Genomic DNA, 56,367 nt, shown 5'->3' on the forward strand with positions numbered 1-56,367 from the left:
GCGTGCGGGTGGCGGAGCCGGTGGTGCTGCGATCGTCAGGGTGTGTAACGACCCCGCCCCGGCCATCATTCCGGCCCCCAGGTGCGGCCCGTCACGTCGGCCAAACCGCCCAAATTGGCAGGAAAAGCCCAGCCACTTCCCGCCTGCGGCACCAGGCGAGCCGACCTGGGCCAGACCGCGCCGAATCGGACATGATCCACTCGGAGTCATTGATAACGCGGCATCCGGGACGCTCCGACACCCCGACATCATGAAACCCGAGTCGATCGAGGCGTGCCGGCCGCGGTCAGCACCCCTGAAAAGGGATAAATACACCTATAGACGTCATGGTTTTGCTCGGGTTCGCCGCGCCCTCGCTGGGACTGGCCCACCCTGGTCCGGGACGTGGTCGCCTCCGGCCTGGATCGGTCGAAGGCCCTGACGTTCCTGATCTTGACGCCTCGGAGCGCCCGGGTGCCGGCGAGGACGTACCCGGCGGCGACGTAGTCGGGGCCGAACCGCGCTCGAGACCCGACACCCCCGGGACCGCACCCCCCGGGACCGCACCCCCCGGGATCGGACCTAGGACCGGACCGAAGCGAGGACCGGACCGGACGCACCCAGGCCCGAGAACACCCAAGGGCCCGGACACCCATAGCCGGACGCACCCAGGACCAGACCCACCCCGGACCGAACCCACCCCGGACCGAACCCACCCCGGACCGAACCCACCCCGGACCGAACCCACCCCGGACCGAACCACCCCCGACCGAACCACCCCGGAGCGGACCCACCCCAGACCGAACCACCCCGGAGCGGACCCACCCCAGACCGAACCACCCCGGACCGGACCCAGCCCGGACCGGACCCACCCGGACCGACGCCCCGAGAGTTGGACGCACTCGGGGCTGACGGGCGCTGGCGCCCGTCGGAGTATTCCGACGGGCGCCAGCTTCAGGTGCGATCCGGGCAGGGCCCGGTGGTGTGCGGATTAGTGCGCGGTCCCACCGAGGCGCTGGCGGCGACGCCAGGCCAGGGTCAGCAGCAGCATGACCGCTCCGGCGCCAACCAGGCCACCGCCGAGCTTCATGGGCGTGCCGATGCTGTCACCGGTGACCGGCAGCGGCTGCTTCTTGTGCAGCACCCGCAGCTCGGTGCTGGCGGAACGGCCGGACTCCCGACCCGTGGCGGTGAAGGTCAGGTGACCCGTCACCGACGGCTTGTAGTGCTTGGTGAACCTTCCCTGGGCGTCGGTGTACGCCGTGAAGGTCAGCGGCGCGCTCGCCTGGTAGGCCACCGGGACCATCGCCACGGTGCTGCCGTCGCTGCGGCGAGCCGGAGCCTGACCGCCGGCCGGGGCAGCAAGCGGAGCCACCGTCACCACGATGTCGACCGTCTCGTTCGGACCGAAGCCGGTGCCCGTCAACAGGACCGTCTCACCGAGGAAGATCGTCGGCCGGTTGACGGTCAGCGAGGCTGCGGCTGGCGGGTACGGCGGCGGTTGCGGCGGGTCGGCGGTCGCGCTCGGCGTCGGCTGCGGCTGTGCCGCCCCCGCTGCCGCCGGCACGGCCACCACGGCCAGGCCGACCGTGAGCGCCATGATGATGCGGGATAGCCGCATGATTGGTTCCCTCCTACTGGTCACAGCTTGGTGCGGAATGAACTTGGGTGGTCCAGGGGCTGGCGGTGGGGGTCAGCCACAGCTCGGCCTGCCCGACGCCGGTCTTGGCCGTCAGCACGGTGACCTCCAGCACCTTCTCGACGCCGGGGCCGACGTCGACGCTTGCGGTCGCCACCTGGCGGCGGCGTTCGGTGCCGCTGCCAAGCGCCGTCTCGGCCCCGTCGAGCCGGGCCTCGAGCACCGCCCCGCCAGCCGGGCTGAAGATCGACACCAACGTGCGGGCGGTGTAGGGGTCGCCCGCCAGACCTAGCCCGAGGACGGATTCGCTAAGTCCGGACTTCGGCGCGGTCGAGCGCAGGGTCACCCGCAGCCGTAGCTCGCGGCGACCGTCGGGCCGGCATTCGCCCACCGTCAGGTTCGCCGTCGGCCGCAGGTAGTAGCCGAGCTTCGCGCCACTGCCGTCGTTGAGGAACACGCCGACGGTCGGCACGGTGTCCTGTTCCGGAAGCGTCCCGGCCATCCGGCTCGCGCCGAATGTCCGCTGTTCCTCAGGTCGGGCACTCCAGAACAATATCCGTCGTTCGGTGATAGCACGGTCAAATGCGGACAACAACACACGAGGGTTGACATTCTTCTTGAAGAAGGCGTCGAACACCGACGCGGCTGACGCCGCGAAGAAGTCGTCCTGCTGCCGTACGTTCAGCCTCTGGTAACTGTCGTTGAGCAGGGTCTGCACGACCTTCTCGCTGGCCAGCGGGACCCCACCGGGCACCAACACCGGACCCGTCGCCTTGAGCAGGTACGACAGCACCACCGGGTCGACGGCGAGCACACCGTCGACGGTGATGTTCGTCGAGCGCCGAAACATCTCGCGGTACAGCGCGGCGGCGCTCGGGAAGTGCGGAGACAGATTGACGTCGGCGGGATAGATGCCGGGCAGGTCGGTCCAGAGCGCCCGGATCTCGGCGGGCACCTTCAGCGCCGGGGTGAACCGGCCGAGCGAGGCACTGCTGCCCTGCTTGCCCATCTTCACCGCGCCGTTCTCCGCCTCGATCATCGCGTACGCGCCGAACATGCCTCCGGTGGCACGCAACTCGGCGAGGTTCTGCGAGACCAGCAGGTACCGTCGCGGTCCGTTCGCGCCGAGCAGCGGCGGCAGCAGGCGGGCCCCCTGATCGGCGGCCGTGGTGAGGCTGGCCAGTCGGTCGATCTCGTCGCGCAGGTCCGTCAGTGCCTGCCGGACCTGGCTGACCAGGCGGTCGGCCGGCACCGCGCCCAGGTCTCGGCGGGTCCGCTGCACCGACTCGTTGACCCCGGTCAGCTCGGTGGACACCGCGGTGAGCTGGGCGAGATCCAGCCGGCCGCCGCTCGGCACCAGCCGGGTCAGATCCGTCCGCAGCAGGCTCGGAAACACCTCCCGGGCCAACTGGTCGATGGCGACGGCGATCCGGCGGACGGCGTCGAGATCGTCACCCGCGATCGGCGTCCGCCGGCCGAGTCGCCAACTCGGATCGGCCGTCGCCGCCCGAGCGGCGCCGGACTGCTCCTGCAGGGCGTCGAGCGTCCGCAGGGCGCGGTCGGTGTCCCCACCCACCACCTGCGCGCTCAACTCCCGGGCCAGGCCGGCGGCGTTGAGCAGGTGGGTCCGCGCCTGCCAGCCACGGAAGCCGATCCAGCCGCCGGTCGCCAGCAGCAGCGAGCCGACGACCAGGGCGCCGAGGAGGGCACGTCGCAGTCGGGCCCGCCGACGACGCCGGGACCGGCTCCGCCGCCGGGTCGACCGTTCGCTTTCCGTCACACCACACTCCCGTTCGCGGAACCGGACAGAAGGTCGGTTCCCTGACGTTCTTAGCACGTGTCGGGGAACTTCGTACCGTTCTTGGCTTCTTCGCCCTTTAAGCGAATTTCCTTCGCAGTTCGCCGACGGGCTCGGTGACACGTCCCGCCGCCTCGTGCAGCAACCGCTCGATCCGGTCCACCCCGGCGGGCAGCGACATCTCCCGCAGGTACGCGGCCCGCCCCCGGCGACCCATCTCGGTACGCGACGGCGGCGGGATGGTGGCGGCCAACCAGAACCGGTCGGCCAGCGCCGCCCAGTCCTCCGGCGGACAGGACAGCCCGGCCCGGACGCGTTCGACCAGCTCGGTGGTGTCGCCGCCGGCCGACGCGATCACCGGTGCGGCGCAGGAGAGCGCCGCCTGCAACTTGCCGGGCACCGTGCCGCGCAGTTCCGGAAGGTCGCGCAGCATGACCAGCTGATAGTCGGCGGCGGCGTACAGCTCGGGCATGTCGACAGGCGACCGGCGGGCCACGAAGCGGACGTTGTCCGCGCCCAACTCGGCGGCGAGCCCCCGGACCCGCCGCTCGGCCGAGCCCGAACCGACCAGGACCAGGTCCATCGTCCGGTCCAGCGCCGCGGCCGCCCGGACCGCGGTTTCCAGCCCCTGCCGTGGGCCGATCGTGCCGGCGTGCATGACCACGCACCGACCGTCCCGACGGACCAGCTGGCGGGCCGCCGCGCCCGGTGTCGCCGGATAGAAGATCCGCTCGTCGGTCCAGTTGAGCACCAGCCGGACGCGGTCCGGTTCGGCGCCGGCGGCGACGACCAGGTCCCGCATCGAGGGCGCGGCGACCGCGATCCGCGCGGCCGACCGGTAGATCCGGGTCATCGCGCTGCCCAGCCGCGACACCCAACCCCCCTCGCCCGCCTCGTCGGTGCCGTCGCGGGTCCAGACGTCCTGGACGTGCAGCACCGTCGGCACCTGCCCGAGCAGCCGGAGCACCCCGGCGGCGGCGAACGTCGTGGCCGGGAGTTGGAAGACGTACAGCGCGTCGAGGCCGCTGAAGTATCGGCGGGCGGTGAGCGTCGCGCTGCCGGCGAAGGAGAGGTAGCTGGCCATCCGGGCGCCGGTGGACGTGGCGCCTCCCGGGTAACGGGGCACCCTGCGCACGGTCAGCCGTTCACTGTGCGTCTCGTGGTGCCACCGCTGCCGCCAGCCGGGATAGACGTGCCCGCCGGGGTAGTCCGGAAACCCGGTGAGCACCCGGACCTCGTGCCCCCGCGCGGCCAACTCCTCGGCGAGGCTGCCGGGGATGAACGCGGGCTCGGGCGGGAAGTGGTAGGACAGGATGCCGATCTTCATGGCCGCGCCCCCGTCCGCCGCGAATCGGCGGCGATCGGCGCGGCACCCCGACCGACGGGTGGACGGCGCGCGTACGATGCCGACAACCCCTCTCCGCGCGGCCGCCGGCACCGACGCACCGTTCGCACGGTGTGCCCGCCCGCGCCCGCACCGACGAGAGGGGCACCGATGGCTGATCGCGTGTTGTTCGTCTGCCACGCCAACCTGTGCCGGTCACCGATGGCCGAGCATCTGGCCCGCAGGCTGCTGGCCGACAGGTCCGTCACGGTGGCCAGCGCCGGCACCGACGCGATCGACGGGCTGTCCATGCACCCGTACGCCCTGGAGGTCGCGGCCGAGGGCGGCGCGGACGTGTCGGCGTTCAGGACCCGGGCTCTGCGGCCCGAATACCTCGTCGACGCGACGTTGGTGCTGACCGCCACCCGCCGCCAGCGCTCGGTCTGCACCGCGCTGGCACCGAGCGCGCTGCACCGCACGTTCACCCTGCGCCAGTTCGGTCGGCTGGCCGCGGCGGCCGAGCCGCCCGCCGAGCCGGCGGACGACCCGTTGCGGGCGGCGATCGCCGCGGTCGCCCAGGCCCGGGGACGGCTGCAACCCGCCGCCCCGGACGCGGACGACCTGCGGGACCCGATCGGCGGTACGTCCGCCGACTTCCGACGCTGCGCCGAGGAGATCGAACGGTCGCTGCGACCCCTCGCCGCGCTCATCGGGGCAGCCGGGTGAGTTCCTGGGTGTGGTCGGCGACGCCGTTGACCCCGGTGGTGGTGTCGCTGTGCCGGCCGGACATCGCCCGGTCCGCCGGCACCGTTGCCGGAGGTGTGGAGGCGACCACCCGGTAGGCCTCGTACTGGTAGGCCTCGGCCTTGGCCACCTTTGCCATGTTCAGCACGCAGCCGAGCAGGCGGACCGAGACCGAGTGCAGTGCGCGGGCCGCCGCGGCGACCTGGGTCCGGGAGGTACGGCCCTGCTGGCTCACCAGCAGCGCGCCGTCGGCCTGCACGGCCACGACCACGCCGTCGGTCACCGCGAGCAGCGGAGCGGTGTCGATGATCACGATGTCCGCCGACTCCCGCAGCGCCAGCAGCAGGTCCGACATCGCCTTGGAACCGAGCAGCTCGCTCGGGTTCGGTGGGGCGGAGCCGCTGGGCAGCACGAGCATCGACTTGTCGCCCCAGCGCTGCACCACGTCGCCGACCTTCACGTCGCCGACGAGCACGTCGGTGAGGCCGACCCCGGCGTCCAGGCCCAGGTACTCGTCGACCTTCGGCCGGCGCAGGTCCGCGTCGACGAGCAACACCCGCCAACCCGCCTCGGCGAGCGCGATGGCCAGGTTGCAGGAGAGCGTGGTCTTGCCCTCGCCCTGCAGCGCGCTGGTCACGGCGATGACCCGGGCCGGCTCGTGGACGTCCACGAAGCGCAGGTTCGTCCGCAGTTTGCGCACCGCCTCGGCGCGGGCCGAGGTCGCGGCGTCGCCGATGATCAGCGGCTCGGTGCGGGCGCTGCTCTCGTAGGGGATCTCGCCGAGCAGCGGACTGCCGGTGGCGCGTTGCAGGCCGGCGGAGTCCCGCAGCCGGACGTCGGCGACGCCGCGCAGGATCGCCAGGCCGACGCCGAGCACCAGGCCGATCAGCCCGCCGAGGGTGAGGTTGCGCGTGGGCTGTGGTGAGACCGGGTTGGCGGTGACCCGTGGGCCGCTCACCACCTCGATCTTGATGGGAGCCTTGCCCTCGGAGGTCGTCTCGACCTTCTGCACCAGGTCGACGAACTTCGCGGCGAGCGACTCCGTCACCCGCAACGCCCGGGTCTGGTCGGTGTCGGTGACCGCGGCGCGCAGCAGGACGGTGCCGGTCTCGGTGGAGGTGCTCACCCGGCTACGCACCTCGTCCGCGGTGAGACCCACCGGGGTCTCGGCCACCACGCTCTGCGCCAGCCGGTCGCTGGTGAGCAGGTCGGCGTACGACTTCACGCGCTGTTGGAGGAAGAGACCACCCTGGTAGGCATCGCTGACGCCGGAGTTGGGGGTGGTGACGAAGAAGGTCACCGAGGCGACGTACCGGGGTTGGGCCCGTACGGTCAGGAACGCCGAGGCGCCCAGGGTCACCATGACCGTGACCAGCACGACCCACCAGTGCCGACGCACGTGGCGCAATTGGCGGAGCAGGTCCATCAGGAGCGCCTCCGCGTCGGTCCGGTTACGCCAAAAAACTTCACGAAAACCCCCAAGGTCGTCTGTCAACTCGTGAAACCATTAAAGCGGCTAATACGACTTATGTCCGGAGTTAGGTGGTTCTGACTTCGACACGTGCGCCCGCATAACCAACCGGGCAGAGGTGCATTCGGCAGCGGCGAGACCGGGGAAAAGTCGGCCGCGATCGGATGCCGACCAAACGGCCCCCGCGGTCGCCACCGCGCCCGGGCCCGGATAGGGTCGACAGCGGTGTGCCGGGAAGTCTGGTCGGCAAGTGGATTCCTGCCGTCCCGATGCCCCGAGGTGAGCGCCGCGAATGACCTCCCCCACCCCACCGCCCGAGCGACGGCCGAAGGGCTGGCCGTCTTCTTCTTCGTGGTGGGTCTGGAACTCAAGCGGGAGTTCGTCGCCGGTGAACTACGCGACAGGCGCCGGGCCGCGCTGCCCGTGGTGGCCGCTCTCGGCGGGATGCTGCTGCCGGCGCTGATCTACGTGGCGGTCGTCGTGGCCGGGGGTGGGACGGGGCTGCGCGGCTGGGCGATCCCGACGGCCACCGACATCGCCTTCGCGCTCGCCGTGCTCGCGCTGGTCAGCTCGCACCTGCCCCAGGGCCTGCGCGCGTTCCTGCTCACCCTCGCCGTGGTCGACGACCTGTTCGCCATCACCATCATCGCGGTCTTCTACACGGCCGACTTCCATCCCGTACCGCTGCTCGCGGCGCTCGCGCCGATCGGGCTCTTCGCGGTGCTGGTACGGCGCGGCCACACGTGGTGGTGGGCGCTGGTCCCCCTCGCGACAGCGGCCTGGGCCCTCGTGCACGCCTCCGGTGTGCACGCCACGGTGGCCGGTGTCCTGCTCGGCTTCACCGTCCCGGTGCTCGCCCGCCACCGGACGGCGGGCGCCGCCGGGACGCCGACGGACGACGGCGGGCTCGCGGCGCACCTGGAGCACCGGTGGCGGCCGGTGTCGGCCGGTATCGCGGTGCCGATCTTCGCCCTGTTCGCCGCCGGTGTCACCCTGCGCGGCACCGACCTGGGCAACCTGCTGACCGACCCGGTGGTGATCGCCATCGTCGCCGGCCTGGTGCTCGGCAAGAGCATCGGCATCTTCGGCTCGACGTACCTGCTGGCCCGGTTCACCCGCGCCGAGCTGGACGAGGACATCACCTGGTCGGACCTGGCCGGAATCGCCCTGCTGGCCGGCGTCGGGTTCACCGTGTCGCTGCTCATCGGCGACCTGGCCTTCGGCACGGGCGGCACCGCCGACGACCGGGTCAAGGTGGCCGTGCTGCTCGGATCGGTGGTCTCCGCCGGGCTGGCCACCATGGTGCTGCGCCGCCGCAACGCCGCGTACCGTCGGGTGGCGCGGCGGGAGCGGCTCGACGCCGACGGCGACGGCGTGCCCGACGTCTACCAACGGCCCGCCGACAGGTAGGGGCGCGGCGCTCGCCCGGGGTTACGCGGTCAGCGGCGGCGCTCGGCGGGCGGCAGGTCCTCGGTCTCCTCGGCCAGCGCCTCCGCCGTCGGTGCGGTGAGGTCGTCGCCCGGCACCGCGATCTCCTCGGCGCGATCCTGCTCGTCGGGCTTGCCCGACGGCGGCGGCTCCGGAGCGGTGCCTTCGCCGGCGAAGCCGTACTCGTTCGGTTCGTCGTGCCGGCTCATGTGGTTATCCTCCCGCTTTCCCCGGTTTCACCTCTTACCGCCAACGGTAGGTGGCGATCGTCATCGGCGCAGCGCGCCGGGGATTGTCGGCCGGACCACGGGGGTGGGCGGCTGAGCGCCGCCCCGAGCAACTGACGCAGGGCGATGATCGCCACCGCGCCGGCCAGGTCGTTCCACCCCAGCTCGCCGACGAGCCGCAGCAGGCCGGCCGCGGTCAGCAGGTCCAGCAGGATCCGCACGCCGCTGCGCAGCGCCCCGGTGGTGAGCGTGGTGAGCACCCCGGCGACAAGCGCCAACGCGGTGACGGCCGTGATCAGCACGCTCATCACGTGCGCCGCTCACCCTCGGCCACCTGCCGCTGCTCCTGACGGATCTCCCGGCCCAGGAAGTAGTTGAGCGCCGTCCGGATCGTCGCGATCGCGGCCAGTTGGCCGATCTGGTCGAACGACGGGGACACCGCCGTCCGCAGCACGTCGGCCGCCAACTGGAATTCGAGACCGAGGGTCAGGAAGCGACCCAGCGAGAGCCGGATCGGCGTGAAACGGGCGGCGGTACGGTGTCGCAGCCCTTCGACCACGAACCGCACCGCCGCCCAGACCGCCCCGACGAAGATGACGAGCGCGCCGCACACCTCCACGACGGCAACCAGCACCTGGTCGCCCTGGCGCAACAGCTCGGCCGGCTCCACCGGAGGCCGTTACCCGTCCTCGGGCCAGCTAGTCGGCACTCAGGTCAGCTCGTTTACCGCCTCCAGGATCAGCCAGAGACCGGAGATGGCGAACAGGATCGCGGCGCCGTACTTGATGGCCTTCTCCGGCAGCCGCCGACCGAGCATCCGGCCGACCAGGATGGCAAGCGCGTCCGCGGCCACCATGCCGATGGTGGAGCCGAGCCAGGTGCCGAACCAGCCGTACTTGGTGGCGAGGGTGATCGTGGCGAGCATCGTCTTGTCGCCCAACTCGGCCAGGAAGAACGCCACCGACACCGCCACGATCGCGGTCTTGCTCGTCTTCTCCGCCTTGCGCTTCTCCTCCTCGGTGAGCTTGTCACCGCGCAGCGTCCACGCGCCGAAGCCGAGGAACGCCACGCCGGCCACCAGGGAGATCCACTCGGTCGGCAGCACCGCCCCGAGACCCACACCGATGGCCACCGACGCCAGGTGCACCACAGCCGTGGCGACCGTGATGCCGATCAGCACCGGAATCGGCTTGAACCGCGTGGCGAAGGTCAGCGCCATCAACTGGGACTTGTCCCCCAGCTCGGCGACGAAGATGACGCCGAAGCTGATCACCAGCGCGGCGAAAAATCCCTCCATGACATCCTTCCCGTTCACGCCGGGAGGAGGTACAGGGGCGCCCTCGACCCGGCTGCAACAGCCTGAGTCGAAGGTCTCGCCCGCCCCGGAAAAAACCGGGGCCGCGTGGCCGGATGCGGAACGCACCAGTATGTCGACCACGACATTGGGGGCTACTCCCCTTCGCGGGACCAGCCTAGCGGATCACCACCGGGCCGGGCCGTGGTGGGTGAACCGGCTCACCGTGCCCGCGCCAGCGTGACCCCGAAGAGCCCGTCCGGGTCGGTCCAGAACTCCGTCGTGGCGAAGCCCGCCGTGGCCAACTCCCCGGCGATCCCCTCCGGGCGGAACTTCGCCGAGACCTCGGTGCGCAGCTCCTCCCCCACGGCGAAGTCCACGGTCAGGTCCAGCACCCGTACCCGCATCGGCCGGGTCGCCCGCAACCGCATCTCGATCCACTCGTGGGTCGGGTCCCAGCGGGCCACGTGCGCGAACGCCTCCGGGTCGAAGTCGGCGCCCAACTCCCGATTGATCACCCGCAACACGTTGCGGTTGAACTCGGCGGTGACCCCGGCGGCGTCGTCGTACGCGGGCACCACCACCGACGGGTCCTTCACCAGGTCGGTGCCGAGCAGCAGCCAGTCGCCGACCTCCAGCGCGGCGCGCATCGCCGTCAGGAACTCGGCCCGCTCGACGGGCAGCAGGTTGCCGATGGTGCCGCCCAGGAACGCCACCAACCGACGGCCGCCGGTGGGCAGCCGGTCCAGTTGCCGGGTGAAGTCACCCACGATGCCCCGGACCCGCAGGCGCGGATAGTCGGCGGCGATCTGGGCCGTGGAACTCGACAGCGCGCTCACCGACACGTCGAGCGGAACGAACGTGCCCAACCCGCCGCGCCGGCTGAAGGCGTCCAACAGCAGCCGGGTCTTCTCCGACGAGCCGGAACCCAACTCGATGAGGGTCTTGGCCCCGGTCAACGCCGCGATGGCGGGAGCACGCTCGGCCAGCACCGCCCGCTCGGCCCGGGTCGGGTAGTACTCGGGCAACCGGGTGATCTCCTCGAACAACTCACTGCCCCGGGCGTCGTAGAACCACTTCGGGGGCAGCCACTTCTGCCCGGCGCTCAGCCCGGCCCGGACGTCGTCGCGCAGGCCGCGCTCCAGGTCGCCCTCTTCGAGGTAGATCTCCAGCGGATCCGCGGTCATCGATCAGCCTTTCTGCTCGAACAACAGGTGGCGCCGGGACCGGTGCGGCTCACCGGATCGGCAACTGACGTACCCGCACGTCACCCACGGTGGCCAGGACCAGGTGCCCATCCGGCACCGCCCGCCACCCGGGGTCGTCGTCGTGCGGCTCGGAGGCGAGCAGCACCGAACCCGGCGTCTCGCGGACCGACAACGCGTGCCCGGCCACGCTGGCGACCGCCCGGCGGCCATCGGTGAGCAGCAGGTTGAGCCGCGAACCGGGGGCCGCCGCGGCCACGTCCGCCACCGTCTGCCCGACCGCCTCGGCCGGATCCTCGCCGGCGCGCAGCCGATGCCGCACCAGCGCCCAGAGCAACGCCGAGTCGGTGGCGGCGTCCAGCGTGAGCAGGTCACGCACCGGCAGCCCGGCGGCGAGCGGCACCACCGCGTCCGGCCAGCCGCGGACCACACCGTTGTGACTGAACAGCCACCGCCCCTCGGCGAACGGCGCGGCGGCGCCGTCGAGCACCGCCATCCCGACCGTGGCCGAGCGCACCGCCGCGAGCAACGCGCCGCTGCGGGTCACCGCCGCGAGCTGGGCGATCGTCGGATCGCTCCAGATCGGCTGCGCCCGTCGGTAGCGCACCGGCGCACCGTCGCCCGGATACCAGCCGACCCCGAACCCGTCGGCGTTGATCGTGCCGCCGCCGCGCATGTCGCGCGGGGCCCAGGACTGCCGCGCCAGCGAGTGCGGCGGATCGAACAGCACCTCGGCAAGGGTGACCGGCGGCCCCAGGTAGGCCAGGTGGCGACACATCAGCGCCCCGCCCCCGCCGGGCCGCCGGCCGCGCGGCAGATCACCGGTACGACTCGTCCGGTCGGACGTCGCGGGCGCAGCGGAACCCACTGAAGATCTGCCGGCGGATCGGATAGTCCCAGTTGCGGAAGGTGCCCCGGCAGGCCGAACGGTCGGTGCCGAACGAGCCGCCGCGCAGCACCCGGTGGTCGCCGCCGAAGAAGACCTCCGAGTATTCGCGGTAGGGAAACGCGGTGAAGCCGGGATGCCCGTCGAACGTGCTCGAGGTCCACTCCCAGACGTCGCCGACGAGCTGGTGCACACCCAACGGCGAGGCGCCACCCGGGTACGCGCCCACCGGCGCCGGCCACAGGTGACGTTGGTCGAGGTTGGCGTGGGCCTCGGTCGGGTCGTCATCCCCCCAGGGATAACGCCGGGACCGCCCGGTCGCCGGATCCCAGCGGGCCGCCTTCTCCCACTCCGCCTCGGTCGGTAGCCGCTTGCCGGCCCACGCCGCGTACGCCTGCGCCTCGTAGAAGCACACGTGCACCACCGGCTCGTCGGCGCGGACCCGGCTCCACCTGCCGAAGCGCCGGTAGGACCACTCGGCGCCGTCACGGTGCCAGTGCATCGGCGCGCTGAGCTGCTCCTGAAGGCGGTGGGACCAGCCCGCCGCGCTCCACCACCGCGGATCGGTGTAGCCGCCGTCGGCGATGAAGGCCGCGTACTGCCCGTTGGTGACCGGAGCGGCGTCGATGACGTACGCGGGCAGGTCGACGCGGTGCGCCGGGCGCTCGTTGTCCAGCGCCCACGGGTCAGTGTCGGTGCCCATGGTGAACTCGCCGGCCGGCACCAGCACCTCCGGACCGACCCGGGCGGAGGGCTCGGGCGGTGGCGGGGCGTGCAGCACCGCCGGCCCCGACCGGAGCTGGTGGGTGGCGAGCATGGTCTCGTCGTGCTGCTGCTCGTGCTGCACGATCATCCCGAAGGCGAACCCATCGGCGACCAGCGGACGCTCGGTGAACGCCACCCGGTCGAGCAGGTCGTGCACCTTGTCCCGGACGGTGCCCAGGTAGGCGCGCGCCTCGGCGGGCGGCAGCAGCGGCAGCGCGGGACGGTCCCGTCGCGGCTGCTTGAACGCGTCGTACAGCTCGTCGATGTCGCACCGGACCGGCTCGCGCCCCCCGACGTCACGGACCAGCCAGAGCTCCTCCTGGTTGCCCACGTGGGCGAGATCCCAGACCAGTGGCGACATCAGCGGTGAGTGTTGGTGCAGCAGGTCCGCGTCGTCGACCTCGGTCAGCAGCGTCGTGCGGGCGCGGGCCCGCGCCAACTCCCCCGCGATCCGGTCGCGTAGCCGCTCCCCGTCGGTGTGTCCCGTCGTACTCGCGCTCACCGGTCCCGTCCTCTCGTCGCGGCGGCCAACCGCCGTCGTACTCCGTGCTGGATCTCGTCGTGGATGCCGGCCGGCAGCTCCAGCCGGGGCAGCGTGCGTAGGGCCAGGTCGAGCAGCGCCGCCGCGGCGGCGGCCAGCGCGGCGTCGGCCAGGCCGTGCCGGGCGGCGGCCGACCAGCGGTGCGCCACCGGCGCGGCGGCCGCGTGCGCCGCGCGCACCGTGCCCGGATCGTTGAACAGGGCGGCCAGCACCGCCAGCGGGAGCCGCCAGTCGCGGTCGGGCTGGGCGTCCAGGTAGCGCAGCTCCAGGTAGCCCCGCGGGCGAACGGGCGGAAACAGGGTGCTGATGTGGTAGTCGAGGTCGTCGGTGGTGGGCGGTCGGGGCAACGCGCCGTCGAGCCAGTCGGCGAAGGTCACGCCCGGCGGCGCGGTCCAGTCCGTGCCGTGCCGGCGCAGACAGAGCAGGGGCGCAGCCAGCACGTACCGGATCCAGTCGGCGGTCGGGTCCTCGTCGACGCGGCCGGGCATCCAGACCGGGCGGGTGCGGGCCGGGTCGATGGCCAGCCAGGCGGCCATCCGCGCGGAGGCCCAGCCGGTGCGCCGCCCGGCGTGCCGGTTGGCCGACGCGAACACCGCGAGCAGCGGCGGCCCGACCACGTGGGCGGCCGCCCAGCGTGGCGCGACCTGGTCCGGCTCACCGGCGTCGAGGCAGACCTGCAGGCCGGCGGTGCTGTACATCATGGTGCGGCCGGCCGTGCCGTGCCTGTCGAAGGCGCCGCGCATCGCGCGGTAGCGGGGAGTTTCCACCACCGGGCGGGGCCGTCGGTGGGGGTCGATGCCGCTGCGGCCGAGGATCAGCCCGGCGGCGGCCAGCAGGTCGGTGACCTGGGCGATGTCGGCATCGGTGGCCTGGATCAATGCGGTGACCGAGGGGCGGGGCGGGGTGGAGATCTCCAACTGGCCACCCGGCTCGAGGGTCACCAGGCCGCCGTGTCGCAGCGGCTCGGCCGGGCTCGTGACATCCAACGTGGCGGGGGTGTGCCGCCCCAGCGCCGCCCGTAGCCGCGTCGGGTCGACGGGGCGGGCGGGATCGGCGGCGTCGTGCACGGTCCATTCCAGTTCGACGCCGGTGAGTGTCGGTGGGCCGGTCTTGAAGCAGATGCGGGCCAGGTGCCGGCCCGCGGCCCCGGACTCACGCAGGATGGCGCTGCGGTCCAACTCGGGTGACGTCACCAACTGTCGTGACCCCTCTCCGTGTGCCGACTTCGGGCGCGGTGTCACCGTAAACCCACCCACCGACATCGTCGGGGCCGCACGGCACCACCCACCCCTGTCTAACAGACGAATTTCCCGCGCAGGGCGCAACGGAAACGCGGCGGCCGCCGGCCGTTCACCGGAGGACGCGGCGGCCCGTCGGCTGCTCACCGGAGGCGCGGCGGCCCGTCGGCGGAGATGGGGCCTGGGGCTTCGCCGGCTCGGACGGCTTGGACGGCTTGGGCTCGGGCGCCAACCGCTGGCAGTACGCCTCGACCTCGGCGACACCGCCGGCCTCGGCGACCAACCTCGCGAAGGCCGGCGTCCGGAGCGCTTTCTCCCGCTGCTCGGGCTTCTTGGCCTGCCAGGCACGGCACAGCCCGTGCACCTGGCCGACGGGCGCGCCGGGGGTCGACGGGGCGCCCGGTGACGGCGGGCCGGGCGCCGGATGGCCCGGTGACGACGCGCCGGGGGACGGTTGGCCCGGCGACGACGGGCCAGGCGGCGCCGATCGGCTGGGCTCGCCGGCCGTGGAGGGGCTCGACGACGTCCGCGACGGCGCCGGCCCGAGCGGCTCCGGCGTCCGGTCCCGGGTGACCGCGGCGAAGGCGGCGCCGGCCGTGGCAGTGGCCGCCACCGCGCCGATCCAGGCCACCGCGCCGGTGGTCAGGCGACGACGGCGGGGTCGGTGGGGCACGGACGGCGCCGGCGTGGCCCGCGCGGCCCGGAAAGCGGCAAGCGCGGCCTCCTCACCGGCCAACTCGCCGGGCCGGGCCGGACCGGCGGCCGCGGCGAGCACACCGGCCACCGAATCCGCCGGGGGTACGCGGGCCGGCGACGACGCCGCCTCCTCTCCGGGCGACGCGGCACGGGTCGCCCGGTCCGACGGGGCGCGCACGTCGGCGCGGGCCGCGTCGAGCAGCCGTTCGGTCTCGGCGTGGTCGACGCGCCGGAACGGGTTCATCCAGAATCCCCTCACGTCAGCCGTCCGCCGGCTCGGCGTGCGGTGCCCGCAGGGAGGGGTTGCCGCCCGCGCGGGGCGGCGGCACCCCGTCGACCTCGGCGGACGGCTCGGCCGCGCGCTGCCGTTCCAGCAGGGCCGCGAGCCGGCGCAGACCGCGGTGGGCGGCGGTCCGGACGGCACCGGCCCGGCGGCCCAGCACCCGGCCCGCGGATCCGGCGTCCAGCCCGATCACGGCCCTCAGCAGGACTGCTTCGGCTTCGCGGGGAGGCAGGGTGGCGATCAGCGCCAGGGCGGTCTCGGTGCCGATCGTCTCGCTGGCGCCCTCGGCGGTGTCCGCCGCGCTGGCCAGGTCGACGAGCGCGTGCACCGGGACCGGCAGGGACGGCCGGCGGCGCAGCCGGCGCAGGTGGTCCATCGCCCGGTTGCGGGCGATCGTGACGGTCCAGGCGCGGAACTCGCCACCGGTGAAGGTGGGCAGGTCGCGGGAGATCTGTAGCCAGGTCTCGGAGGCGACGTCCTCCGCATCCGGGCCGACCAGGGCGGTCAGGTAGCGCAGCAGGCCCGGCTGGAGGCTGCGGTAGAGCAGGCGGAACGCGTCCTCGTCTCCCGCCTGCGCCGCGCTGACCGCGTCGGACAGCTCGGCGGTCATCCGCGGCCCGTGGCGTGCCGGGCTCGCGCCGCCCCGCTCCGCCGCGGTGCGGCAGACCACGCGGCACGCACCGCCCGCCCGCTGAACACCCGCCCCCGCACCGCCCCTCCGCCAATCTGAGCCCACCCGGACCGAGTCGCCGGGCCGGGGTGTCTGGTGGGCCGACGCCAGGGTCGTCGGCTCGGCGCGCCGGACGGTCGAGATGACCGGGGCAGCCCGAGCCGGGCTAAGGCTAGGACGGGCCCACCGACGCGACAAGCCGGCACGTTGTCACGGAAGAGTGACAATTATCAACTCTGCGAGCCGGCGTGTCGGCTGCACCGCCCGTGAGCAGAGCGCCCAAACCCGACCGCGGTACGCCTTTCGGCCACCGGCGAACGACGTCGCGCCAAAATATGTCACTTTTCGTCACGTCAGGTTGTCGCACCGTCACAACGACATGGTGTCCACACAGGTCAGCCGAATGCGCCGAAGTTGTCACTCGTTCGGCGGACAGCCCGTGTCGCGCTCCCGCGCCCCACTCTGGGTACGGTATTGCGGTGTTGTCATCGGGGGTCGTGCTCAGCGGTCGGTACCGCCTGGACGAACGTGTCGCCACGGGCGGCATGGGCGACGTCTGGCTAGCCGCGGACCTCATCCTCGGCCGGCAGGTCGCGGTCAAGGTGCTGCTGCCGACCCTGGTCTCCGACCCCGACTTCATCGCCCGGTTCCGAGCCGAGGCCCGGATCATGGCGGCACTGCGGCACCCCGGCATCGTGCAGGTCTTCGACTGCGGCGCGGACGACCTGCCCGACGGCGCGGGTCGGGCGGACTACCTGGTCATGGAGTTCGTCGCCGGCGAGCCGTTGTCCAAGCGGATCGAGACGGCCGGGCGCCTCGACGTGGCCGAGACGATGTCGATCGTGGCGCAGGCCGCCGCGGCGCTGAACGCGGCGCACCGGGGCGGCATCGTGCACCGCGACGTCAAGCCGAGCAATCTGCTCGTGCTCGAGGACGGCTCGGTCGTCCTGGTGGACTTCGGCGTGGCGCGTTCGCTCGACATCACCAGCATCACCAGCACCAACGCGGTGCCTGGCACCGCCCTCTACATGGCCCCCGAGCAGGCCGCCGGGCGACCGGTCAGCGGTGCGACCGACATCTACGCGCTGGGCGCGGTCACCTACTGCTGCCTCACCGGCAATCCGCCGTTCACCGGCGACAATCCGCTGCAGGTCGCCGTGCGGCACCTCGACGACGAGCCGCCGGAGCTGCCGCACGAGATTCCGGAGGCGGTCCGCGCCCTGGTGTCCCGGGCCCTGGCCAAGGATCCGTTGGATCGCTTCAGCAGCGGCGCGGCGATGGCCGAGGCCGCCCGGACCGCGGTCACCGGCGGCGAACCGCCCACCGCGATGGCGGCGGCCGTTCCGCTGCGCGACGCCGGGCCGGGCACCCGCGGCGACGGTCCGGTCGGCGCGGCGGTGGCGGATGGGACCCGGGCCGGGCGGGCGCGACGGCGGGGTCCGCTTGTCGGCGCGGCGGTGGCCGTCCTGGTCGCTCTCGTCGGGCTCGGCGCGGCACTGGGCACGATGCACAGTGCCGGCGAAGATCCGGCGGTCAAGCTGCCGACCACCCCGCCAGCGGTGGAGCCGAGCGGCCCGTTGGATCTGCCGGCGGGCAACGAGCAGATCGCCACCGGCGGCCCGACGCGTCCCGACCGGCCGGTGGCCCCCGGCAACTCCCCGTCGGCGTCGATCTCCGCCACGCCGAGCACGCGACCCAGCCAGACGATCAAGCCGCCGACGCCATCGGTCACGCCGACGACGACCGTGCCGGCCAGCACCCCGCCCAGCACCCCGTCGACCACGCCGTCGGCGCCCACGTCGACCACGCCGGAGAGCCCGACCGTTCCGGAGGGGCCGGCAGGCAACTGAGCACGCCGGTTTCACCCAGCGCGGATAGTCCCACCAGCCCCGATATCCCCAAAACGGACTTGGGTCGCCGAACACCCCTCTAGGCTCCTCAGCAGGTCATATCCACCATCTGCTGCGGGGGCCCGGGTGAACGCTGAAAAGCTGGTCGTGATCGGTCAGGGGTACGTCGGGCTGCCGCTGGCCATGCGCGCGGTGGAGGCGGGGTTCGACGTCGTCGGTCTTGACGTCGACGCCGACCGGGTGAAGCGTCTCGCCTCGGGCGAGTCGTTCGTCGAGGACATCCCGACCGACCGGCTGGGCCGCGCGTTGGGGAGCGGCCGGTACCACCCCAGCACGGAATACACCGATGCCGAGGGCTTCGACATCTGTGTCATCACCGTGCCGACCCCACTGCGCGACGGCACCCCCGACCTGAGCTTCGTCGAGCAGGCGGGTGTGGGCATCGGCCCGTACGTCCGCCCGGGGTGCACGGTGATCCTGGAGTCGACCACGTACCCGGGCACCACCGAGGAGTTGCTGCGCCCCCTGTTGGAATCGGCCAGCGGGCTGCGCAGCCCGGGTGACTTCCATCTCGGTTACAGCCCGGAGCGGATCGACCCGGGCAACCCGAGCTGGCGGTTGGAGAACACGCCGAAGGTGGTCTCCGGCGTGGACGCGGTATCGCTGGCCAGGGTGGACGATTTCTACAAGCGGCTCGTGGAACGCACCGTGCCGGTGGGCTCGACCCAGGTGGCCGAGCTGACCAAGCTGATCGAGAACACCTTCCGCCAGGTCAACATCGCACTGATCAACGAGCTGACCATGCTCTCGCACCACCTCGACATCGACGTCTGGCAGGCGATCGACGCCGCCGAGACCAAGCCGTTCGGCTTCCTGCCCTTCCGGCCCGGCCCCGGGGTCGGCGGGCACTGCCTGCCGATCGACCCGTGTTACCTGTCCTGGCAGGTCAAGCGCCGCCTCGGCCGGCAGTTCCGGTTCATCGAGCTGGCCAACGACATCAACCACGAGATGCCCGAGCACGTCACGCAGCGGATCATGGGGGGCCTGAACCGGGACGGCCGGGCCGTCAGCGGCGCCCGACTGCTGCTGCTCGGTCTGGCGTACAAGAAGAACACCGGCGACATGCGCGACTCCCCCGCGGTCGACGTGGCCCTGCGGCTGCGCGGGCTGGGCGCCGAGGTGCACGCGGTCGAGCCGTACGCCGAGGCGCACCACATCCCGGACGGGGTCACCGTGGTCGACCTCACCGAGCAGGAGGTCCGCGCCGCCGACGCGGTGGTGGTGGTCACCGACCACGACAGCTTCGACTACGAGCTGGTGGTCCAGCACGCGCGCTACGTCTTCGACACCCGCAACCGGTGCGTCGGCCCGCTGGTGGAGCGCCTGTAGACCCGGCACCGCTGGCCGGTCCCGCCGCCGGGAAAGACGGCGGGACCGGCCGGCGGATGTCCGTTCCGCCGTGAGCGGCGGCACCGCGGCGGCGCAGACGGTCACTGGTCGGCGAGCGCCTCGACGACCGGGCGGGACAGCGCCCGGCGGGCCGGTAGCACCGAGGCCAGGAGGGCGGCCAGCACCGCGACGCCGAGGATCAACCCGAGCTGGCCGAACGGCAGCACCACGTGGAAGTTCTCATTGAGGCGGGCAAGCAGCGCCATCGCGGAGGCGCTGACGCCGGTGCCCAACCCGACCCCGAGCACCGCACCGACAAGCGCCATCAGCACCGCCTCGACGGCGAGCACCGCCCGCATCCGGCCTCGGGTGAGCCCGACCGCCCGCAGCACGGCGTTCTCCCTGGTTCGCTCGACCACCGACAGGCTCAGCGTGTTCGCCACGCCGACCAGGGCGATCACCACGGCCAGGCCGAGCAGCGCGGTGACGAGGGCGAGCACCATGTCCACGGTGCCGGTGAGCATCTTCTTGTACGCGCCCTGGTCCATCAGGTTCACCGTCGGGTAGCTGTCCAGCACCTCCTCGATCGCGTCCCCGGCCCGCTCGGCGCTCACCCCGGCGGCGGGGTCGATCTCAGCCAGGACGCCCCGCTGACCAGGGAAGAGTGCGGTGAAGTCCGTGTCGGCCATGTCGATGACGTAGCCCGCCGGCGCACCGTTGCCGGCCGAGTCGTCGGTGACGACGGCGGCCACCCGGAACGACCGGCCCCCGACTGTCACCGAGGAGCCGACCTGCCAGCCTCGTGCCTGCGCCAACTCCCGGTGCACAAGCACCTGCCCCGGCCCGAGCCGATCGGCGCCACCGGCCAGCACCCCGGTCAGCGTGCGGCCGACCAACGCCGGGTGGGCCGCCCGGATCTCGACGTCGGCGACGACAGTGCTGCGTTGCTCGTGCACCACCCCCAACTCGGGGCGGGCGGCAAGCTCACCGGCGAGCGCGGCAGGCAGGTCCTGACCGATTCCAACGACAATGAAGTCCGTCCCGATCTGGGCATCCACGCTGCTTTCAATGCCGTCCTTGGTGCTGCGTCCGCCGACCAGGAAGGCCGACACCAGTCCGATCCCGATCACCAGGGCGGTGGCGGTCGCGGCCACCCGCCGCGGGTTACGGACCGTGTTGGCCACCGCCAGCGCGCCGACCGCCCCGAGCACACGACGTGCCGGCCAGCCGAACACCCGGGCCAGCGCCGGGACGAGCACCGGCCCGAACAGCACGATCCCGAAGAAGGCCAGCACCCCGCCGACGGCCACCAGCAGCAGTTGACCGGCGCTGGCGGCGCCGGCCAGGGCGGCCACACCGACGGCCAGCACCACCGCGCCGAAGGTCAACCGAACCCAACCAGCCCCCCGGCTCGGCTGCACCGCCGCGTCGGTGAGCGCGGCCACCGGAGCGATCCGCGTGCCCCGCCAGGCCGGGAGCAGGGCGGCGCACACGGTGAGCGCGGTACCCAGCAGCAGGCCGGTCAGCACCGTCGCACCGGTCACGGTCAGGCCACCGGTGACCGGCACGTCCAGTCGGGACATCAGCAGCCTCATCCCGCCGGCGAGGGCCACCCCGAGCAGCACCCCGAGCGCGGAGGCGACAAGCCCGAGCACCGCCGACTCCAGCAGGGCGGCGCGGAAGACCTGCCCCCGGGTGGCGCCGACCAGGCGCAGCAGCGCGGTGCGCCGGGTGCGCTGTGCCAGCACGATCGCGAAGGTGTTGGCGATCACGAAGCCGGCCACCACCACGGCGACCCCCACGAAGATCAACAGCAGCATCCGGAACTGGTCCGCGTTGCGGACCGCCTCCTCGACGGCCTCGTCGAGGATCCGCTGACGACTCTTCACGGTGGCTTCGCCGCCAGCGATGGCACGTACCCGCTCGGTCACCGCCGCGACGGAGGCGCCCGGCTGGACCGCCACCAGGACGCGGCCGTAGCCCCGCTCGCCGGTGAGGGCCAACGCGTCCGGCCCGACCAGGCCGACGAACGGGCCCCCCACATCACGGACGGTGCCGGCCACGTCGACGGTGCCCACCAGGGTGTACGGGCGGGCCGCGCCGCCACGGCCGCCGACCCGGACCTCGGCGCCGAGGGCGAAGCCCTCCTCGGCCACCGTCGGCGCGTCGAGCACCACCTCCCCGGGCCGGTCGGGCAGTCGGCCGGCGACCACGTCGTACGAGCGCAGAGCCTGCTCGGTGGGGATGGCCACGAGCATGGTGAAGCCGAGCACCGGACGGCCGTCGGCGCCGACGATCCCGGCGGTGTTCGTCAGCTCACCGGCCGCCGCGGCCACCCCGTCGACCGCGGCCACCCGGTCGACCAGGGCCGGGGCCAGCAACTCCTTACCGGCCGAGTAGACACCCAGGTCGGTGTGCCGGTCGAAGGTGCCGGCCCGCTCGTACGCCCCGGCGCGCATCCCGTCGACGAAGATCATCGTGCCGGCGACGAACGCGACACCGAGCACGACGGCCAGCGCGGAGAGCAGCATGCGCAGCGCCTCGGCACGCAACGAGCGCAGGGTCAGGCGGATCATGCGGGGCTCCCGGTGCAGGTGGCGGATCGGACCCCTCCGACGCTATGGCCGGAGCCGGTCGGTTGATCTCCACCTACGCGCTCGACGTGCGTGCGCCCCGGGTCGCGGTGCGCCCCTCGCCGGCTACGACCCAGGTCGTACGCGGCGTCATCCGCCAGGTGTCACAAGCCCGCTCTCGTACGCCAGGACCACCGCCTGGACCCGGTCGCGCAACTGGAGCTTGGCCAGGATCCGACCGACGTGGGTCTTCACCGTCGCCTCGGCCACGTGCACCCGGGCGGCGATCTCCGCATTGGACAGGCCCTGCGCGACAAGCAGCAGCACCTCCCGTTCCCGGTCGGTGAGCCGCGTGAGGCGCGGGTCCGCGCTCGGGGCGGCGCCGAGCTGCCCGGCGAACCGGTCCAGCAACCGCCGGGTGATCGACGGGGCCACCACCGAGTCACCCTGGGCCACCACCCGGATCGCGGCCAACAGCTCCTCCGGCGGGACGTTCTTGAGCAGGAACCCGCTCGCCCCGGCCTGGAGCGCCGCGAACGCGTCCGCCTCGGTGTCGAAGGTGGTCAGCACCAGCACCCGGGGCGGGCCCTCGGGCCGTTCGGCGCAGAGCCGGCGGGTCGCCTCCACCCCGTCCATTGTCGGCATCCGGATGTCCATCACGACCACGTCGGCCTCGGTACGGGCCAGCACCCGCAGGGCGTCCGCGCCGTCGATCGCCTCCCCGACCACCTCGAGATCGGGCTGGGAGTCCAGCACCATCCGGAACCCGGCGCGGACCAGCGCCTGGTCGTCCACGATCACCACCCGGACCGTCATGCCGCGATCACCTCCGTTGCCGGCCCCGACGGTAGCGGTAGCCGAACCTCGACCTGCCAGCCCCCGGCCGGCCGCGGGCCGGCGGTGAGGCTGCCGTCGTACACCGTCACCCGCTCCCGCATGCCGAGCAGACCGTGACCGCCGGACGGCGTCGGGCTGACCAGCGGGCGACCCCGACCGTCGTCGCGCACCCGGACCACGACGGCCTCGGCGGTGTGGGTCAGGTCGACCTCGACGCCGGCGCCGACGCCGCCGTGCTTGAGCGCGTTCGTCAGCGCCTCCTGCACCACCCGGTAGACGGTCAGCTCCAACCCCGGCGGCAGGGCCGGCTGCTCACCGGTGACGGTGCTGCGAATGCGCAGCCCGGCGTCACCGAAACGGGCCAGCAGGTCGGGCAGCTCGGCCAGCGCCAGACGCCGGTGCTCCGGGTCGGCGGCCGCCACGAGCCCGTCGCCGCCGGACGGGCCGGCGTCGCGCAGGACGCCCACCAACCGGCGCATCTCCTCCAGCGCCGACCGGCCGGTGTCGGCGACCACCTTCACGGCGGTGCGGGCCTGCGCGGGGTCCCGGTCGAGCATGAACCGGGCGCCGTCGGCCTGGACGATCATCACCGCCAGGCTGTGGGCGACGACGTCGTGCAGCTCCCGGGCGATCCGGGTGCGCTCCTCGGCGACCGCCGCCCGGGACTCGGCCTCCCGTTCACGTTCCAGGGTGGTGGCCCGTTCCTCCAGGCTGAGCACGTAGAGCCGGCGGGTCCGCACGTTCAGCGCGACGAGCCACACCGCGCCGGTGACAAGCGCGTACCACAGGGCGGTCACCCACCAGGTGATGACGCCCGGGGTCTGCACGGCGGCGAGCACCACCCCCACCGCGGCGGCCGCGCCGGCGAGCACCGCGGCGCGCAGCCGCTCGCCGTACTTCACCACGCTGTAGAGCGCGATCAGGACGGCGACGTCGAACGGCAGCGGCCCCCACCTGGCGATCACTTGCACCAGGCCGAGCGCGGTGATCACCACGGTCACCGCGCCCGGGTGCGCGCGGCGGAACAGCAGCGCCGCGGCCATCCCCAGACAGACGAGCGCGGCCGCCCACCCGCCCGCCAGGTTCGCCGCGCCGGCCACTCCGATGAGGGCCACCACGACGGATACGGCCACGTCGAAGGCGACGCCGCGCAGCGGGCGACCGAACATCGTGCGTTCCACGGTCACCCAGCGTACGTGCCGGTCGACGGGTTCTCGCGCCTCGACCGGACCGATTCGCGCCCGGTCCTCGCGGGTCAGTGGCCGAGGACCTCGCGCATCCGGTCGATCTCGACGGTCTGTTCGGTGGCGACCGAGGTGGCGAACTCGTTGAGCGTGAGGTCGGAACCGACCGTGAGCAGGTTGGTGGCCATCTCGATGGCGCCCTGGTGGTGCGCGGTCATCATCCGCACGAAGAGCCTGTCGAAGTCGGGGCCACGGCTGGCGGCGAGCTGCCGCATCGCCTCGGGTGACTGCATGCCGCGCATGGCGCCGTGGTCGTGGCCCTCGACCTCCGCCGGTAGGCCGCGGGTCTGCAGCCAGCCCCGCATCATGCCCATCTCCGGTCCCTGGCTGGCCCGGATGCGCTCGGCGAGGGCGCGGATGTCGGGGTCGGCGGCGCGGTCGGTGGCGAGTTCCGCCATCGCGAGGGCCTGCGCGTGGTGCGGGATCATCATCCGGACGAACACGACGTCCAGCGAGTTGTGCGGCGCGGGGCCGGCGTCGCGGACCTCGTGGGCCGGGCGGGTGGCGGCGGCCTCTCCCGGGCGGCCGGGGGCGATGACGGTCAGGTCGGTGGGGACCGGGGCGGCCGTCGGCGAGGTGGGGGTGGCGGGTGCGGTGGCCGACCGGGCGGCGCCGGTCGGGGCGTCGCTCCCGGCGCGGCTCACGACGACTGTCACGAGCGCGAGCAGGAGCGCCAGTGTGACGGCCGCCAGGGTCCTTGCGCGCCGATCAGTCATGGGCCACTCCCTGGAGTCGAGGTCATCGCGATGCTATCCATTGACGGAGGCACTTCAATGTGACCCGCATCACATCGACGTTCTTCGTCGGACGGTAAGGTGTCGACAATCATCTCCCCCTTGCGAAGGGCCTCGCCGATGATCAAACTCCACATGCCACGGCCACGACACCTGCGCGTCGTGGCGCTCGCCACGACCGGGGTCCTCGTCGCCAGCGCGCTCGTCGCTCCGGCGAGCAACGCCCAGGTGGCGCCGCCGTCGGCCCCCACCGCCACCGCGATCCCCGGCGTCGACGAGATCGTCAGCAGCCCCAACCTGCGGCAGATCGCCAACGTGCCGAAGGTCGCCCCCCTGGACGCGACGAACAGCGACATCGCCTTCCAGGGCAGGTACGCGTTCGCCGGCAACTACAACGGCTTCGTCATCTACGACATCTCGCGGCCCAGCGCCCCGACGGTCACGGCCCGGGTGCTCTGCCCGGGGTCGCAGAACGACATCTCCGTGCACGGCGACCTGCTCTTCCTCTCCACCGACTCGCCCCGCAGCGACGACTCCTGCAACAGCACCCCGGGGGCACCGACCGAGAAGGGCTCGTGGGAGGGCATCAAGGTCTTCGACATCAGGGACAAGGCCAACCCGCGTTACATCAAGTCCGTCGAGACGGCCTGCGGCTCGCACACCCACACCCTGGTGCCGGGCAAGGACCGCAAGGCCATCTACCTGTACGTCTCGTCGTACAGCCCGCGAGCCGAGTTCCCGGACTGCCAGCCGCCGCACGACTCCATCTCCATCGTCAAGGTTCCGGTGAAGAAGCCGACCGACGCGGCAGTGGTCGCGACGCCGAACCTCTTCCCGGACGGCGGCTTCCCCGGCAGCGGGACCGGCTCGGCGACGACCGGGTGCCACGACATCACCGCCTACCCGTCGAAGGACCTGGCCGCCGGCGCCTGCATGGGTGACGGCATCCTGCTCGACATCAAGAACCGGGAGGCGCCCCGGGTCATCAACCGGGTCCGGGACACCGTCAACTTCGCGTTCTGGCACTCGGCCACCTTCAACAACTCCGGCACCAAGGTGGTCTTCACCGACGAGCTGGGTGGCGGCGGGGCGGCGACCTGCAACGAGGCCATCGGCCCCAACCGGGGCGCGGACGCCATCTACGACATCGCCGGCCGCGGTGACGCCCGGGCAATGACCTTCCGCAGCTACTACAAGATCCCCCGGGTCAACGCCGACACCGAGAACTGCGTGGCGCACAACGGCTCGCTGGTGCCGGTGCTCGGCCGCGACATCATGGTCCAGGCGTGGTATCAGGGCGGCATCTCGGTCTGGGACTTCACCGACTCGGCCAACCCGAAGGAGATCGCCTTCTGGGAGCGGGGCCCGCTCTCGGCGGACACGTTCGTCGGCGGTGGCACCTGGTCCGCGTACTACTACAACGGCCACATCTACTCCAACGACATGGTCAAGGGCCTGGACGTCCTGGAGCTGAACGACTGGCGGACCTGGTCGGCCAAGCTGACCCGCTACAACGAGCTCAACGTGCAGACCCAGCCCAGCTACCTGGGCTGGTAGGCACCAAGCACGACACCGGGCCCGGCCCTCGAATCCGCAGGGCCGGGCCCGTCCACGTTCCCAGGGGGTACGCGCGTCAGGGCACGGCCAACTGGTAACGGCGCTCGCCACCGCCCGCGGTGATCAGTCGAACCTCACCGCTGCGCAGGCCGTACGTCACCGACCAACGGGTATGCCCCTGCCGAACGGCGGCGAGGATGCGGTGCGCCGCGTCGGCGTCCACCACCGCGCCCGCGTCGGTGAGCACGGCGGCGATCTGCCCGTACCGGCGGTCCTCCCGGCGGCGCTGCTCGGGCACCCCTGCGACCGGCACGTTCGTGAGCGCCTGCCAGCCACCCGTGCCCCGCTCCACCCGCATCTCCCCGTCCACGAACTCGACCACGGCGGATGCGCCGGACGCGTCGGCCAGCAGGTAGTGCAGCGGCGGCCCTCCGTCGAAGTCGAGGTTGTGCCGGGTGAACACGGCAACGGCCTCGTCGACCGTCGCGGCCCGGTCCAGCACCAACCGCAGGATCCGCACCGAACCGACAGTGGGTCTGCCCGCGACCGGGCGGGCGGTCGCCGCGTCGTCCGCCGCCAACCCCACGGCGAGGCCCCGCTCGTTCATGCCGTCGAAGGGCAGCAGCGGCGCGTCGAGCAGCCGACGGTCACCGGCCGGGTCCGCGCCGACCCCGAGGTAGGAGATGTCGACGAGCGACACGGCCGCGTAGCCGTCCGGCGGGTCGGTCCGCAGCACCAGCGCCGGGTTGGCGTCCCAGTCGAAGTTGCGGGCGAACAACGGCCGCGCCGGGTCACCGGCGGCGACGAACAGCGAGCAGCCGAACGGACTGGGCGGGGCCGCGTCGGTCCCCACCGTCGGGTCGTATGCCCCGACGTACGTCATCTCGTACAGCGGCAGGTCGTCGACCCGGCGCAGGCTGGCCATAGTCTGCTCGGCCTGGGCGGCGTCCTGGCGGGAAGCGGCCGGGGTGGCGGCCGGCGACCCGACGCGCGACGGGCCCGCCGGCCCGGATGTGGCACAGGACGTCAGGGCGAGCAACAGGGCCGTCGCAACGGCCGGCAGGGTCCTCCGCATACCCGTTGGACGCTATGGCAGCGGTAGACGGTTGTCCACCGCGCTGTTTCACCCCGGCCGCCCCCGAGTTCACCTTTGCTCCGCTTCAACGGGCAGGGCGACGGGCCGCCAACGGTGCGGCTCGTCACCCCAGCGGGGGCGGCGACGCCGCCGGCCGGACGCTGTGCGAACGTGGTCAGACGTGACGACCGCAGCCCCGCCCGAACCGACCACGCGCTGGCGGCCCCACCCGCTGGATCTGGTGGCGGTCGTCCTCGCCGTCCTCGGCGCCGCCTGCGCGCTGAGTGGGCTGCTGCCCCGGGCGGAGACCACCGCCACCCTGCACCGGATCCTGCCGCTGCTGCTCTTCCTCGGCACGGTGATCGTGCTCGCCGAACTGACCGCCGTGGCCGGCGTCTTCGACGTGCTGGCCAGCCGACTGGCCATCGCCTCCCGGGGCAGGTGGGCGGCGCTGTTCCTGCTCTGCGGCGGCCTCGCCACGCTGACCACCCTCGTGCTCAACCTCGACACGACAGCCGTGCTGCTCACCCCCGTGCTGCTCGCGCTGGCCCGCAACCTGCGCGTCCCGGCCGCCCCGCTCGCGGTCACCACGGTCTGGCTGGCGAACACCGCGAGCCTGCTGTTGCCGGTGTCGAACCTGACGAACCTGCTGGCCGCCGACCGGGTCGGGTTGACGCCGCTGGCCTACGCCGAGCGGATGGCGCTGCCGCAGCTCGCCGCCGTGGCGGTCACCATGGCGCTGCTCTGGTACGCGTGGTGGCGGCGGGACCGGCCGGCCGGCGGGCGTTTCGTACCGCCGGCCCGGCATGTGCCGCCGGATCCGGTGCTGCACCGCGTCGCGCTCGCCGGCTGTCTGCTCTTCGTCGCCGGCATCCTCGCCGGGGTGGAGATCGGTCTCGCCTCCGCCGTCGCGCTCGCGCTGGTGCTCGTCGGGTTCGTCGTCCGCTCCCCCGCCACGCTGCGCCCGAAGCTGGTGCCGGTGCGGCTGCTGCTCTTCGTCGTCGGCCTGTTCCTGGTGGTGCAGACCATCGGTCAGCACGGTTTGGACGACCTGGTCGGCAGCCTGCTCGGTACCCACGGCGGCACGCTCGGCGAGCTGCGCGCGGGCGGCACGGGCGCGGTGCTGGCCAACCTGGTCAACAACCTGCCCGCCTACCTGGCCGGTGAGTCGGTGTTGCCGCCGGGCGATCACACCCGCCTGCTGGCGCTGCTGATCGGCACCAACGTCGGCCCGCTGGCCGTCCCCTGGGCGTCGCTGGCCACGCTGCTGTGGTTCGAGCGGTGCCGGGCGGCCGGGGTGGCGGTGCCGATGCGGCGGTTCGTGCTGACCAGCACGCTGCTCGCGGTGACCGCCACGGTCGCGGCGGTCGGCGCGCTGCTCCTGGTGAACTGATCCGCTATTGAATGGTTCTCACTCTATTGCGACGGATAAACCACCGAGACGTGTTATCGACCGAAAGCGCGAGATGACCGTTTATGCTGGTTCGACACCGATACGAGTAGGAGAACCGATGACAGCGCACCACGAGCTGGACACAGCCCAGACGGCCCCTTCGGACTACCGCCCGCCGACGATCCAGCGCCTGGGCACTCTCGCCGAGTTGACCAAGGGCGGCACCGTCGGCCCGGACGACGGCCTGGGTGGCGGCGGCGACGGTTCGCTCTGACCCGTCACCGCCCGCCATCGTGGGAGGACCGCCGTTGCTCACGATCCGCCGGGCACAGCGCCGGTTCGGTCGTCGAGTGATCTTCACCGACCTGGACCTCGACGTCCCGGTCGGTGCCCGGGTGTTCCTGGGCGGCAACAACGGATCCGGCAAGACCACGCTGCTGCGGTGCCTGTCCGGCACGCTGACCCTCAGCGCCGGACAGGCCACCGTCGGCGGCCACCCGGTCGGCTCACTGCCCGCCCGACGCCTGACCGCTGTCTGCCTCGCCCCGGAGCAGGGCCTCTACGAGCAACTGTCGGCGCGGGAGAACGTGGCCCTCGTCGCCCGGCTCCGGCTGCCCCGGCGAGCCGTCCGCGCGGCCGTCGCCCGCGTCGAGGCCGAACTGGACCTGGCTGGCTACGCCACCGTCCCCGTGCAGCGGTGCTCGGCCGGAATGCGCGCCCGGGTCAGCATCGCGCGGGCTCTCGTCGCCGAGCCCGCGCTCCTGCTGCTCGACGAGCCGGGCCGTTCCCTCGACGAGCGGTCGCGGCTGCTGTTGTGGCAGGCGCTCGACCGGCGGCCCGAGCTGGCCTGCGTGATCGCCTCGCACCTCGCCGACGACCGCGACCGGTGCCAGTCCGCCCTGACCCTCACGGCCACCCGATGACGACGCCGACCACGCCGGCCGCGACCACCCGTCGACCCGTCGATCGCCGAGCCGCCGGCGCCAGTGGTGTCGCGATGATCCTCGCCCTGGTCCGCCGTGACCTCGGCGACCCCCGGCAGTTCCGGCTGCCGCTGCTGCTGGACCTTGCCTTCGGGGTGGTGAACCTTGTCGTCTTCCTGTTCATCTCCCGGGTACTCACCCCCTCCTCGGGCACCGACCTCGCCCACTCGCCCAGCTACTTCGACTTCGTGGCGGTCGGCATCACCTTTCTGCTCGTCCTGCAGGCCGCCACCACGCAGCTGACCGGCCGGGTGATCCGCGAACAGCGCGGGGGGACACTTGAGGTGCTCGCCGCCCAACCCGTGCCGGTCACCGTGCTGGCCATCGGGACCGCCGGCTACCCGTTCCTGTTCGCCCTGCTGCGCTCAGTCGTCTACCTGGCGATCCTCGGCTCCGTGCTCGGTCTGCGCACCGACCGGGCCGACTGGTGGGGAGTCGCGGTGCTGCTGATCGCCGGCACCGCGTCGGTGCTGGGCATCGGCATCGCCCTCGCGGCGTTCACCGTCGCCGTCGGGCACGGCGACGCCGCCGCCCGACTGTTCGTCGTCGGGCTCACCTTCGTGTCCGGCACGTACTTCCCGGTCTCCGAACTCCCCGGGCCGCTGCCGGAGCTGACCGCCGTGCTGCCCAGCCGGATCGCCCTGGACGGCCTGCGCGCCGCGCTGGCCGGCGGCGACTGGGCCTGGTCGGCCGTGGCGCTGCTCGGTGCCACCGCACTCCTGGTGCCGCTGTCGAGCTGGGCCTTCGCGGGGGCGCTGCGGGTCGCCGCCGGCCGCGGCGCCCTGAAACGCGATTGAGGTACGACATGCTCCGTCCGACACCGTTCGACCTCGCCACCGGGACGCTGCTCGGTGTCGGCCCGCCACCGCCGCGTCGGCAGGTGCCGGCCGGCGTGCCGGATCCGTTGGGCGCGCTCGACGCCGCGGTGCTGGCCGGCCTGACCCGCCCACCGTGTGTGGTGAGCTTCTCCGGTGGGCTGGACTCGTCGCTGATCCTGGCGGTGGCCGTCCGGGCGGCCCGCCGGGAGGGGTTGCCCGACCCGGTCCCGGTCACCTGGCGGTTCACCGGGGCACCCCGGGCCGACGAGTCGGACTGGCAGCAACTGGTGATCGGGGCGCTGGGGGTCGGCGGGTCGTGGCAGATCCTGCGGGCCGACGACGACCTGGACCTGGTCGGGCCGGTGGCTCGCCGGTTGCTGCACCGCCACGGGGTGGTCCACCCGGTCAACCTGCACCTGCACCTGCCCATCGCCGAGCTGGCGGCCGGCGGATCGCTGCTCACCGGCGCCGGCGGCGACCAGATCCTGGCCGGGTGGCGTCGTCCACAGGCGTCCTCGCTGCGCGGCCGGCTCTGGTGGCTGCGGCACGCCGCGCGTACCCGGCAGGGGCCGGCGGAGATGTTTGCCTGGCTGCGGCCGACAGTCGCCCGCCAGGCGTATCGGGCGCAGCGCGCGGAGCAGCGTGCCGAGCCGAGCCGCCTGCGGCAGCGGATCGCCTGGCACACCCGGCGGCGGGACCTCCGGATGACCTGCTCGGCCCTGGCCGCGCTGGCCGTCGAGCACGAGGCGACCGCGATCCAGCCGCTGCTCGACGAGGGTTTCCTGGCGGCGCTGGCGCTGCGCTACGGCGGCCACCGGAACGTCGGCCGGGACCGGCTGCTCGCGGAGATCGTCCAGGGAGCCGTGCCGGCGGAGGTCACCGCGCCGCGCCGCAAGGCCCGCTTCCTCGAGGTGTTCTTCCGGACGCCGACCCGGGAGTTCGTCCGATCCTGGGACGGCTCGGGCGCCGACGAGGAGTTTGTGGACGCGGAGGCTCTCCGGGCGCTCTGGTCGCAGTGGCCGATCCCCGGCGGCACCGCCAGCCTGGTCCAACAGCTCTGGCTGGCCGCCAACCCGCCCGACTCCGCCCGCCGGCCGGAGCGTTCCGACATCGACGTGGAGGTCACACCGTGACAGAGCAGGAGATCGTGCACCGGGTCGACCCGGACCGGGTGGCCTGGCGGGTCGCCGGTGACGAGGTGGTCGTGCTGGACACCCGCAACTCGGTCTACTTCGGGCTGGATGCCACCGGCGCGCTGCTGTGGCGAAGAACCGCGCCGCCTGCGCCAGCGGGTCGCCTGGCACACCCGGCGGCGGGACCTGCGAACGACCTGCTCGGCGCTGACCGAGCTGGCCGCCGAGCACCGGGCGACCGCGATCCAGCCGCTGCTCGACGAGGGATTCCTGGCCGCGCTGACGCTGCGCTACGGCGGCCACCGGAACATCGGCCGGGACCGGCTGCTGTCGGAGATCGTCCAGGGCGCCCTACCGGCCGAGGTCACCGCACCGCGCCGCAAGGCCCGCTTTCTCGAGGTGTTCTTCCGGACGCCGACCCGGGAGTTCGTCAGCTCCTGGGACGGCTCCGGGGTCGACGAGGAGTTGTGGACACGGAGGCACTCCGGGCGCTCTGGTCGCACTGGCCGATCCCCGGTGGCACCGCCAGCCTGGTCCAACAGCTCTGGCTGGCCGCCAACCCGCCCGACTCCGCCCGCCGGCCGGAGCGTTCCGACATCGACGTGGAGGTCACATCGTGACAGAGCAGGAGATCGTGCACCGGGTCGACCCGGACCGGGTGGCCTGGCGGGTCGCCGGTGACGAGGTGGTCGTGCTGGACACCCGCAACTCGGTCTACTTCGGGCTGGATGCCACCGGCGCGCTGCTGTGGCGAAGACTCGCGACCGGCGCCACAAGTGCCGAGCTGGTCACGGCCCTCGTGGAGACCGCCCCGGTGGACCGGGAGCGGGCCCGAGCCGACGTGGCCGCGTTCCTGGCGGACCTGCGCGGGCACGGGCTGCTGGTCGAGCGGCCCTGACCGACCCCGTCGGCCGGACGGGACGACAGGTGCCGCCGGGCGGGTTGACTGTGTGAACCAGCCAGCGGTCAGCCGCGACCGCCGCGCCGGGCCGCGCGGACCTCGCCCAGCGCGGCCGGGAGTCGTCCGGCGTTGCGGGCCAGCCGGCCGAGGTGCGCCAGCAGCAACCCGACCGGGCCACGTCGGGCCAGCGGGCTGTCGTGCCGCATCGACGCGGGCGTCGGGATCAGCCGCGGGCCGAGGTGCCGCAGCCGGTCGACCACGGTGGGCAGTTCGGCGAGCTGCGCGATCGTCAGGGCAGCGGGCGAGGCGCGGTGAGCCCGCAGCCACAGCGCCGGCGTGCCCTGCCTGGGCAGGGCCAGCGTGTCGGCCAGGGTCGCGCCCGCCGCGGTCAGGCGTAGGCCGAGCGCGAACGACGGCAGCGCTCCGGTCAGCGCGGCGAGGTCGGCCGCCGCTCGCCAGGTGCCGACGGGAAAGACCTCAAGCGCCCGCAGCAGGTCGGCACGCGGCCGCTCGGAGAGGCCCGGCGCGGCGGCGTGCAGGGCGACCAGCAGGGCGGCGCCCACCTCATCCGGCACGGTGACCACGCCGCCGGCCAACCTGATCCGTTCCGCCGAGCCCCACAGCCCGGTCCACAACGCCTCCGCGTCGGCGACCCCGTGAAAACCGCGGTGCAGGTCGACGGTGAGCGCCAGCGGGCCGGGCATCCGCCAGGGGCGCTCGTACCAGTGCGACCGGTGGTCCGGCCGCCCCTCCGGGAGCGCGCTGGTACCGCCGAGGTCGGCAAGCGCCCGCTGCGCGAGGTCGAAGGAGGCGGGGGTGACCAGCAGGTCGATGTCGGTGTAGACCCGGTGCCCCTCCTGGCCCAGCCGGCGGGCCAGCCCGGCCCCCTTGAGCAGGACGGCTTGCACCCCCCGGTCGGCAAGTGCGGCGGTGACGCCGACCGCGGCCCTGTCGAGGCTCAGGCAGCGCACCGCCTCCGGCCGGGCGCTCACCGGGTCGCTCCCACGGCCGAGGTGGCGACGACGGTGTCGGCGAGCAGCCGGTGGGTGTCGGCGAGGGCGACCCAGTCGCGCGGCCGGGTCAGCTCCCACGCCGGCAGGGCGGCGAGCGACAGCAGCGCGGCCGGGTCGGAGGGCAACTGCCCGAACGACCGCTGGCGGGCGAGCCGGGCCAGCAGGGCGGCGCCGGGCAGCCGGGTCAGGGTGACCGCGGCGCCCCAGCGCAGGAACAGCCAACCGCCCAGCGGGACGCGGGACGCGATCGGCGGCAGCCCCACCCGCAGCAGGTCGCCGGACCGGACCGGTCGGGTGGGCAGGCTCGCCCCGGGCACCGGCTGCCGCAGGTCGACACAGCGCGGGCCGGCGAGGGCGTCGGCGCCGTCGACGACCAGGATGTCGTCGGTCAGGATCGGCACGCCCCGGGCGGCCAGGGCGGCGAGCAGGCTGCTCTTGCCCGCGGTACGCGGGCCGAGCACCGCCCAGGCCCGGCCGGCGAGCACGAACGCGCCACTGTGGAACGTCTCCCGACCGGCCCACCTGTTGACGGTGGTCGCCACCGGCGCGAGGTACGGGTGGGCCAGCACGTCCGGGGCGAGCGGCGGCCCGTAGAAGGTGGCGGTGCCGCGCAGTCGGTCCACGGCGAGGGTGCGCCCGTCGGCGAGGATCCGGGTGCCCCGCCGGTCGTCCAGCGGCACCGGCGGTGGTGGCGGCACGTCCACCTGGCCGACCCGCACGGCGGGCCACCCGAGGGCCGCGCCCTCGGCCGGAGGCAGCTCGGACACCTCGTCCAGCCCGTGCACCCGCAGCCCGTAGACGCCTCGTCCGGGTGTCGGCATGATCTCCCCGCTCATCGTCTGCTCAACGATCATGGGCAACGGCACGGTGCGGGTGGCGCTCGTCGTGACGCGCCACCCGCACCCCTATTCGGTGAGCGTCAGCGGAAGGTGCCGCTGTCGATCGTCACCTTCTGCGACTCCTTCAGCCGCTTGGCGTCCGCCGCGCGCTGCTTGGTCGCCTTGGTGCCCTTCGCCGATGGCGCCACCGTCGGGACCACGCCCCCGCCGATGGCGTCCACGTCGTACGCCACCCACCACGACCCGGGGGTGTCCACCGCGAAGCTCAACGCGATGTGGATCGACGCACCCGGTGCGAGCCCACCCAGGTCGATGGGGATCGTCAGGGTGGTGCCCAAACCGCCACCCGGCGGGCTGGTGGCTGGCGTGTCCATCGCCAGGTTGCGCACCAGCAACGTCCGGCCGTCACTGATGGTGATCGACGTGGTCGCGTTTGTCGGGTTGACCAACCGCAGGTTGGAATGCACCTGCGGCGACGACCCACCGGGGTACGGCGCGCCGTTCAGCGCGCTCAGCGACGTGATCCGGATCCGCGCCTGGGTGATCGGCGCGGACGACCTGTTGGTGAGCGTCCGCCGGATCACCAGGCTGTTCGCGGTGCGGACCCGGTTCGGCGCGGCCGACACGGCCACGTTCGGGTCGAACAGCGTCGACTGCACCGCGGCGTTCTGCTGGTAGGTGCCCAGCGTGTTCTGCGGTGAGGGACTGCCGAGTGTGGACGGAACCCCGTTGATCGGCCCGATTACCGTGGCGACGAGTCGGAAGTCGGCCACGTTGTTGGCGGTGTCCTTCAGGTTGCCCCCGATCCGCAGTCGGTTCCAGGCGAAGGGGACGAATGGCGGCGAGTTGAAGGCGGGCAGTGGTGGGCCTTCGGAGAAGCCCGCCGTCGAGCCCGCCCGGTCGGTGACGGTGTCCGCCCCATCCGGTGCGACAAGCCGGAAACCGCCCTGGCCGAGGCTGGGGACGATGAGGTCGGGTTGGATGTTGAACAGGGAGTAGTCGCTGGCGGCGATCAGGTAGCCCCGCTTGGGCGGCAGTGGCCGCGCGCTGCCCGGGATGGTGATGGACAGCCCACCGGGTGCCTCCACCTTGAACCCGGCGATCGGCAGGTTGATCGCCGTGCCGTTCACGATCGAGACGAACTGGTCGTTGATGCCGCCGATGCCGGACTGCGCGAACTGGTCGATGACCACCTGGCGGGGTGCGGCCGAGACCTCGATGACGACCTCGTTGGACACCGACTCGCCCAGCGGGCCGGTCCCGTCGTACTGCGCCCGGAACTGGTTGTGCCCGAACGCCGGCACGTAGATCTGGAAGGTGGCCACGTTGAGGGTCAGCGGGAAGGTGCCCAGGGGGGTCTCCACCCCGTTGGGCAGCTCGTCGATGAGCGTGACGCTGCCCTCGGCGACGCCGGGGCCGACGATGACCTGGAACTGCACCGAGTTGCCGAAGAACGTGGCGTTCGTGGACACGCTCAGGGTGGCCACGCTCTTGGGCTGGATCAGGATCCGGATCGCCTGCTCGGCGGCGAAGCCATTGGCGTCGGTCACCCGGACCGTCGACGGGAACGCGCCGACCGCCGTCGGCCGGCCGGACAGCAGGCCGGTCGTGGCATCGAGGATCAGCCCGGGCGGTAGCGACCCGGCCGGCAGCGACCAGGTGAACGGCCCGGTGCCACCGATCACGTTGAGCTGGTCGGAGTAGGGGGCGTCGACCTCACCCAGCGGCGGCGCCGGGAAGCCCAGGAGCGGCGCCTTGTTGACCACCAGGGTGATCAGCCGGGTGCCGGTCTCGCCGGCCGAGTCGACGACCCGGATCACCACCGGGTAGACCCCGGCGGTGGTCGGGACGCCCGAGATGCCGTTGGTGACGGGGTTCAGGGCGATGCCGGGGGGCATGGTGCCCAAGTCGACGCTCCAGACGTACGGCGGCACCCCGTGCGTGATGTTCAGGGTCGCGGTGTACGCGATCCCGACTGTCGCGTCGTTCGGGTGGTTGAACAGCAGCGTCGGCGACACGTTCGCGATCACCTCGTCCGACAGCGCGGACTCGGGGCCGATGCCCTCGGCGGTGCGGGCCGCCACCGTGAACCGGTAGGCGGTGGTGGGGAACAGCCCGGTGACCGTGTTGGTGGTCGCCGCCCCGAAGCTCTGGGCCGGCCCCCGATTGCCGCCGACCCAGGGGGTGACGATGTAGCCGGTGATCGGTGAGCCGCCGTTCGGGCCGGGCGTCCAGCTCAGCAGGGCCGTGGCGGTGTCGGCGGTGACCGCGATGATTGTCGGCGCGCTCGGCAGCGCCATGATCTTGGCGGCCGTGGAGGGCTTACTGGCCGGGCCGACGCCCTCGGCGTTCTTCCCGGCGACAGTGAAGGTGTAGGTGCCCTTGGCGGTCAGCCCCTCGACCTTCTGGGTGGTCGTCGACGCGTCGAAGGTGACGGTCTTCGCCTTCTTGCCGTTGCGGTACGCGGTGACCAGGTAGCCGGTGAGGGCCGAGCCGCGGTCAGCCGGCGCCTTCCAGTTCACCGTCGCCGTCCCGGCCCGCCAGGAGGCGGTCGGCTTGGCCGGAGCGGCCGGTGGCTGCGCCGGGGCGGCCGCCGCGGCGATCCGCTCCATGGTGACGGCCGGCGCTGTCACCGGCGCCGACACGGGTGTGGGGGTGCGACTCGGGGCGCGGGCCGAGGCCGCCGTGGGTGCGACGAGCAGGCTGACGAACAGCGCCAGGATTGCGGCGCAGGCCGTGACGGCCCGTGGACGGGCACGGAGCACTGGGGACATTGATGTTTTCTCCCTCTCCCGGGGATGAGGGCCACCGCGGACGGGGAAGGAGACAGGCGACCAGCTGATGGTCCTCGGCGGCCACGCGCCTACTGCCCCCGGCCGCAGGGCGACTGGCGGAGATCCGACCGTCACTCACGGAATGGCTTTCGCGTATTGAGTGACGAATCTCTATTCACTCCTACCAGTTTTCCCAGGTCAGGCCACATTCGGGCGGGGAAAGTGTCCAGCCGTGGGCGGAGGCTGTCCGAATTGCGACTGCCGTCGCGTCCTTTTGACGGCGGACGCGACGGCAGGGCCTCGGTCAGTCCCGGCGCACCGCGAGCTGAAGCTCGGTGACGCCCTGCTCCGGCTGGTCCGGGCAGTAGTCCAGGTACAGCTCGCGGGCGAAGCCGTCGGCGCGGTAGCCGTTGTCGTCGATCCAGCGGGCGAGCACCTGGATGCTCTGGTCGGCGTCGTCCATCGCGCCGTGGTGGACGATCGTCGCGGCGGCGCCCAGCGCGGGCAGGTCGCGTACCTCGACATCGGCACCTGTCGCCAGGCCGACGGCGACGGTCACCCCGGCGTGCACGAGCACCGCGTCGCCGTCGCCCGGCGCGGCCGGCTCGTACCAGGCGATTGCCGGCCCCGTCGGGGTGATCCCGGCGTCGGCCAGCCGGCGGAACAACTCCGGGTAGAGCGGACCGATCACCGGCGTGATGTCCTGGCTCTGGTAGCTCGCCGCGAGCGCGGTCAGCTCCGCGACGCGCACCGGCGCGATCTCCTTCAGAACGACGTCCTGCGTACTCATCGTGCCCTCCGACTCGATCATCCGGAGCCTCGCCTCGACCGCGGCCAGCCGGGCGGCGTCCGCGGCCAGTTGCTCTTCCAACTGGGTACGCCTCAGCCGCAGCATCCCGCGCAGCTCGACCACGTCGACGGCGTCGTCGACGATGACCCGCACCTGCTCGAGGGTGAGGCCCAGCTCCTTGAGGGCGATCACCCGGTTGAGCCGGCGCAGTTGGTCCGCGCGGTAGAACCGGTATCCGGTGTGGGCGTCGACGACGGCCGGACGCAGCAGCCCGATGCTGTCGTAGTGACGCAGCATCCGCACCGACACCCGGCCCAGTCGGGCGAAGTCTCCGATGGTGAACATGGTCCCCTCACGCTCGTCCCTGACACGGTGTCAGAGTCAAGCGTGGGGTCAACCGACCGACGAGCGGCGGGCCGGCCGCGGGCCGACCAACCGGCGGACCATCGGCGCGGCGTTCCACCTGGCGGCGCCGACCAGGTCGCGGGCGTGCTCCAGGACCGTGTAGTCGGGACGGTCGAGCCCGTCGGCGATGGCCCGGTCGAGGTCGTTGCCACACCGGCTCAGCACGGTGTCGAAGTCGCGACGCACCGGCTCCTGCAGGTCGTAGCCGAAGGAGCGGTGCAGCCGGGCGAAGAGCGGCTTGTACAGCCGGACCCGCTCGTGCAGCCCCGACGAGTACGACATCGGGTTCTTCGGCCGGCGCAGGACGTAGTCGGGCAGCACGTCGGCGAACGCCCGCCGGACGATCCACTTCTCCTGCCCGTCGCGCAGCTTCAGGCTCAACGGCAGTCGCATCGCCAACTCCACCACGCTAAGGTCGAGAAACGGCACCCGCGCCTCCACCCCGTGGGCCATGGCGGCCCGGTCGACCCGCTGCAACTCGGTGCGACACAGGTTGCGGATCCGGTGCAGGAACAACCGACGCGCCGCGGCCGGCCCGACCTGGTGGTACATCGGGTACCCACCGAACAGCTCGTCGGAGCCGTCGCCGGTCAGCACCACCTTGACGCCCAAATCGCGCAGGCGGCGGAAGATCGGCACCGAGACGACCGCGTTGATGATGTCGCCGTACTCGGTCAACTCGGAGATCCGGATCGCCTCGCGCACGTCGGCGAGCCGGATGTCGCGCGGACGCAGCTCGACCACGACGTGTGGCACGTCCAGGTCGGCGGCGAGCCGCCGGGCGTACGCGACGTCGGGGCTGTCCGCGACGCCGACAGTCACCGCGACGCAGTCCGGGTGGATGTCGCGCACCTGGCGCAGCATCAGCGAGCTGTCCAGCCCACCGGAGAGCACCACTCCGACGGTCAGGTCGGTCTCCACCCGCATCCGGATGGCGTCGCTCAGCGCGGCACGGACGAGCAGGGCGGCCTCGTCCGGGTCGTCGATGACCGGCAGGCCCGCGCCGATGGTGAGCAGGTCGACGTACGGGTGGAGGCGGACGTGCCCGTCCGCCTCGGCCCACCCGTGGTGCCCGGGTGGCACCTCGACGATCGGAGCGCCGTGCCCGACGAGCGCCTTGACCTCGGAGGCGAGGTGCAGGCAGCCGGGCCGGCGGGACCAGTACAGCGGTTTGACCCCGAGCGGGTCGCGGGCCAGGTAGGCCCGGCCGGTGCTCCGCTCGACGGCCGCGAACGCGTACTCGCCGCGCAGTCGGGTCACCGCCGCCTCGCCCCACTGCTGGAACGCGGCGAGCAGCACCTCGGTGTCGCTCTCGGTGCGGAACGCCTGGCCCAGACGGGTCAACTGCGCGCGCAGCTCCCGGTAGTTGAAGATCTCGCCGTTGAAGCAGAGCAGCCAGCGCTCGTCGGTCGAGGTCCACGGTTGCACCGCCCGGTCCCGGTCGACGACGCGCAGGCGGCGGGTGCCGGCGAGCAGCCCGCGCTCGGACCGGGTCTCGGTGACCTCGCCGCGCGGGGCGAGGACGGCGAGCATCCGGCGAAAGGTCGCCGGGTCGGCCTCGGGGCCGATGCTCAGGGCGATGCCGCACACCGGCTCAGACCCCCATCTCGGCCTCGTACGCGCGGCGGAGGCGCCGGCGGGCGGCGGGTGCCAGGCACAGGTGCCACGCCTGCCCCTCGTCGATCACGTTGATCTCGCCGGCGTCCTGCCGGGCCAGCAGCACGTCCGCGAGCGCCTGCCGCGCGCCGAACCGTTCGAACCAGTTCAGCTCGACGTCGACGGAGTAGCCGAGACAGTGCCCGCTGGGCAGCATCGCGGCGTAACCCAGCCGACGCAGCCGGTACTGGTGTTCGGCACTGCGGACCAGGCTTGTCACCCACAGCGGCGGGGTGTTCGGCGGCGCGGCGGCGGCGAACTCCCGGGCGAGGTCGTTGAGCAGCGCCACCACCTCCCGGCGGGCGCGCCGGAACAGCAGCCCGGCGGTCTGCGGGGTGGCGTCCGGCTGCAGTCGACGTCGCAGCCCGCGGGCGGCGCGGCCCAGCAGGGTCGCGGGTTGCACCTGGTAGCGGAAACTCAGCAGGTCGCGGCGGCGCAGCCACTCCAGGTCGACCAACTCGGCGCTGCCGTTGACCTGGTCGTCGGTGACGAACGTCGGGGCGTCCTGCCACCACAGCACGTCGATGCGGGAGAGCAGGTAGATCCGCACCAGCGCGCCGAGGTCACGCGCCGAGGTGCGCTCGTTGGGCTGGTAGCGGGCCATCTCCAGCAGCAGCGTCTCGCGCGCACCGAGCAGGCCCTGCGGGGTGGCGTCGAGGACGGCGGCGAGCGCCGGCTCCCGCAACCGCTCGTCGATGAGCACCTGACGGGCCCGGGTGCTCGCCGCGTCGGCCAGGGCGCCCACCTCGACCAGCAGGTCGGCGACGGCGGCCCGGTAGGCGGCCAGGTCGGGCTCGGCGGCAGGCCGGTGGCGCGGGGTGAGGCCGGAGGGTCGGCGGCGGGGCGGCGCGGTGGGCGAGACGGGCTGTTGTCCCGGACTACGGCTGGGCACTCGCATGACGGGGGTCCCTTCTCCGCTCACGGCACTGGGTGGATCGCCCTGAACACACCGTAATCAGCCGGACCGGGATGGACCGAACAATCCTCCGATTCACCCCTAAGAGAGCGGGACCTCACGCTCGCGACTACGCCGAACGGTGGCACGGGCCGTACCAGCGCGTGATCAGACGCTGACAGATTGCCGCCATACTTCGTCAATGGCTTCCACCTCGATGACGGCGAACGAAACGGTTCGCGCGGTGAATCCCTTCGCGACGACCACACTGCGGACCGCCCTGGTGATCGTCGCGCACCCGGACGACGAGGCGCTGCTCTGCGGCGGCACCATCGCGCGCATGACCCAGGCCGGGATGGACGTCCACGTCGCCTCCCTGTCGCGCGGGGGGCAGGGCCGCGACAAGGCCTTCGACGCCTGCTGCGAGATCCTCGGGGCATCAGGTGAAGTGGGCGACCTGGCCTCCAACGACCTGCGTACCGACGGGGACCTGGTCACCATCACGGACGCGTTGATCGACGCTCGCCGCCCGGATGTCGTGATCACCCACGGCCCCGGCGGCGGGCAGAACCAGGACCACAACGCGATCTGCCACGCCGTGCGGATCTCCGTCAGCCGCAGCCGTCATCCGACGATGCTCCTCCTCGGCCACCCGACCTTCGCCACCACCGACTTCCGCCCGACCTTCTTCGTGGACGTCACGAACGTCTGGTGCGCCAAGATCGAGGCGCTCGCCGCGTATCGGCAGATCCTCGACCGGGACTACATGGCAGAGGAGTACCTACGGGTCAAGAGTCGGTGGTGGGCACAGGTGGCAGGCCGCGACCGAGGGCTGTGCGAGGCCTTCGAGGTCGGCCTGTGGCGACCCGCACCGGCTTGAGGCCTGTTTCATGAGAACTGGCCGGCCTGCGGCGGGCCCGGACGACGACCGGCGGCCAGGCCCTGCACCTCGGCGTACGACGGCAATCCTGACGGGGCGACGACAGCGCCCGCGCGGACCGCGTCGGCGGCGGCGACGGCCGCGGCGAGTGCGGCCCGAAACAGCAGGGAGCCGGTGCTGACCCGGGCGACCCCGGCCCCGCCCAGTTCGTCGAGCGTTGGCCCGCCCGGCTGGTACAGAGCGTTCAGCGGAGCGTCGATCCGCTCGGTGAGCACGCGCAGCGTCGCCAGGTCGACGGTGCCGGGCACGAAGATCCCGTCCGCCCCCGCGGCCCGGTAGGCACGGGCGCGGGCCAGGGTCTGCGGCAACGGGTCCGGCGTCCCGAGCCACCACGTGTCGACGCGGGCGTTGACGAACAGGTCCGGCACCGCCGCCTTCACCGCCGCCACCCGGTCGGCGACGCAGCCCGGATCGGCGAGCGTGCCGTCGGCGCGCCCGTCCTCCAGGTTGATCCCGACCACGCCCAGCCCGGCCAACTCCGCCACGTACCCGGCGACCGCCGCCGGGTCGTCACCGAACCCGGCCTCGACGTCGACGCTGAGCAGCACCGGCAGGCGGGCCAGGCGGCGGGTCAGGGCCAGGGTTTCCACGGCGGTGGCCGCGACGCCGTCGGGTCGCCCGGCGGTCGCGGCGACCCCGAGGCTGGTGGTGCCGATTGCCCGGTGGCCGCGCGCCGCGAGGGCCGCCGCCGACGCGTGGTCCCAGGCGTTCGGCAGCAGCAGCGGTCGGCCGCCGTGATGCAGGGCGCGGAACTCCGCACGCCTGTCGGTCATCGGACGCTCACCTCCAGGGTCCTCGCCACCGCCAGGGTCGGGTGCGGCTCGTGGCACAGTGGGGCCCGGGTGCGCCGGCAGCGGTCGCGCAGCACGTCGAGCACCCCGGTGGCGAGGGCCAGGGCGTGCCGGTCGCCGGGGCAGCCGCGCTCCCCCGCCCCGAAGGTCAGCAGGCCACCGTCGGGGCGACCCGGCCGGAACGCCGCCGGCTCGGCGAACACCGCCGGGTCACGGTTCGCCGCGTCGAAGCGCAGCAGCACCCGGCTGTCCGCCGGCAGCTCCCGCCCACCCAGTCGCACCGCGCTCGCGGTGACCCGCCGCGTCGCCCGTACCGGCGGATCCAGCCGCAGCACCTCGGCCAGCAGCTCCGGCGTCCGCGCCACGCCCGACGCGTCGCCGCCGGGCCGGGGCAGCAGGTGGTGGGCGGCGGCGCCGATCAGGCCGGCGCTCGCGTCGCACGCCTGGACCAGCAGGCCGATCACGTTCGCGCGCACCTCCGGCGCGGCCGGCGGCAGCACCGCCAGCAGCGTCGCCACCGCCCGGTCGGCCCGCCGCACCAGAGCCACGTCAACCCCCGGGTGGTACGCCGCCGCGACGACCGCGACCGCCGTCCCGGCGGCGACCGGGTCGACGAGACCGAGTCGCCCGGCCAGCACCCGCAACGGCACCGACCGGGCCAGTTCACGCATCACGTCGAGGCGGTCACCGGCGCGGTCCAGGACGGCGCCGGTCAGCCGAGCCGCCTCCTGCCGCAGCTCGTCCGGGTCCAGCGCGTCGAGCGCGGTGACCACGATCGAGCGGCGCTCGGCGTGCCGGCTCGGCGAGCTGAACCTGCTCACCGAGGCCCGCAGCCAGTCGAGGGTGCCGGGCGGACCGCCGGCGACCACCGGAACCTGGAAGGCCGGGTCGGTCAGGGCCGCCCGCACGTCCGCGTGCCGCGTCACCCACCACCCGCGCTCCGGCGCGAACGACGGCGGGCCGCACGCAGGTGTTCCGGCGGCGGGTGCGATGTCGGGCCAGGTGTCAGTCACCGCCCGACGGTAGAACCCGAACCCTTCGGTCCCCGCCGAACGATCCCGCCCCGGGGCGCGGCCGGCTCCCCGGCCAGCGGGTCAGGTTCGGCCGCTCGCCGCCCGGCGGATCAGGCGCTGCCGCTCGCTGGCCGGCGGGTCAGGCGCGGCCGCTCGCCGGTGCCGGGGGCGGGGTGGGCGCGAGGGTGGACGCGGGGACGTCGAGGGTTTCGGCGAGGGCGGCGCGGCCGGCCGGGGAGAGTCGGACCGCGCGGCCGGTGCCCGGGGTGATCCAGCCCAGGTCGGTGAAGCGGGCGCACAGCGCCGCGCCGAGCGCTCCGGCCAGGTGCGGGCGACGCTCGGTCCAGTCCAGACAGTCGCGGACCACCGGGCGTCGAGCGGCGCGCAGGGCACCCACAGGTACGCCCAGCTCGGTCGCCCACGCCCAACCCTCGGCGGTCACCGTCAACCCGCTGGAGCGGTCCAGTCGTCCGTCGGCCAGCAGCGCGTCGTACATCACCACGCCCAAGCGCCCGGCCAGGTGGTCGTAGCAGGTCCGGGCGTACGCCAGGGCGGCGCTGACGGTGGCCGCGCGCAACGACCCGGCCGGTGCCGGTGGGGCCGGAGCGTGCCCGGCCAGGTCCTCGATCAGCTGGGCCACCGACGGCCCGGCCAGCCGCAGGTAGCGGTGGCGGCCCTGCCGCTCCTCGACCAGCAGGCCGCCGTGGACCAGTCGGGTGAGGTGGTCGCTGGCTGTCGACGGCGCGACACCGGCGCGCCGGGCCAGCTCGCCGGCGGTCCAGGCCCGACCGTCGAGCAACGCCACGCAGATGCCGGCCCGGGTGCCGTCGGCCAGCAGGGCCGCCAACTCGGCCATTGCCCGGCCCTCGGTGCCAGCACTCATGCCGCCATCATCGCCCCGACGAGCGACGCGCCGACCACCCGGGTCCGGCGCGGTCCGCCGGGGATGGTGACGCGCTTGCCTGCCGCCCTACTCTGAAGGGGCCACGACGCCACTTCGGCAAGTCGGGGCCCTAGCGCCCACAGCCTGGGCGGATGGAAGCAGCCGCATGAACTGGACGACGTTCAGAAGCGCCCGCACCCCGCGCCGACTCCGCGCCGTGGCCGATCTGCGATTTCCGGCCAGCGCCCGCGAGCAGCTCCGGAACCAGTACCCCCATCTCGGCGACGACGACATCGCCGTCGTCGAATCCGCGACCCGGCAGTGGTTCCGGCTGGCGGTCCGCCAGAGCGGTCCGAAGCTGGCGATGCCGTCGGTGGTCGTGGGCGACCTGTGGCAGGCGCTGACCCTGCACACGCAGGACTACGCCACCTTCTGCGACGCGGCGTTCGGGCACCCTCTGGACCACCAGCCGAGGTCCGCGACGAGCGACGACCCGACCGACGCCGGCCGCCGCACCCTGCTGCTCGCCACGCTGAACCACGCACGCCGGGACGAGGACGGTGGCCCGACCAGCCTTCCCCTGCTGTTCCGGGTCGACGACGAGCTTCGCATCCCGGGCGGCAGGCGCTACCTGGCCGACTGCGGAGGCCGTGGCGAATGCTTCCCGGTTGCCGAACGGGTCTGCCTGCAACACCTCGCGGGGCTCGGCAAGCGGCCCAAGCCAGGCGGCATCCGCGGCGATCTGCCCTTCCTCGACGGCCGCCACGGCTACGCCGGCGGCGCGGGTGGCTCGGGCGGCGGCGACTTCAGCGACGGCGGGGGCGGGGACGGCGGGGGCAGCAGCAACTGAGCCCGGCCACCTGCCGGGCCCGCTCGCCCGCGACAACGCACCCGGGACGGTCCGCGCCGCGGGCCTAACGGGCGCGGCGTTCCGCGTCCGCGTGCCACCAGGCGGGCGGGCTCGGGTTGGTGGCCGCCGCGCTCGCCTGGTCCGGGTGCAGGCCGAGTCCACGCAGCGCGGCAGCCCGGACACGGACGCCGACCCAGCCGTGCCAGCGGCCGTCATCGCCAAGGCCACAGGTCAGGTCGACGGCGACCGCGTCCGACAGGAAGGGCATCCAGTCGATGCCCCGATCACGTAGTCAAGCGCGGACGGCGGCCATCGGCTGCGGGCAACCCCTGGTGTTCGGATAGGCCGCGATGGTGATCCACTCAGTGTCCGGAGCGTTCATGGCGACCATGATCCCTGCTGTCGTCCGGCTTCGGAAGTGCGATCCGTGGGCCCGGGCCATCGCCGCCGCCGCTGCCGCCAGCCCACCGTGGCCCGCACGGCCGTCCGGCAGGCGTCGACCAGATCCGCGTCGAGTTCGACGGCGTGCCGCGCCTGGTATTCGGCCGGCATCGACACCGTGCGGCTCTCGGACGTGACCCGCTCGACCCAGCCGCCCCGGAGCACGTGCGGCGTGAGCACCCGATCCGCGCTGTCCAGGTCGGCAAGGAGCGTCGGCAGGTCGATCCGGTCCGGTTGACCGCCGCCGAGCCCCGCGAAGATCCTCTCGTACGGGCCGCCCTCGAACCCCACTGTGGACGAGACGCCCAGGAGCACCCGTCCCTCGCCCGGCGGGCCGACCGCCGCTGGCGCGTCGCCGGCCCGCAGTGCGCTGAACGGAAGGTCGGCGAACCACCCGTGCGCCGACCAGAGGACGAGCGTCCTCCCGGGCGGGCTGACGTGCACCCGCCACGCGTCGCCGCGCACACCCGTCCAGTCCGGCCACCGTCGGCAGAAGTAGTCACTGGCGCCACTCGCCCACCGGCGCGCCAGGCCGGACTCCCGCAGGCACCTGAGGTGGCACTGGCCGTACCGGTCGTCGGTGCCGGACCGGTCCGGTCCGAGGAAGTACGGCGCCAGGTAGAAATCCTGACCCGACAGGCCGAGCGACAGCCGGCCGCAGAAGCAGCACTGCGCAGGGACAGCCCCGTCACGCACCTGAACGTCGGGGGAACCGACATCCCGCACCCGGAACCCCCGCTCCGCCGACGACACGCCGAACTTTAGCGGAGCCGGGTCAGCGGCGTCACCGTCCGATCCGATCCGTCGTAGCTGCGGGCGGCGTCGAAGTCACCCGTCGGGCGCTGCCCACCCGCGACGCCACGGGCCGCCCGCAGGTCCGCGTCGCGGAACCGCAGGGCCAGGCTCAGGTGCGGCACCCACACCCCCGGGGCGTGCCACGGGCGGTGTCCGTCGGCCTCGGCGAGGACGTCCCAGACGGCGGCGTGCAGCCTGGTCAGCGCCGGCGTCGGCCGGACGAGCCAGACCAGCGGGGCGCTGCCGTCGAGGACGACGACGCGGTCGAGCGCGACCGGCACCGGCAGCCCGGCGTCGAACACCTCGGCCAGGCGGTCCTCGACCCCGGGCGAAAACTCGTCGACGGCGGCGAGGGTCAGGTGCGGCCGATTGGTCGGGTGGATGTTGCGCGCCAGGCTGGGCAACCCGGCGGCGGCCAATCGCTGCCAGACCGCCCGGACGGCAGTCTCCAACCCGGGCGAGCAGACCAGTTCCACCGTACGCACGCGCCCACGCTAGCCCGGACGGCCGGTGTGGTTGGCACGGATCGCGACCGCGGTCAGAGCCAGCCGTTGTCCCGGGCGGCGCGGACGGCCTCGGCCCGGTCGGCCGCGCCGAGCTTCTGAACGGCGGCGGACAGGTGGTTGCGGACGGTGCCGGTGGACAGGTGCACCCGGCGGGCGATCACCGCGACCGGGGCGCCGAACTCGGCCAGCCGCAGCGTCTCCAGCTCCCGAGGCGTCAGCGGGCACACGGGCAGGGTCAACGCGTCGGCGGCCAGCGACGGGTCGACGTACCGGCCGCCGGCGTGTACCCGGCGGATCACGTCGGCGAGCGCGCCGCCCGGCGAGCCCTTGGGCACGAAGCCGCGCGCCCCGGCGGTCAGCGCCTGCCGCAGGTGCCCGGGACGACCCTGCCCGGTCAGCACGACCACCGCGCACTCCGGACGGACCCGGGTCAGCTCGGCGGCCACCGCGATGCCGTCGAGACCTGGCATCTCCAGGTCCACCACTGCCACGTCCGGGCGGTGCGCGAGCGTCGCGGTCACCGCCGTGGGTCCGTCGGCGGCCTGGGCCACCACGTCGATGTCCGGCTCCAGGCCGAGCAGCGCGGCGACCGCGACCCGGATCAGGTCCTCGTCGTCGGCGAGCAGGACGCGGATCACGACGTCACCGGCACGGTCGCCTCAAGGGTGAACACGCTGCCCTCCCGGCGGACCCGCAGCTCTCCCCCGGCCGCGGCGAGCCGGTCGGCCAGGCCGCGCAGGCCGTGGCTGTGCGCGTCCGGGCCGCTGTCGTCGGCACCGTCGTTGGCGATTGTCATCCTGGCCCCGTTCTCGTTCCGGTCGATGTGGATCCGGCACCACTCGGCCCGGCTGTGCCGCAGCACGTTTGTGCCCGCCTCGCGCAGCACCGCCGCCAGTTCGGTGGCGGCCGGCTGGGGCAGGTCGACGTCTGACGGCACCGTGCAGCGCACCCCGCAGGAGCGCAGCACGTCGGCCACGGCGGCCAGTTGCTCACCGAGGTCGACGGCCCGGTAGCCGTGCACGCTCTCGCGGACCTCGGTGAGCGCGGAGGCGGCCAACCGTTGCACCTCGGCGGCCTCCCGCCCGGCCCGCTCCGGGTCGACAGGTGCGAGCCGCGCGGCGAGTTCGGCCTTGAGCGCGATCACGGTGAGGCTGTGCCCCAGCAGGTCGTGCACGTCACGGGCGAAGCGCAGCCGCTCCTCGGCGGCGGCCAGCCGGGCCTGGGCGGCCTGACCCTGCCGAGCCTCCACCAGCAGGTCCCAGAACCAGACCTGGAACCAGTTGACCGCGGCCACACCCACCCCGACGCCGCCGGTCACGGCCAGGGACCGCCCCACGGATCCGCCGGTCCACCAGGCGACCGCCGCCGACACGAGCAGGGTGCCGGCGGTGACCGCCAGCGCGCCCGGGAGGGCTACCAGCAAGGGGGCCATCCCGACCAGGGAGGCCCCGATCCACGCCCAGGTCGGCCAGGCACCGGCCGCGACCGGGGCCACCAACGGCACGGTCAGCGCCGCCCCGACGACAAGGCCGAGCTGGGCACGACGTCGCCACCGTTGCGCGAGCCAGGGGGTGACCGCCGCGTACAGCAGAGCGGTCTGGGTGGCCGCGAAGACGAGGATCCCGACCGCGCCGAGCACGACGCGGCCGGCGGACGGCTCCCGGGTCAGGCCGACCGCGGGCAGCAGGACGCCCGCCCACACGCCGGTGGCCAGCGACAGCAGCGTCGCCCGCCGAGCCCGGCGCAGCCGGCGGTCCGCCCGGGGGGTCACCACCTCGCTCGTCACGCACCGATCCTAGGACCGCCCGGCGCTCGGTCCACCCCTGCGAGATGTCATGGTCGGACCGTGCGATCCGCGCGGGATTCCGGTGACGGACGCGCCTGCCGACCGCGCCGGGACCCCGGCAGGGTCAACGGCATGGAAAACACACTTGTGTACGCGGACAGCAGCCCCGTCGTACCGTCGCCGTCGCCGTCGCCGGCCGCGCCCGGCGCCGGCACGCGGCGGCTGTGGTGGCATCTCGCCGAGATGGCGTTGGCCATGGTCGTCGGGATGCTGCTGCTCGGGCCCCTGTGGGACGCGGCCGGCGCCCCGCTCGGGCTGAGCGGGACGCTGGGCCGGCCGGACGTCGCCGCGCTGGTGATGGCCACGAACATGACGATCGGGATGACGGTGTGGATGCGCTACCGGGCGCACCACTGGCGTGGGGTCGTCGAGATGGCCGCGGCGATGTACGTGCCGTTCCTGTTGGTGCTCGTGCCGTTCTGGGCCGGCCGGCTGGACGGCGAGGCCCTGGTGCTCGGCGGTCACCTGCTGATGGTGCCGGCGATGGTGCTGGTGGCAGTGCGTCATCGGCACGAGTCGCCGGTGGCGGTACGCCGGCATCCGGCCGTGGTGGCGCTGGCCCGCCGCTGGCCGGCCGGGCTGGCGCTGCTGATGACCGTGGAACTGTGGGTCGACCCGAGGATCCTCAGCCCGTGGACGATGCTGGTGCTGCCCAGCGGGTACCTGCTGATCGGTGTGGCCCGACGGACCCTGCGCGGGCCGGGCGTGCTCGCCACCCAACTGGTCGGCCTGGTCGTCTGGGTCGCGCTGACACTGACCGCGGTCGCGGTCGGGGGTCAGACGGCGGCGTGGCTGGTGGCGCTCGGTTGGCTGGTGCACGGCGGGTGGGACCTGGTCCACCACCGCACCGGCCGGGTGGTGCCACGCGGGTACGCCGAGTGGTGCGGCGTGCTCGACGTCACGCTGGGGGGCATCATGATCGTGGCAATCCTGACCGGCGCCGTCTGACGGGGGCGACCTTGTGGGGTGCCGCTGGGCGCCGATCGCGCACTTGTGGCGGTCGGCGCAGCGGCGTGGACGGCGTAATGAAAGGCTTGGCACATGAGTTCCGCACCTGCACAGCACGACGCACCGACTGACGCACCGACTGACGCCGTCCCCGCCGACGCCGAAGAGGTGTACGCCTTCACCGAGCTCGGGCTGCGTCCCGAGCTGCTGGGCGCGCTGTCCGCCCTCGGTTACGAGGAGCCGACCCCGATCCAGCGGGAGGCGATCCCACCCCTGCTGGAGGGTCGGGACCTGCTGGGCCAGGCCGCCACCGGCACCGGCAAGACGGCGGCGTTCGCGCTCCCGCTGCTCAACCTCATGACGGCCCACCGCCAGGGTGGTGACCCGGTCGCGCTGGTGTTGGTGCCGACCCGGGAGCTGGCGGTGCAGGTCTCCGAGGCGTTCCACCGCTATGGCAAGGACCTGGGCGCCCGGGTGCTGCCGATCTACGGCGGGCAGCCGATCGGGCGGCAGCTGCGGGCACTTGACAACGGTGTCGACGTGGTGGTCGCCACCCCCGGGCGGGCCCTCGACCACATCGCCCGGGGCACCCTGCGCCTGGGTGGGCTGGCCACGGTGGTGCTCGACGAGGCCGACGAGATGCTCGACATGGGCTTCGCCGAGGACATCGAGGCGATCCTGGAGCACGCTCCGGCGGAGCGTCAGACGGTGCTCTTCTCGGCCACCATGCCGTCGCGCATCGACGGGATGGCCCGGCAGCACCTGCGCGAACCGGTCCGGATCGAGATCGGCCGGGAGCAGACGGTCGCGGGCGAGGCGCCCCGGGTGCGGCAGAGCGCATACATCGTGACCCGGGCCCACAAGCCGGCCGCGTTGGGCCGGGTGCTGGACGTGGAGTCGCCCACCGCGGCGATCGTGTTCTGCCGCAGCCGGGAAGAGGTCGACCGGCTGACCGAGACGATGAACGGGCGGGGTTACCGCTCCGAGGCGCTGCACGGCGGGATGAGCCAGGAGCAGCGCGACCGGGTGATGGGCCGCCTGCGGGCGGGCACCGCCGACCTGCTGGTGGCCACCGACGTGGCGGCCCGTGGGCTGGACGTCGAGCAGCTCACCCATGTGGTCAACTACGACGTGCCGTCCGCGCCGGAGTCGTACGTGCACCGGATCGGTCGGGTGGGCCGGGCCGGCCGGGAGGGCGTGGCGATCACCCTCGCCGAGCCGCGCGAGCACCGGATGCTCAAGACCATCGAGCGGGTGACCGGCCAACGGATCACCATCGACAAGATCCCCACCGTGGCCGACATGCGGACGCGGCGGTTGGAGCTGACCCAGGCGGCGCTGCGGGAGAGCCTGCTGGAGGACGACCTCGACGGGTACCGGGTGATCGTGGAGACGCTCACCGACGAGTTCGACCTGATGGAGGTCGCCCTCGCCGCCGTGAAGCTGGCCCACGAGGTGACGTCGCCGGGCTCCGACGACGAGGAGGAGATCCCGCAGGTCCCGGTGCGCGGTCCGCGCGAGGGCCGACCGGAGAGCGGCGGCCGGGGCGGCGACCGGCGGGGCGGAGGCCGGCCGCGCTCGGGCGGCGGCAACACCGTCCAGGTCTTCGTCGGCCTGGGCCGGCGGGCCGGGGTGCGCCCGCAGGATCTGGTGGGCGCGATCACCGGGGAGACCGGGATCCGTGGCCGGGACATCGGCTCGATCGAGATCGCCGACCGGTTCTCGTTGGTGGAGGTGCCGCAGGGGGTGGCCGACGAGGTGATCTCCGGGTTGCGGCAGAGCACGATCAAGGGCCGCAAGGCGACCGTGCGCCGCGACCGCGGGGGCGACGAGCGCTGAGCACGCCGCCGGCGACCGCCGGCCTGAACACGCCGCCGGCGACCGCCAGGGTACGACGGTCGCCGGCGCAACGGATCAGAAGGAGTACGGGCCGAACCGGCCCCAGGCCACCACGGCGGCGAGCACGAGCAGCACCGCGCAGGTGATCGCACCCTGGATCTCCGTGCGACGCTCGGCCGCCGTGTCGCGCTGCTTCCTGTCGCGCAGGTGCACGGAGATGCCGCCGATCATGACGATGACCAGCCCGGCGGCGGCGAGCGGGGTGAGCACGGTGGCGATGTCGGCGAGCGGAGGCAGCACCAGCCCGACGGCGGCCAGCAACTCGACCGCGCCGAGCGCCTTGACCTGGGTCGGCGGGACCGGGTCCACCCACCGCATCAGCTCGCGCAACTTGTCCTTGGGCTGGGTCAGCTTGGCGAAGCCGGCGCCGGCGAAGACGGCGGCGAGCAGGATCTGGATGATCCAGAGCACCAGGTTCACGGGGGTTCCTCCAGGGGACCGCCTCGCGGCGGAGAGGTAGTTGAGGATTCAAGCGAGACAGTAGACCTCACCCCGCGTACCACAGGACCCCCGCCGTCTCCGATGACGGCGGGGGTCCTTTTGCGCGCAGCGTCAGACCGTGAAGAGGGCCGGACCGTCCAGCGCCTCGACGTCGGCCGGGCGCAGCGCCAGGGCGAGCACGTCGGCCACGTCGGCCAGGGTGTGCACGGTCAGCGCCTCGCGCACCTCGGTCGGCAGGTCGTCCAGGTCGGGCTCGTTGCGCGCCGGGATGATCACCTCGGTGAGGCCGGCCCGGTGTGCGGCGAGCAGCTTCTGCTTCACCCCACCGATCGGCAGCACCCGACCGGAGAGCGTCACCTCGCCGGTCATCCCGAACTCGGGGCGGACCGGGCGGCCGGTGACCAGCGACGCCAGGGCCGTGACCATGGTGATGCCGGCGCTCGGACCGTCCTTGGGCACCGCGCCCGCCGGGAAGTGGACGTGGATCCGGCGTCCCGCGAGAGCGTTCGGGTCGATGCCGAACCGCCGCCCGTTGGAGCGCAGGTAGGAGAGCGCGATCTGCGCCGACTCCTTCATCACGTCACCGAGCTGGCCGGTCAGGGTCAGCCCCGGCTCGCCCTCCATGCCTGTCGCCTCGATGAAGAGCACGTCCCCACCGGCGCCGGTGACGGCGAGGCCGGTTGCCACGCCGGGCACGGCGGTTCGCTCGGCCGATTCCGGGGTGAACTTCGGTCGCCCCAGGTAGCCGGTGAGGTTGTCCTTGTCGACGCGTACCGGGGTCGGGTCGGTCGCCAGCGTCACCGCCACCTTGCGCAGGATCTTGGCGAGGCCACGTTCGAGCTGCCGGACTCCGGCCTCCCGGGTGTACTCCCCCGCGATCAGCGCGAGAGCGTCGTCGGCGACGCTCACCTCGTCGGCGGTCAGCCCGGCCCGATCCCGCTGCCGGGGCAGCAGGTGGTCGCGGGCGATGGCGACCTTCTCGTCCTCGGTGTAGCCGTCCAGGGTGACCAGCTCCATCCGGTCCAGCAGGGGGCCGGGGATGGACTCCACCACGTTGGCGGTGGCCAGGAACAGCACGTCGGACAGGTCCAGGTCGACCTCCAGGTAGTGGTCCCGGAAGGTGTGGTTCTGGGCTGGGTCGAGCACCTCCAGCAGGGCGGCGGCCGGGTCGCCGGCGTAGCCGGCGGAGACCTTGTCCACCTCGTCGAGGAGCACGACCGGGTTCATCGAGCCGGCCTCGCGCAGCGCGCGGACGATCCGGCCGGGCAGCGCGCCCACGTAGGTACGCCGGTGACCGCGGATCTCCGCCTCGTCGCGGACGCCGCCGAGCGAGACCCGGACGAAGTTACGCCCGAGTGCCCGCGCCACGGACTCGCCGAGGCTGGTCTTGCCCACTCCGGGAGGGCCGGCGAGGGCGAGGACCGCGCCGGAGCCGCGACCGCCGACCACGCCGAGGTTGCGCTCGGCCCGCCGGTTGCGCACGGCCAGGTACTCCAGGATGCGGTCCTTCACGTCGGCCAGGCCGGCGTGGTCGGCGTCGAGCACCGCCCGGGCCGCGGCCAGATCGGTGTTGTCCTCGGTACGCGTGCCCCACGGCATCTCCAGCACCGTGTCGAGCCAGGTGCGGATCCAGCCCGCCTCCGGGGAGGCGTCACTGGCCCGCTCCAGCTTGCCGACCTCGCGCATGGCCGCCTCGCGGACCTTCTCCGGCAGCTCGGCGGCCTCGACCCGGGACCGGTAGTCGGCCGAGCCGTCCGGCTCGTCCTCGCCCAGTTCCTTGCGGATCGCGGCGAGCTGCTGGCGCAGCAGGAACTCCCGCTGGGACTTCTCCAGCCCCTCCCGGACGTCACTGTTGATCTGCTCGGTGACCTCCTGCTCGGCCAGGTAGTCCTTCACCCAGCCGACAAGCAGCTCCAACCGGGCGGTGACGTCCGGCGCGGCGAGCAACTCGGTCTTCTGGTCCAGGGTCAGCCAGGGCGCGTAGCCGGCGGAGTCGGCCAGCTCGGACAGGTCGGTCATCCGCTCCACCGCGTCGATGACCTGCCAGGCGCCCCGTTGCTGGAGCACGGAGGTCACCAGGGCGCGGTACTCGCGGGCGAGTTCCCGGGCGCGGCCGGCGGGAGCGGGTTCGTCGAGTTCGGTCGCCTCGACCCAGAGGGCGGCGCCGGGGCCGGGCACGCCGGAGCCGATCCGGGCCCGGGACAGGCCGCGGATGACGGCGGCGGGCTCACCCTCGGGGAGCCGGCCGACCTTCTCGATGGTGGCGACGACGCCGACCGGACCGTACTCGCCGTCGATGCGCGGCACGGCCAGCAGCTTGCGATCGCCGGTCGCCCGTGCCGCGTCGATCGCGGCCTGGGTGGTCGGGTCGAGGGTCACCGGGATGACCATGCCGGGCAGCAGCACGGCGTCGGTCAGGGGAAGTACCGGAAGAGTTGCCATCGAACACCTGCTATCGCGTTGAGTTGAGCGTGTCTGGCTCAAGTAACAAAGCGTTCCCCTTGTTCCGGACTGTGACCCAGACCACTCCAGGGAGCGTTCCACCCGACTCCCCTCGTTCGGTGCGTACCCGCATGATCGGCACCCACCGGGGAACGGCGCAGACATGCCGGGAGCCGCCACCATCCGACTCGTCGTCGTGGACGATCACCCCCTTTTCGTCCGCGGCCTCGAATTGCTGCTCCCGATCACCAGCGCGGGCCGCGCCGAGGTGGTCGCCTCGACCGGCGACGCCGCCGCCGCCGCGATGCTTGTCGGCCGCTGCCGGCCCGACCTGGTCCTTGTCGACCTGCACCTGCCGGCGCCGGGTGGGATCCGGGCGGTGGCCGCGATCCGGCGGGCCACCCCACGGGTACGGGTGGTCGCGATGTCCGGCGGCGTCGACCCCGCCACGGCACTGGAAGCGCTGCGGGCCGGGGCCGAGGGGTTCCTGCCCAAGACCAGCGAACCGGAGGAACTGCTGCCCCCACTGCTGACCATTCTCGGCGGCTGGGCGGTGCTCCCCGCCGAGTTGTTACGTGCCATGACGCGGCCCACGCCCGCCACCTCGGTCGACCTGGACGGCGAGGAACGGCGGCTGCTGCGCGCGATCGCCGCCGGCCGCAAGACCGTCGACATCGCCGAAGAACTGCACGTCTCGGAACGGACGGTGAAACGGATGACCGCCGCGTTGCTGCGCAGGCTGCGGGTGTCCAACCGGGCCGAGGCGGCCGCCGTGGCCGGGCACACCGGCCTGCTCCATCATTGAGGCTCCGCCATCGGCACCGTTTCACGGTTTTTTTCGGTAACGGAATCGCGACGCGCCGAATGGGACGCATATTGTTGCGCATTACCGGGGTGATAGGTCAGACTTTGGACACATCCCGCCGCACACAGGGAGTAATCGGCAATGGCGAGAAAAGTAATCACGGTCCTGACCGACGACCTGGACGGCGGCAAGGCCGACCGGACGGTCGAGTTCAGTCTCGACGGAGTGGCCTACACGATCGACGTCTCGGACGAAAATGCCGGCGTCTTGCGTAAGGCCCTGGACCCCTACATCAATGCGGGTCGGCGGATCGGCCGCGGTCCGGTGGAGAGCGCCCGATCGATCCGGCGGCCGGGGCGACCCACCGGCGCCGGAATGGATCGGGAGCAGAACCGGGCCATCCGGGAATGGGCCGTCAAGAACGGCTACAAGATTTCCGAGCGGGGCCGGATCCCGGTTGAGGTCGTCGAGGCGTACAAGGCGCGCTGACGCGCGAGTTGCCGACGGGGTCCCGCTGTGACGGCGGGGCCCCGTCGGGTCGTCCGGCACGAGAAACGACGGTGGCCGGTCACCAGGGCCCTCGCCCGGGTGACCGGCCACCGCCGGTCGAGGTCGGTCAGTTGACGTCGATGCGTACCGAGTCGAACGCGGGCGTCTGGTTGGCCCGCTCCATCATCGGCAGGCGGTGCGAGCCGTCACCGGCCCAGACGGAGCACTGCG

The 56,367-nt window shown here is 73.1% G+C and carries 54 protein-coding genes (1 of these 54 only partly in view); 18 read left to right on the forward strand and 36 right to left on the reverse strand.

From position 1 onward, the window contains the following. Positions 1-970: 970 nt before the first annotated feature. The 3 genes from ACLQ29_RS24705 to ACLQ29_RS24715 form a co-directional block, all read right to left on the reverse strand. Positions 971-1,600, reverse strand: a complete 630-nt coding sequence (locus ACLQ29_RS24705) for a hypothetical protein (RefSeq protein ID WP_425773854.1) — start codon at positions 1,598-1,600, stop codon at positions 971-973. Between the two features lie 13 nt (positions 1,601-1,613). Further along, entirely contained in the window at positions 1,614-3,398 is a 1,785-nt protein-coding gene (locus tag ACLQ29_RS24710; protein WP_425773855.1) for a DUF4012 domain-containing protein, read from the reverse strand. Positions 3,399-3,495: 97 nt separating this feature from the next. Further along, entirely contained in the window at positions 3,496-4,743 is a 1,248-nt protein-coding gene (locus ACLQ29_RS24715; protein ID WP_425773856.1) for a glycosyltransferase family 4 protein, read from the reverse strand. Positions 4,744-4,911: 168 nt separating this feature from the next. On the opposite strand from ACLQ29_RS24715, the gene ACLQ29_RS24720 reads away from it, so the two are divergent. Further along, positions 4,912-5,466 carry a low molecular weight phosphatase family protein gene (locus ACLQ29_RS24720; protein WP_425773857.1) on the forward strand — a complete coding sequence of 185 codons (555 nt, stop codon included), beginning with the start codon at positions 4,912-4,914 and terminating at the stop codon, positions 5,464-5,466. On the opposite strand, the gene ACLQ29_RS24725 is transcribed toward ACLQ29_RS24720, so the two are convergent. Continuing rightward, positions 5,447-6,910 carry a polysaccharide biosynthesis tyrosine autokinase gene (locus ACLQ29_RS24725; protein ID WP_425773858.1) on the reverse strand — a complete coding sequence of 488 codons (1,464 nt, stop codon included), beginning with the start codon at positions 6,908-6,910 and terminating at the stop codon, positions 5,447-5,449. The genes ACLQ29_RS24720 and ACLQ29_RS24725 overlap by 20 nt on opposite strands. 204 nt (positions 6,911-7,114) lie before the next feature. Between ACLQ29_RS24725 and nhaA the strand changes: the two genes are divergently transcribed. Then, complete coding sequence (gene nhaA / locus ACLQ29_RS24730; RefSeq protein WP_425774014.1) at positions 7,115-8,365, forward strand: Na+/H+ antiporter NhaA; 1,251 nt, start codon at positions 7,115-7,117, stop codon at positions 8,363-8,365. Positions 8,366-8,394: 29 nt separating this feature from the next. On the opposite strand, the gene ACLQ29_RS24735 is transcribed toward nhaA, so the two are convergent. From ACLQ29_RS24735 to ACLQ29_RS24780, 10 genes are all read right to left on the reverse strand, one after another. Continuing rightward, a complete protein-coding gene (locus ACLQ29_RS24735) occupies positions 8,395-8,592 on the reverse strand; it encodes a hypothetical protein (RefSeq protein WP_393370526.1) in 198 nt (65 codons plus the stop codon). Further along, on the reverse strand, positions 8,589-8,918 hold the full coding sequence (locus ACLQ29_RS24740) for a hypothetical protein (protein WP_425773859.1): 330 nt from the start codon (positions 8,916-8,918) through the stop codon (positions 8,589-8,591). Before ACLQ29_RS24740 ends, ACLQ29_RS24735 begins: the two co-directional genes overlap by 4 nt. After that, on the reverse strand, positions 8,918-9,280 hold the full coding sequence (locus tag ACLQ29_RS24745) for a DUF1622 domain-containing protein (RefSeq protein WP_425773860.1): 363 nt from the start codon (positions 9,278-9,280) through the stop codon (positions 8,918-8,920). Before ACLQ29_RS24745 ends, ACLQ29_RS24740 begins: the two co-directional genes overlap by 1 nt. Before the next feature lie 39 nt (positions 9,281-9,319). Next, complete coding sequence (locus ACLQ29_RS24750) at positions 9,320-9,907, reverse strand: TMEM165/GDT1 family protein (RefSeq protein WP_272611408.1); 588 nt, start codon at positions 9,905-9,907, stop codon at positions 9,320-9,322. A gap of 218 nt (positions 9,908-10,125) precedes the next feature. Next, a complete protein-coding gene (gene egtD / locus ACLQ29_RS24755; protein ID WP_425773861.1) occupies positions 10,126-11,091 on the reverse strand; it encodes an L-histidine N(alpha)-methyltransferase in 966 nt (321 codons plus the stop codon). Positions 11,092-11,140: 49 nt separating this feature from the next. Further along, positions 11,141-11,887, reverse strand: coding sequence for an ergothioneine biosynthesis protein EgtC (gene egtC / locus ACLQ29_RS24760; protein ID WP_425773862.1), 747 nt, complete (start codon positions 11,885-11,887; stop codon positions 11,141-11,143). A gap of 40 nt (positions 11,888-11,927) precedes the next feature. After that, on the reverse strand, positions 11,928-13,262 hold the full coding sequence (egtB, locus tag ACLQ29_RS24765; protein ID WP_425773863.1) for an ergothioneine biosynthesis protein EgtB: 1,335 nt from the start codon (positions 13,260-13,262) through the stop codon (positions 11,928-11,930). Then, positions 13,259-14,497, reverse strand: coding sequence for an ergothioneine biosynthesis glutamate--cysteine ligase EgtA (gene egtA / locus ACLQ29_RS24770; protein ID WP_425773864.1), 1,239 nt, complete (start codon positions 14,495-14,497; stop codon positions 13,259-13,261). Before egtA ends, egtB begins: the two co-directional genes overlap by 4 nt. Before the next feature lie 154 nt (positions 14,498-14,651). After that, the gene (locus ACLQ29_RS24775) at positions 14,652-15,479 is read right to left on the reverse strand and encodes a hypothetical protein (RefSeq protein ID WP_425773865.1); all 828 of its coding nucleotides are present in this window, start codon (positions 15,477-15,479) and stop codon (positions 14,652-14,654) included. A gap of 16 nt (positions 15,480-15,495) precedes the next feature. Beyond that, complete coding sequence (locus tag ACLQ29_RS24780) at positions 15,496-16,128, reverse strand: RNA polymerase sigma factor (protein WP_425773866.1); 633 nt, start codon at positions 16,126-16,128, stop codon at positions 15,496-15,498. A gap of 539 nt (positions 16,129-16,667) precedes the next feature. On the opposite strand from ACLQ29_RS24780, the gene ACLQ29_RS24785 reads away from it, so the two are divergent. Both ACLQ29_RS24785 and ACLQ29_RS24790 read left to right on the forward strand, forming a co-directional pair. Beyond that, positions 16,668-18,038 carry a serine/threonine-protein kinase gene (locus ACLQ29_RS24785; RefSeq protein WP_425773867.1) on the forward strand — a complete coding sequence of 457 codons (1,371 nt, stop codon included), beginning with the start codon at positions 16,668-16,670 and terminating at the stop codon, positions 18,036-18,038. A gap of 126 nt (positions 18,039-18,164) precedes the next feature. After that, a complete protein-coding gene (locus ACLQ29_RS24790) occupies positions 18,165-19,427 on the forward strand; it encodes a nucleotide sugar dehydrogenase (RefSeq protein WP_425773868.1) in 1,263 nt (420 codons plus the stop codon). Between the two features lie 101 nt (positions 19,428-19,528). On the opposite strand, the gene ACLQ29_RS24795 is transcribed toward ACLQ29_RS24790, so the two are convergent. The 4 genes from ACLQ29_RS24795 to ACLQ29_RS24810 all read right to left on the reverse strand — a co-directional run bounded on the left by ACLQ29_RS24795 (position 19,529) and on the right by ACLQ29_RS24810 (position 24,797). Further along, positions 19,529-22,003 (reverse strand): ABC transporter permease, encoded by a 2,475-nt coding sequence (locus ACLQ29_RS24795; RefSeq protein ID WP_425773869.1) that lies wholly within the window; start codon positions 22,001-22,003, stop codon positions 19,529-19,531. 147 nt (positions 22,004-22,150) lie between these two features. Beyond that, positions 22,151-22,816 carry a response regulator gene (locus tag ACLQ29_RS24800; protein ID WP_425773870.1) on the reverse strand — a complete coding sequence of 222 codons (666 nt, stop codon included), beginning with the start codon at positions 22,814-22,816 and terminating at the stop codon, positions 22,151-22,153. After that, the gene (locus tag ACLQ29_RS24805; protein WP_425773871.1) at positions 22,813-24,024 is read right to left on the reverse strand and encodes a sensor histidine kinase; all 1,212 of its coding nucleotides are present in this window, start codon (positions 24,022-24,024) and stop codon (positions 22,813-22,815) included. Before ACLQ29_RS24805 ends, ACLQ29_RS24800 begins: the two co-directional genes overlap by 4 nt. A gap of 68 nt (positions 24,025-24,092) precedes the next feature. Next, positions 24,093-24,797 carry a DUF305 domain-containing protein gene (locus ACLQ29_RS24810; RefSeq protein WP_425773872.1) on the reverse strand — a complete coding sequence of 235 codons (705 nt, stop codon included), beginning with the start codon at positions 24,795-24,797 and terminating at the stop codon, positions 24,093-24,095. Positions 24,798-24,935: 138 nt separating this feature from the next. Here ACLQ29_RS24810 and ACLQ29_RS24815 point away from each other — a divergent pair, with 138 nt between their 5' ends. Next, positions 24,936-26,372: an LVIVD repeat-containing protein gene (locus ACLQ29_RS24815; RefSeq protein WP_425773873.1), complete on the forward strand. Its 1,437-nt coding sequence runs from the start codon at positions 24,936-24,938 to the stop codon at positions 26,370-26,372. A 76-nt stretch (positions 26,373-26,448) separates the two neighbouring features. Here the strand turns inward: ACLQ29_RS24815 and ACLQ29_RS24820 are convergent, their stop codons facing one another. Next, positions 26,449-27,447: a linear amide C-N hydrolase gene (locus ACLQ29_RS24820; RefSeq protein ID WP_425773874.1), complete on the reverse strand. Its 999-nt coding sequence runs from the start codon at positions 27,445-27,447 to the stop codon at positions 26,449-26,451. Between the two features lie 181 nt (positions 27,448-27,628). Between ACLQ29_RS24820 and ACLQ29_RS24825 the strand changes: the two genes are divergently transcribed. From ACLQ29_RS24825 to ACLQ29_RS24855, 7 genes are all read left to right on the forward strand, one after another. Then, positions 27,629-28,840 (forward strand): SLC13 family permease, encoded by a 1,212-nt coding sequence (locus tag ACLQ29_RS24825; protein ID WP_425773875.1) that lies wholly within the window; start codon positions 27,629-27,631, stop codon positions 28,838-28,840. A gap of 118 nt (positions 28,841-28,958) precedes the next feature. After that, a complete protein-coding gene (locus ACLQ29_RS24830; RefSeq protein WP_393370570.1) occupies positions 28,959-29,114 on the forward strand; it encodes a lasso RiPP family leader peptide-containing protein in 156 nt (51 codons plus the stop codon). Positions 29,115-29,148: 34 nt separating this feature from the next. Beyond that, positions 29,149-29,763 (forward strand): ABC transporter ATP-binding protein, encoded by a 615-nt coding sequence (locus ACLQ29_RS24835; protein ID WP_393370573.1) that lies wholly within the window; start codon positions 29,149-29,151, stop codon positions 29,761-29,763. Beyond that, entirely contained in the window at positions 29,760-30,620 is an 861-nt protein-coding gene (locus ACLQ29_RS24840; RefSeq protein WP_425773876.1) for an ABC transporter permease, read from the forward strand. Before ACLQ29_RS24835 ends, ACLQ29_RS24840 begins: the two co-directional genes overlap by 4 nt. Before the next feature lie 8 nt (positions 30,621-30,628). Then, entirely contained in the window at positions 30,629-31,774 is a 1,146-nt protein-coding gene (locus tag ACLQ29_RS24845; protein ID WP_425773877.1) for an asparagine synthase-related protein, read from the forward strand. 467 nt (positions 31,775-32,241) lie between these two features. Beyond that, positions 32,242-32,394: a hypothetical protein gene (locus tag ACLQ29_RS24850; protein WP_425773878.1), complete on the forward strand. Its 153-nt coding sequence runs from the start codon at positions 32,242-32,244 to the stop codon at positions 32,392-32,394. After that, entirely contained in the window at positions 32,391-32,672 is a 282-nt protein-coding gene (locus ACLQ29_RS24855; protein ID WP_357249010.1) for a PqqD family protein, read from the forward strand. The genes ACLQ29_RS24850 and ACLQ29_RS24855 overlap by 4 nt, the downstream gene beginning before the upstream one ends. Positions 32,673-32,740: 68 nt before the next feature. Here the strand turns inward: ACLQ29_RS24855 and ACLQ29_RS24860 are convergent, their stop codons facing one another. From ACLQ29_RS24860 to ACLQ29_RS24885, 6 genes are all read right to left on the reverse strand, one after another. After that, complete coding sequence (locus ACLQ29_RS24860) at positions 32,741-33,667, reverse strand: nucleotidyltransferase family protein (protein WP_425773879.1); 927 nt, start codon at positions 33,665-33,667, stop codon at positions 32,741-32,743. Next, complete coding sequence (locus ACLQ29_RS24865; protein ID WP_425773880.1) at positions 33,664-34,542, reverse strand: hypothetical protein; 879 nt, start codon at positions 34,540-34,542, stop codon at positions 33,664-33,666. Before ACLQ29_RS24865 ends, ACLQ29_RS24860 begins: the two co-directional genes overlap by 4 nt. A gap of 65 nt (positions 34,543-34,607) precedes the next feature. After that, positions 34,608-37,301: a fibronectin type III domain-containing protein gene (locus ACLQ29_RS24870; protein WP_425773881.1), complete on the reverse strand. Its 2,694-nt coding sequence runs from the start codon at positions 37,299-37,301 to the stop codon at positions 34,608-34,610. A gap of 304 nt (positions 37,302-37,605) precedes the next feature. Further along, positions 37,606-38,436, reverse strand: a complete 831-nt coding sequence (locus tag ACLQ29_RS24875) for a MerR family transcriptional regulator (RefSeq protein ID WP_425773882.1) — start codon at positions 38,434-38,436, stop codon at positions 37,606-37,608. Positions 38,437-38,484: 48 nt separating this feature from the next. Beyond that, positions 38,485-40,086, reverse strand: coding sequence for an asparagine synthetase B family protein (locus ACLQ29_RS24880; RefSeq protein ID WP_425773883.1), 1,602 nt, complete (start codon positions 40,084-40,086; stop codon positions 38,485-38,487). Between the two features lie 4 nt (positions 40,087-40,090). Continuing rightward, positions 40,091-41,050 (reverse strand): DUF5715 family protein, encoded by a 960-nt coding sequence (locus ACLQ29_RS24885; protein WP_425773884.1) that lies wholly within the window; start codon positions 41,048-41,050, stop codon positions 40,091-40,093. Between the two features lie 199 nt (positions 41,051-41,249). Between ACLQ29_RS24885 and ACLQ29_RS24890 the strand changes: the two genes are divergently transcribed. Then, complete coding sequence (locus ACLQ29_RS24890; protein ID WP_425773885.1) at positions 41,250-41,927, forward strand: PIG-L deacetylase family protein; 678 nt, start codon at positions 41,250-41,252, stop codon at positions 41,925-41,927. Positions 41,928-41,935: 8 nt separating this feature from the next. On the opposite strand, the gene ACLQ29_RS24895 is transcribed toward ACLQ29_RS24890, so the two are convergent. From ACLQ29_RS24895 to ACLQ29_RS24905, 3 genes are all read right to left on the reverse strand, one after another. Next, a complete protein-coding gene (locus ACLQ29_RS24895) occupies positions 41,936-42,760 on the reverse strand; it encodes an isocitrate lyase/PEP mutase family protein (RefSeq protein WP_425773886.1) in 825 nt (274 codons plus the stop codon). Next, a complete protein-coding gene (locus ACLQ29_RS24900; protein WP_425773887.1) occupies positions 42,757-43,791 on the reverse strand; it encodes a cytochrome P450 in 1,035 nt (344 codons plus the stop codon). The genes ACLQ29_RS24895 and ACLQ29_RS24900 overlap by 4 nt, the downstream gene beginning before the upstream one ends. 139 nt (positions 43,792-43,930) lie before the next feature. Then, positions 43,931-44,674, reverse strand: coding sequence for an ArsR/SmtB family transcription factor (locus ACLQ29_RS24905; protein WP_425773888.1), 744 nt, complete (start codon positions 44,672-44,674; stop codon positions 43,931-43,933). 217 nt (positions 44,675-44,891) lie between these two features. On the opposite strand from ACLQ29_RS24905, the gene ACLQ29_RS24910 reads away from it, so the two are divergent. Then, positions 44,892-45,524: a hypothetical protein gene (locus tag ACLQ29_RS24910; RefSeq protein WP_425773889.1), complete on the forward strand. Its 633-nt coding sequence runs from the start codon at positions 44,892-44,894 to the stop codon at positions 45,522-45,524. 64 nt (positions 45,525-45,588) lie between these two features. Here ACLQ29_RS24910 and ACLQ29_RS24915 read toward each other — a convergent pair whose 3' ends face one another. The 5 genes from ACLQ29_RS24915 to ACLQ29_RS24935 all read right to left on the reverse strand — a co-directional run bounded on the left by ACLQ29_RS24915 (position 45,589) and on the right by ACLQ29_RS24935 (position 49,052). After that, positions 45,589-45,792 carry a hypothetical protein gene (locus ACLQ29_RS24915; RefSeq protein WP_425773890.1) on the reverse strand — a complete coding sequence of 68 codons (204 nt, stop codon included), beginning with the start codon at positions 45,790-45,792 and terminating at the stop codon, positions 45,589-45,591. A gap of 110 nt (positions 45,793-45,902) precedes the next feature. Beyond that, positions 45,903-46,718 carry a hypothetical protein gene (locus ACLQ29_RS24920; RefSeq protein ID WP_425773891.1) on the reverse strand — a complete coding sequence of 272 codons (816 nt, stop codon included), beginning with the start codon at positions 46,716-46,718 and terminating at the stop codon, positions 45,903-45,905. 8 nt (positions 46,719-46,726) lie between these two features. Next, a complete protein-coding gene (locus ACLQ29_RS24925) occupies positions 46,727-47,245 on the reverse strand; it encodes a 2'-5' RNA ligase family protein (RefSeq protein WP_425773892.1) in 519 nt (172 codons plus the stop codon). Between the two features lie 53 nt (positions 47,246-47,298). After that, positions 47,299-47,904 (reverse strand): response regulator transcription factor, encoded by a 606-nt coding sequence (locus tag ACLQ29_RS24930; protein WP_393370620.1) that lies wholly within the window; start codon positions 47,902-47,904, stop codon positions 47,299-47,301. Beyond that, complete coding sequence (locus ACLQ29_RS24935; RefSeq protein ID WP_425773893.1) at positions 47,901-49,052, reverse strand: histidine kinase; 1,152 nt, start codon at positions 49,050-49,052, stop codon at positions 47,901-47,903. The genes ACLQ29_RS24930 and ACLQ29_RS24935 overlap by 4 nt, the downstream gene beginning before the upstream one ends. 132 nt (positions 49,053-49,184) lie before the next feature. Here ACLQ29_RS24935 and ACLQ29_RS24940 point away from each other — a divergent pair, with 132 nt between their 5' ends. Together ACLQ29_RS24940 and ACLQ29_RS24945 are read left to right on the forward strand one after the other, a co-directional pair. Beyond that, positions 49,185-50,060, forward strand: coding sequence for a hypothetical protein (locus ACLQ29_RS24940; protein WP_425773894.1), 876 nt, complete (start codon positions 49,185-49,187; stop codon positions 50,058-50,060). A 93-nt stretch (positions 50,061-50,153) separates the two neighbouring features. Continuing rightward, entirely contained in the window at positions 50,154-51,899 is a 1,746-nt protein-coding gene (locus ACLQ29_RS24945; protein WP_425773895.1) for a DEAD/DEAH box helicase, read from the forward strand. A gap of 75 nt (positions 51,900-51,974) precedes the next feature. On the opposite strand, the gene ACLQ29_RS24950 is transcribed toward ACLQ29_RS24945, so the two are convergent. Together ACLQ29_RS24950 and lon are read right to left on the reverse strand one after the other, a co-directional pair. Next, positions 51,975-52,379: a DoxX family protein gene (locus tag ACLQ29_RS24950; protein WP_425773896.1), complete on the reverse strand. Its 405-nt coding sequence runs from the start codon at positions 52,377-52,379 to the stop codon at positions 51,975-51,977. Between the two features lie 132 nt (positions 52,380-52,511). After that, a complete protein-coding gene (gene lon / locus ACLQ29_RS24955) occupies positions 52,512-54,842 on the reverse strand; it encodes an endopeptidase La (RefSeq protein ID WP_425773897.1) in 2,331 nt (776 codons plus the stop codon). Positions 54,843-55,038: 196 nt separating this feature from the next. Here lon and ACLQ29_RS24960 point away from each other — a divergent pair, with 196 nt between their 5' ends. Both ACLQ29_RS24960 and ACLQ29_RS24965 read left to right on the forward strand, forming a co-directional pair. Further along, positions 55,039-55,647: a response regulator gene (locus ACLQ29_RS24960; RefSeq protein ID WP_425773898.1), complete on the forward strand. Its 609-nt coding sequence runs from the start codon at positions 55,039-55,041 to the stop codon at positions 55,645-55,647. A gap of 141 nt (positions 55,648-55,788) precedes the next feature. Then, entirely contained in the window at positions 55,789-56,136 is a 348-nt protein-coding gene (locus ACLQ29_RS24965; protein WP_357076739.1) for a histone-like nucleoid-structuring protein Lsr2, read from the forward strand. A 127-nt stretch (positions 56,137-56,263) separates the two neighbouring features. On the opposite strand, the gene ACLQ29_RS24970 is transcribed toward ACLQ29_RS24965, so the two are convergent. Next, a protein-coding gene (locus tag ACLQ29_RS24970; RefSeq protein WP_425773899.1) for a hypothetical protein crosses the window boundary here: on the reverse strand, positions 56,264-56,367 show its end. 1,156 nt of this gene lie beyond the right edge of the window; the window shows 104 of its 1,260 coding nt (coding positions 1,157-1,260); its start codon lies beyond the right edge, outside the window; the stop codon is at positions 56,264-56,266.

The sequence above is a fragment of the Micromonospora sp. DT228 genome (genome assembly GCF_049841595.1).
Classification (GTDB): domain Bacteria; phylum Actinomycetota; class Actinomycetes; order Mycobacteriales; family Micromonosporaceae; genus Micromonospora.

Excerpts from the sequence above, each read along its gene's own strand:
- ACLQ29_RS24705 (WP_425773854.1), bottom strand. The coding sequence starts at position 1,600 with ATGCGGCTATCCCGCATCATCATGGCGCTCACGGTCGGCCTGGCCGTG.
- ACLQ29_RS24715 (WP_425773856.1), bottom strand. The coding sequence starts at position 4,743 with ATGAAGATCGGCATCCTGTCCTACCACTTCCCGCCCGAGCCCGCGTTC.
- ACLQ29_RS24720 (WP_425773857.1), top strand. The coding sequence starts at position 4,912 with ATGGCTGATCGCGTGTTGTTCGTCTGCCACGCCAACCTGTGCCGGTCA.
- ACLQ29_RS24725 (WP_425773858.1), bottom strand. The coding sequence starts at position 6,910 with ATGGACCTGCTCCGCCAATTGCGCCACGTGCGTCGGCACTGGTGGGTC.
- ACLQ29_RS24735 (WP_393370526.1), bottom strand. The coding sequence starts at position 8,592 with ATGAGCCGGCACGACGAACCGAACGAGTACGGCTTCGCCGGCGAAGGC.
- ACLQ29_RS24740 (WP_425773859.1), bottom strand. The coding sequence starts at position 8,918 with ATGAGCGTGCTGATCACGGCCGTCACCGCGTTGGCGCTTGTCGCCGGG.
- ACLQ29_RS24750 (WP_272611408.1), bottom strand. The coding sequence starts at position 9,907 with ATGGAGGGATTTTTCGCCGCGCTGGTGATCAGCTTCGGCGTCATCTTC.
- egtD (WP_425773861.1), bottom strand. The coding sequence starts at position 11,091 with ATGACCGCGGATCCGCTGGAGATCTACCTCGAAGAGGGCGACCTGGAG.
- egtC (WP_425773862.1), bottom strand. The coding sequence starts at position 11,887 with ATGTGTCGCCACCTGGCCTACCTGGGGCCGCCGGTCACCCTTGCCGAG.
- ACLQ29_RS24775 (WP_425773865.1), bottom strand. The coding sequence starts at position 15,479 with ATGAACCCGTTCCGGCGCGTCGACCACGCCGAGACCGAACGGCTGCTC.
- ACLQ29_RS24780 (WP_425773866.1), bottom strand. The coding sequence starts at position 16,128 with ATGACCGCCGAGCTGTCCGACGCGGTCAGCGCGGCGCAGGCGGGAGAC.
- ACLQ29_RS24795 (WP_425773869.1), bottom strand. The coding sequence starts at position 22,003 with ATGATCCGCCTGACCCTGCGCTCGTTGCGTGCCGAGGCGCTGCGCATG.
- ACLQ29_RS24800 (WP_425773870.1), bottom strand. The coding sequence starts at position 22,816 with ATGACGGTCCGGGTGGTGATCGTGGACGACCAGGCGCTGGTCCGCGCC.
- ACLQ29_RS24810 (WP_425773872.1), bottom strand. The coding sequence starts at position 24,797 with ATGACTGATCGGCGCGCAAGGACCCTGGCGGCCGTCACACTGGCGCTC.
- ACLQ29_RS24815 (WP_425773873.1), top strand. The coding sequence starts at position 24,936 with ATGATCAAACTCCACATGCCACGGCCACGACACCTGCGCGTCGTGGCG.
- ACLQ29_RS24820 (WP_425773874.1), bottom strand. The coding sequence starts at position 27,447 with ATGCGGAGGACCCTGCCGGCCGTTGCGACGGCCCTGTTGCTCGCCCTG.
- ACLQ29_RS24830 (WP_393370570.1), top strand. The coding sequence starts at position 28,959 with ATGACAGCGCACCACGAGCTGGACACAGCCCAGACGGCCCCTTCGGAC.
- ACLQ29_RS24840 (WP_425773876.1), top strand. The coding sequence starts at position 29,760 with ATGACGACGCCGACCACGCCGGCCGCGACCACCCGTCGACCCGTCGAT.
- ACLQ29_RS24845 (WP_425773877.1), top strand. The coding sequence starts at position 30,629 with ATGCTCCGTCCGACACCGTTCGACCTCGCCACCGGGACGCTGCTCGGT.
- ACLQ29_RS24865 (WP_425773880.1), bottom strand. The coding sequence starts at position 34,542 with ATGATCGTTGAGCAGACGATGAGCGGGGAGATCATGCCGACACCCGGA.
- ACLQ29_RS24870 (WP_425773881.1), bottom strand. The coding sequence starts at position 37,301 with ATGTCCCCAGTGCTCCGTGCCCGTCCACGGGCCGTCACGGCCTGCGCC.
- ACLQ29_RS24875 (WP_425773882.1), bottom strand. The coding sequence starts at position 38,436 with ATGTTCACCATCGGAGACTTCGCCCGACTGGGCCGGGTGTCGGTGCGG.
- ACLQ29_RS24885 (WP_425773884.1), bottom strand. The coding sequence starts at position 41,050 with ATGCGAGTGCCCAGCCGTAGTCCGGGACAACAGCCCGTCTCGCCCACC.
- ACLQ29_RS24890 (WP_425773885.1), top strand. The coding sequence starts at position 41,250 with ATGGCTTCCACCTCGATGACGGCGAACGAAACGGTTCGCGCGGTGAAT.
- ACLQ29_RS24895 (WP_425773886.1), bottom strand. The coding sequence starts at position 42,760 with ATGACCGACAGGCGTGCGGAGTTCCGCGCCCTGCATCACGGCGGCCGA.
- ACLQ29_RS24905 (WP_425773888.1), bottom strand. The coding sequence starts at position 44,674 with ATGAGTGCTGGCACCGAGGGCCGGGCAATGGCCGAGTTGGCGGCCCTG.
- ACLQ29_RS24915 (WP_425773890.1), bottom strand. The coding sequence starts at position 45,792 with ATGCCCTTCCTGTCGGACGCGGTCGCCGTCGACCTGACCTGTGGCCTT.
- ACLQ29_RS24940 (WP_425773894.1), top strand. The coding sequence starts at position 49,185 with ATGGAAAACACACTTGTGTACGCGGACAGCAGCCCCGTCGTACCGTCG.
- ACLQ29_RS24945 (WP_425773895.1), top strand. The coding sequence starts at position 50,154 with ATGAGTTCCGCACCTGCACAGCACGACGCACCGACTGACGCACCGACT.
- lon (WP_425773897.1), bottom strand. The coding sequence starts at position 54,842 with ATGGCAACTCTTCCGGTACTTCCCCTGACCGACGCCGTGCTGCTGCCC.
- ACLQ29_RS24965 (WP_357076739.1), top strand. The coding sequence starts at position 55,789 with ATGGCGAGAAAAGTAATCACGGTCCTGACCGACGACCTGGACGGCGGC.